Source organism: Mesorhizobium sp. M0029, from assembly GCF_040323735.1.
Classification (GTDB): domain Bacteria; phylum Pseudomonadota; class Alphaproteobacteria; order Rhizobiales; family Rhizobiaceae; genus Mesorhizobium.
In genome coordinates this window covers 1-52,947 of the sequence record NZ_JAMYVF010000018.1, presented here as the reverse complement: position 1 = coordinate 52,947, position 52,947 = coordinate 1, and the positions used below count along the sequence as shown (strand labels likewise).

General features: G+C 63.6%; 61 protein-coding genes and 1 pseudogene (1 of these 62 only partly in view). 33 read left to right on the top strand and 29 right to left on the bottom strand.

Annotated elements, in window-relative coordinates; all coding sequences use genetic code 11:
• The 8 genes from tkt to NKJ76_RS25120 form a co-directional block, all read left to right on the top strand.
• A protein-coding gene (gene tkt, locus NKJ76_RS25155; protein WP_352538610.1) for a transketolase crosses the window boundary here: on the top strand, nucleotides 1-1,930 show its 3' portion. It extends 62 nt beyond the left edge of the window; only the last 1,930 of its 1,992 coding nucleotides appear in the window; its start codon lies beyond the left edge, outside the window; its stop codon occupies nucleotides 1,928-1,930.
• Nucleotides 1,931-2,085: 155 nt separating this feature from the next.
• Nucleotides 2,086-3,096, top strand: a complete 1,011-nt coding sequence (gene gap, locus NKJ76_RS25150) for a type I glyceraldehyde-3-phosphate dehydrogenase (RefSeq protein WP_023683984.1) — start codon at nucleotides 2,086-2,088, stop codon at nucleotides 3,094-3,096.
• 206 nt (nucleotides 3,097-3,302) lie between these two features.
• Nucleotides 3,303-5,189, top strand: a complete 1,887-nt coding sequence (locus tag NKJ76_RS25145) for a potassium/proton antiporter (protein ID WP_023670131.1) — start codon at nucleotides 3,303-3,305, stop codon at nucleotides 5,187-5,189.
• A 145-nt stretch (nucleotides 5,190-5,334) separates the two neighbouring features.
• A complete protein-coding gene (locus tag NKJ76_RS25140; RefSeq protein ID WP_023670132.1) occupies nucleotides 5,335-6,537 on the top strand; it encodes a phosphoglycerate kinase in 1,203 nt (400 codons plus the stop codon).
• A gap of 121 nt (nucleotides 6,538-6,658) precedes the next feature.
• Nucleotides 6,659-7,684 (top strand): class I fructose-bisphosphate aldolase, encoded by a 1,026-nt coding sequence (locus tag NKJ76_RS25135; RefSeq protein ID WP_023816414.1) that lies wholly within the window; start codon nucleotides 6,659-6,661, stop codon nucleotides 7,682-7,684.
• Between the two features lie 172 nt (nucleotides 7,685-7,856).
• Nucleotides 7,857-8,597 (top strand): DUF899 domain-containing protein, encoded by a 741-nt coding sequence (locus NKJ76_RS25130; RefSeq protein ID WP_352538609.1) that lies wholly within the window; start codon nucleotides 7,857-7,859, stop codon nucleotides 8,595-8,597.
• 62 nt (nucleotides 8,598-8,659) lie between these two features.
• Nucleotides 8,660-9,373: an SGNH/GDSL hydrolase family protein gene (locus NKJ76_RS25125; RefSeq protein WP_023737388.1), complete on the top strand. Its 714-nt coding sequence runs from the start codon at nucleotides 8,660-8,662 to the stop codon at nucleotides 9,371-9,373.
• A gap of 25 nt (nucleotides 9,374-9,398) precedes the next feature.
• Entirely contained in the window at nucleotides 9,399-9,719 is a 321-nt protein-coding gene (locus NKJ76_RS25120) for a hypothetical protein (RefSeq protein WP_155922469.1), read from the top strand.
• 9 nt (nucleotides 9,720-9,728) lie between these two features.
• Here NKJ76_RS25120 and NKJ76_RS25115 read toward each other — a convergent pair whose 3' ends face one another.
• Nucleotides 9,729-9,890, bottom strand: a complete 162-nt coding sequence (locus tag NKJ76_RS25115) for a hypothetical protein (RefSeq protein ID WP_023683991.1) — start codon at nucleotides 9,888-9,890, stop codon at nucleotides 9,729-9,731.
• 204 nt (nucleotides 9,891-10,094) lie between these two features.
• On the opposite strand from NKJ76_RS25115, the gene NKJ76_RS25110 reads away from it, so the two are divergent.
• From NKJ76_RS25110 to NKJ76_RS25100, 3 genes are all read left to right on the top strand, one after another.
• Entirely contained in the window at nucleotides 10,095-10,265 is a 171-nt protein-coding gene (locus NKJ76_RS25110) for a hypothetical protein (RefSeq protein ID WP_023670139.1), read from the top strand.
• Between the two features lie 182 nt (nucleotides 10,266-10,447).
• A complete protein-coding gene (locus tag NKJ76_RS25105) occupies nucleotides 10,448-10,858 on the top strand; it encodes a hypothetical protein (RefSeq protein ID WP_031193200.1) in 411 nt (136 codons plus the stop codon).
• A 126-nt stretch (nucleotides 10,859-10,984) separates the two neighbouring features.
• A complete protein-coding gene (locus NKJ76_RS25100) occupies nucleotides 10,985-11,704 on the top strand; it encodes a helix-turn-helix transcriptional regulator (RefSeq protein ID WP_023683994.1) in 720 nt (239 codons plus the stop codon).
• A gap of 63 nt (nucleotides 11,705-11,767) precedes the next feature.
• On the opposite strand, the gene NKJ76_RS25095 is transcribed toward NKJ76_RS25100, so the two are convergent.
• From NKJ76_RS25095 to NKJ76_RS25085, 3 genes are all read right to left on the bottom strand, one after another.
• Nucleotides 11,768-12,460: a DUF1013 domain-containing protein gene (locus NKJ76_RS25095; RefSeq protein WP_023670142.1), complete on the bottom strand. Its 693-nt coding sequence runs from the start codon at nucleotides 12,458-12,460 to the stop codon at nucleotides 11,768-11,770.
• 326 nt (nucleotides 12,461-12,786) lie between these two features.
• Complete coding sequence (locus NKJ76_RS25090; RefSeq protein WP_023670143.1) at nucleotides 12,787-12,927, bottom strand: DUF1127 domain-containing protein; 141 nt, start codon at nucleotides 12,925-12,927, stop codon at nucleotides 12,787-12,789.
• A gap of 357 nt (nucleotides 12,928-13,284) precedes the next feature.
• A complete protein-coding gene (locus NKJ76_RS25085; protein WP_352538608.1) occupies nucleotides 13,285-14,295 on the bottom strand; it encodes an NAD(P)H-quinone oxidoreductase in 1,011 nt (336 codons plus the stop codon).
• Nucleotides 14,296-14,441: 146 nt separating this feature from the next.
• Here NKJ76_RS25085 and NKJ76_RS25080 point away from each other — a divergent pair, with 146 nt between their 5' ends.
• From NKJ76_RS25080 to NKJ76_RS25070, 3 genes are all read left to right on the top strand, one after another.
• Nucleotides 14,442-14,636, top strand: coding sequence for a DUF1192 domain-containing protein (locus NKJ76_RS25080; RefSeq protein WP_023748336.1), 195 nt, complete (start codon nucleotides 14,442-14,444; stop codon nucleotides 14,634-14,636).
• 96 nt (nucleotides 14,637-14,732) lie between these two features.
• A complete protein-coding gene (locus tag NKJ76_RS25075) occupies nucleotides 14,733-15,971 on the top strand; it encodes an MFS transporter (RefSeq protein WP_023683997.1) in 1,239 nt (412 codons plus the stop codon).
• 32 nt (nucleotides 15,972-16,003) lie between these two features.
• Nucleotides 16,004-16,267, top strand: a complete 264-nt coding sequence (locus NKJ76_RS25070) for an ArsR/SmtB family transcription factor (RefSeq protein ID WP_352538607.1) — start codon at nucleotides 16,004-16,006, stop codon at nucleotides 16,265-16,267.
• A 29-nt stretch (nucleotides 16,268-16,296) separates the two neighbouring features.
• On the opposite strand, the gene NKJ76_RS25065 is transcribed toward NKJ76_RS25070, so the two are convergent.
• From NKJ76_RS25065 to NKJ76_RS25045, 5 genes are all read right to left on the bottom strand, one after another.
• The gene (locus NKJ76_RS25065) at nucleotides 16,297-16,761 is read right to left on the bottom strand and encodes an SRPBCC family protein (RefSeq protein WP_352538606.1); all 465 of its coding nucleotides are present in this window, start codon (nucleotides 16,759-16,761) and stop codon (nucleotides 16,297-16,299) included.
• Between the two features lie 16 nt (nucleotides 16,762-16,777).
• Nucleotides 16,778-17,152 (bottom strand): nuclear transport factor 2 family protein, encoded by a 375-nt coding sequence (locus NKJ76_RS25060; protein ID WP_352538605.1) that lies wholly within the window; start codon nucleotides 17,150-17,152, stop codon nucleotides 16,778-16,780.
• Nucleotides 17,153-17,175: 23 nt separating this feature from the next.
• Complete coding sequence (locus NKJ76_RS25055; protein ID WP_023699361.1) at nucleotides 17,176-17,502, bottom strand: ArsR/SmtB family transcription factor; 327 nt, start codon at nucleotides 17,500-17,502, stop codon at nucleotides 17,176-17,178.
• Between the two features lie 5 nt (nucleotides 17,503-17,507).
• Nucleotides 17,508-18,164 carry a glutathione S-transferase family protein gene (locus NKJ76_RS25050; protein WP_023690076.1) on the bottom strand — a complete coding sequence of 219 codons (657 nt, stop codon included), beginning with the start codon at nucleotides 18,162-18,164 and terminating at the stop codon, nucleotides 17,508-17,510.
• A gap of 116 nt (nucleotides 18,165-18,280) precedes the next feature.
• A complete protein-coding gene (locus NKJ76_RS25045; protein ID WP_352538604.1) occupies nucleotides 18,281-19,114 on the bottom strand; it encodes an alpha/beta fold hydrolase in 834 nt (277 codons plus the stop codon).
• A gap of 114 nt (nucleotides 19,115-19,228) precedes the next feature.
• Here NKJ76_RS25045 and NKJ76_RS25040 point away from each other — a divergent pair, with 114 nt between their 5' ends.
• From NKJ76_RS25040 to NKJ76_RS25030, 3 genes are all read left to right on the top strand, one after another.
• Entirely contained in the window at nucleotides 19,229-19,756 is a 528-nt protein-coding gene (locus tag NKJ76_RS25040) for a winged helix-turn-helix transcriptional regulator (RefSeq protein ID WP_023818416.1), read from the top strand.
• Between the two features lie 78 nt (nucleotides 19,757-19,834).
• Nucleotides 19,835-20,068, top strand: coding sequence for a hypothetical protein (locus tag NKJ76_RS25035; protein ID WP_023684002.1), 234 nt, complete (start codon nucleotides 19,835-19,837; stop codon nucleotides 20,066-20,068).
• Between the two features lie 176 nt (nucleotides 20,069-20,244).
• Nucleotides 20,245-20,676, top strand: coding sequence for a GlcG/HbpS family heme-binding protein (locus tag NKJ76_RS25030; protein WP_023733046.1), 432 nt, complete (start codon nucleotides 20,245-20,247; stop codon nucleotides 20,674-20,676).
• 122 nt (nucleotides 20,677-20,798) lie between these two features.
• On the opposite strand, the gene NKJ76_RS25025 is transcribed toward NKJ76_RS25030, so the two are convergent.
• From NKJ76_RS25025 to NKJ76_RS25010, 4 genes are all read right to left on the bottom strand, one after another.
• Nucleotides 20,799-21,200, bottom strand: a complete 402-nt coding sequence (locus NKJ76_RS25025) for a hypothetical protein (RefSeq protein WP_023752896.1) — start codon at nucleotides 21,198-21,200, stop codon at nucleotides 20,799-20,801.
• Nucleotides 21,201-21,391: 191 nt separating this feature from the next.
• A complete protein-coding gene (locus NKJ76_RS25020) occupies nucleotides 21,392-22,339 on the bottom strand; it encodes an agmatinase (protein WP_352538603.1) in 948 nt (315 codons plus the stop codon).
• Between the two features lie 196 nt (nucleotides 22,340-22,535).
• A complete protein-coding gene (gene rpmF, locus NKJ76_RS25015; RefSeq protein WP_008834724.1) occupies nucleotides 22,536-22,718 on the bottom strand; it encodes a 50S ribosomal protein L32 in 183 nt (60 codons plus the stop codon).
• Between the two features lie 153 nt (nucleotides 22,719-22,871).
• Nucleotides 22,872-23,579 (bottom strand): biosynthetic peptidoglycan transglycosylase, encoded by a 708-nt coding sequence (locus tag NKJ76_RS25010; protein WP_352538655.1) that lies wholly within the window; start codon nucleotides 23,577-23,579, stop codon nucleotides 22,872-22,874.
• A 132-nt stretch (nucleotides 23,580-23,711) separates the two neighbouring features.
• Here NKJ76_RS25010 and NKJ76_RS25005 point away from each other — a divergent pair, with 132 nt between their 5' ends.
• Nucleotides 23,712-24,629 (top strand): polyprenyl synthetase family protein, encoded by a 918-nt coding sequence (locus NKJ76_RS25005; protein ID WP_023818415.1) that lies wholly within the window; start codon nucleotides 23,712-23,714, stop codon nucleotides 24,627-24,629.
• A gap of 97 nt (nucleotides 24,630-24,726) precedes the next feature.
• Here NKJ76_RS25005 and NKJ76_RS25000 read toward each other — a convergent pair whose 3' ends face one another.
• Complete coding sequence (locus tag NKJ76_RS25000; protein WP_023818414.1) at nucleotides 24,727-25,728, bottom strand: NADP-dependent oxidoreductase; 1,002 nt, start codon at nucleotides 25,726-25,728, stop codon at nucleotides 24,727-24,729.
• 68 nt (nucleotides 25,729-25,796) lie between these two features.
• The gene (locus NKJ76_RS24995) at nucleotides 25,797-26,612 is read right to left on the bottom strand and encodes an oxidoreductase (protein WP_352538602.1); all 816 of its coding nucleotides are present in this window, start codon (nucleotides 26,610-26,612) and stop codon (nucleotides 25,797-25,799) included.
• 105 nt (nucleotides 26,613-26,717) lie between these two features.
• Between NKJ76_RS24995 and NKJ76_RS24990 the strand changes: the two genes are divergently transcribed.
• A complete protein-coding gene (locus NKJ76_RS24990; RefSeq protein ID WP_023818413.1) occupies nucleotides 26,718-27,302 on the top strand; it encodes a TetR/AcrR family transcriptional regulator in 585 nt (194 codons plus the stop codon).
• A gap of 115 nt (nucleotides 27,303-27,417) precedes the next feature.
• Here NKJ76_RS24990 and NKJ76_RS24985 read toward each other — a convergent pair whose 3' ends face one another.
• From NKJ76_RS24985 to NKJ76_RS24960, 6 genes are all read right to left on the bottom strand, one after another.
• Nucleotides 27,418-28,275: a sigma-70 family RNA polymerase sigma factor gene (locus tag NKJ76_RS24985; RefSeq protein WP_352538601.1), complete on the bottom strand. Its 858-nt coding sequence runs from the start codon at nucleotides 28,273-28,275 to the stop codon at nucleotides 27,418-27,420.
• Nucleotides 28,275-28,748, bottom strand: coding sequence for a carboxymuconolactone decarboxylase family protein (locus NKJ76_RS24980; RefSeq protein WP_023673089.1), 474 nt, complete (start codon nucleotides 28,746-28,748; stop codon nucleotides 28,275-28,277). Before NKJ76_RS24980 ends, NKJ76_RS24985 begins: the two co-directional genes overlap by 1 nt.
• Nucleotides 28,749-28,846: 98 nt before the next feature.
• Nucleotides 28,847-29,947: an ABC transporter ATP-binding protein gene (locus NKJ76_RS24975; RefSeq protein WP_352538600.1), complete on the bottom strand. Its 1,101-nt coding sequence runs from the start codon at nucleotides 29,945-29,947 to the stop codon at nucleotides 28,847-28,849.
• A 14-nt stretch (nucleotides 29,948-29,961) separates the two neighbouring features.
• A complete protein-coding gene (locus NKJ76_RS24970; RefSeq protein ID WP_502902340.1) occupies nucleotides 29,962-32,166 on the bottom strand; it encodes an ABC transporter permease in 2,205 nt (734 codons plus the stop codon).
• Between the two features lie 89 nt (nucleotides 32,167-32,255).
• Nucleotides 32,256-33,281: an ABC transporter substrate-binding protein gene (locus tag NKJ76_RS24965; protein WP_502902343.1), complete on the bottom strand. Its 1,026-nt coding sequence runs from the start codon at nucleotides 33,279-33,281 to the stop codon at nucleotides 32,256-32,258.
• Between the two features lie 60 nt (nucleotides 33,282-33,341).
• The gene (locus NKJ76_RS24960) at nucleotides 33,342-34,175 is read right to left on the bottom strand and encodes an inositol monophosphatase family protein (RefSeq protein ID WP_352538598.1); all 834 of its coding nucleotides are present in this window, start codon (nucleotides 34,173-34,175) and stop codon (nucleotides 33,342-33,344) included.
• A gap of 218 nt (nucleotides 34,176-34,393) precedes the next feature.
• Here NKJ76_RS24960 and NKJ76_RS24955 point away from each other — a divergent pair, with 218 nt between their 5' ends.
• From NKJ76_RS24955 to NKJ76_RS24945, 3 genes are all read left to right on the top strand, one after another.
• A complete protein-coding gene (locus tag NKJ76_RS24955) occupies nucleotides 34,394-35,413 on the top strand; it encodes a LacI family DNA-binding transcriptional regulator (protein ID WP_352538597.1) in 1,020 nt (339 codons plus the stop codon).
• 37 nt (nucleotides 35,414-35,450) lie between these two features.
• Complete coding sequence (locus NKJ76_RS24950) at nucleotides 35,451-35,636, top strand: hypothetical protein (protein ID WP_023684018.1); 186 nt, start codon at nucleotides 35,451-35,453, stop codon at nucleotides 35,634-35,636.
• An 85-nt stretch (nucleotides 35,637-35,721) separates the two neighbouring features.
• On the top strand, nucleotides 35,722-38,064 hold the full coding sequence (locus NKJ76_RS24945; protein ID WP_031355711.1) for a response regulator: 2,343 nt from the start codon (nucleotides 35,722-35,724) through the stop codon (nucleotides 38,062-38,064).
• Here NKJ76_RS24945 and NKJ76_RS24940 read toward each other — a convergent pair whose 3' ends face one another.
• The 6 genes and pseudogenes from NKJ76_RS24940 to NKJ76_RS24915 all read right to left on the bottom strand — a co-directional run bounded on the left by NKJ76_RS24940 (nucleotide 38,065) and on the right by NKJ76_RS24915 (nucleotide 43,345).
• On the bottom strand, nucleotides 38,065-38,817 hold the full coding sequence (locus NKJ76_RS24940; protein WP_352538596.1) for a Stf0 family sulfotransferase: 753 nt from the start codon (nucleotides 38,815-38,817) through the stop codon (nucleotides 38,065-38,067).
• A gap of 79 nt (nucleotides 38,818-38,896) precedes the next feature.
• Nucleotides 38,897-40,036, bottom strand: a complete 1,140-nt coding sequence (locus tag NKJ76_RS24935; protein WP_502902339.1) for a sterol desaturase family protein — start codon at nucleotides 40,034-40,036, stop codon at nucleotides 38,897-38,899.
• Between the two features lie 163 nt (nucleotides 40,037-40,199).
• Nucleotides 40,200-40,750, bottom strand: a pseudogene (locus tag NKJ76_RS24930) (chloramphenicol phosphotransferase CPT family protein).
• Between the two features lie 14 nt (nucleotides 40,751-40,764).
• Nucleotides 40,765-41,622 (bottom strand): lytic transglycosylase domain-containing protein, encoded by an 858-nt coding sequence (locus tag NKJ76_RS24925; RefSeq protein ID WP_023748319.1) that lies wholly within the window; start codon nucleotides 41,620-41,622, stop codon nucleotides 40,765-40,767.
• A gap of 3 nt (nucleotides 41,623-41,625) precedes the next feature.
• Entirely contained in the window at nucleotides 41,626-42,879 is a 1,254-nt protein-coding gene (gene ispG, locus NKJ76_RS24920; protein ID WP_023834970.1) for a flavodoxin-dependent (E)-4-hydroxy-3-methylbut-2-enyl-diphosphate synthase, read from the bottom strand.
• Between the two features lie 286 nt (nucleotides 42,880-43,165).
• Nucleotides 43,166-43,345, bottom strand: coding sequence for a YdcH family protein (locus NKJ76_RS24915; RefSeq protein ID WP_023684024.1), 180 nt, complete (start codon nucleotides 43,343-43,345; stop codon nucleotides 43,166-43,168).
• Between the two features lie 239 nt (nucleotides 43,346-43,584).
• Here NKJ76_RS24915 and NKJ76_RS24910 point away from each other — a divergent pair, with 239 nt between their 5' ends.
• Nucleotides 43,585-43,788, top strand: a complete 204-nt coding sequence (locus NKJ76_RS24910; RefSeq protein ID WP_023673103.1) for a YdcH family protein — start codon at nucleotides 43,585-43,587, stop codon at nucleotides 43,786-43,788.
• A gap of 24 nt (nucleotides 43,789-43,812) precedes the next feature.
• Here the strand turns inward: NKJ76_RS24910 and NKJ76_RS24905 are convergent, their stop codons facing one another.
• Complete coding sequence (locus NKJ76_RS24905) at nucleotides 43,813-44,628, bottom strand: IclR family transcriptional regulator (protein ID WP_023673104.1); 816 nt, start codon at nucleotides 44,626-44,628, stop codon at nucleotides 43,813-43,815.
• Between the two features lie 156 nt (nucleotides 44,629-44,784).
• On the opposite strand from NKJ76_RS24905, the gene NKJ76_RS24900 reads away from it, so the two are divergent.
• From NKJ76_RS24900 to NKJ76_RS24865, 8 genes are all read left to right on the top strand, one after another.
• Nucleotides 44,785-45,615, top strand: coding sequence for a transporter substrate-binding protein (locus tag NKJ76_RS24900; RefSeq protein WP_023673105.1), 831 nt, complete (start codon nucleotides 44,785-44,787; stop codon nucleotides 45,613-45,615).
• A 69-nt stretch (nucleotides 45,616-45,684) separates the two neighbouring features.
• The gene (locus tag NKJ76_RS24895) at nucleotides 45,685-46,350 is read left to right on the top strand and encodes an amino acid ABC transporter permease (protein WP_023673106.1); all 666 of its coding nucleotides are present in this window, start codon (nucleotides 45,685-45,687) and stop codon (nucleotides 46,348-46,350) included.
• Between the two features lies 1 nt (nucleotide 46,351).
• Complete coding sequence (locus NKJ76_RS24890) at nucleotides 46,352-47,002, top strand: amino acid ABC transporter permease (RefSeq protein ID WP_023698475.1); 651 nt, start codon at nucleotides 46,352-46,354, stop codon at nucleotides 47,000-47,002.
• Between the two features lie 4 nt (nucleotides 47,003-47,006).
• Nucleotides 47,007-47,801 carry an amino acid ABC transporter ATP-binding protein gene (locus NKJ76_RS24885; RefSeq protein ID WP_023673108.1) on the top strand — a complete coding sequence of 265 codons (795 nt, stop codon included), beginning with the start codon at nucleotides 47,007-47,009 and terminating at the stop codon, nucleotides 47,799-47,801.
• A 116-nt stretch (nucleotides 47,802-47,917) separates the two neighbouring features.
• Nucleotides 47,918-48,379, top strand: a complete 462-nt coding sequence (locus tag NKJ76_RS24880; protein ID WP_023673109.1) for a RidA family protein — start codon at nucleotides 47,918-47,920, stop codon at nucleotides 48,377-48,379.
• 20 nt (nucleotides 48,380-48,399) lie between these two features.
• Nucleotides 48,400-49,605 carry an aminotransferase class V-fold PLP-dependent enzyme gene (locus NKJ76_RS24875; protein WP_031196080.1) on the top strand — a complete coding sequence of 402 codons (1,206 nt, stop codon included), beginning with the start codon at nucleotides 48,400-48,402 and terminating at the stop codon, nucleotides 49,603-49,605.
• A 74-nt stretch (nucleotides 49,606-49,679) separates the two neighbouring features.
• Entirely contained in the window at nucleotides 49,680-50,177 is a 498-nt protein-coding gene (gene purE / locus NKJ76_RS24870) for a 5-(carboxyamino)imidazole ribonucleotide mutase (protein ID WP_023708578.1), read from the top strand.
• Nucleotides 50,174-51,250, top strand: coding sequence for a 5-(carboxyamino)imidazole ribonucleotide synthase (locus tag NKJ76_RS24865; protein ID WP_023702776.1), 1,077 nt, complete (start codon nucleotides 50,174-50,176; stop codon nucleotides 51,248-51,250). The genes purE and NKJ76_RS24865 overlap by 4 nt, the downstream gene beginning before the upstream one ends.
• A gap of 38 nt (nucleotides 51,251-51,288) precedes the next feature.
• On the opposite strand, the gene NKJ76_RS24860 is transcribed toward NKJ76_RS24865, so the two are convergent.
• Nucleotides 51,289-51,717, bottom strand: coding sequence for a lysozyme inhibitor LprI family protein (locus tag NKJ76_RS24860; protein WP_352538653.1), 429 nt, complete (start codon nucleotides 51,715-51,717; stop codon nucleotides 51,289-51,291).
• A 242-nt stretch (nucleotides 51,718-51,959) separates the two neighbouring features.
• Between NKJ76_RS24860 and ykgO the strand changes: the two genes are divergently transcribed.
• Complete coding sequence (gene ykgO / locus NKJ76_RS24855) at nucleotides 51,960-52,085, top strand: type B 50S ribosomal protein L36 (protein ID WP_006327841.1); 126 nt, start codon at nucleotides 51,960-51,962, stop codon at nucleotides 52,083-52,085.
• A gap of 113 nt (nucleotides 52,086-52,198) precedes the next feature.
• On the top strand, nucleotides 52,199-52,780 hold the full coding sequence (locus NKJ76_RS24850; protein WP_023706264.1) for a tetratricopeptide repeat protein: 582 nt from the start codon (nucleotides 52,199-52,201) through the stop codon (nucleotides 52,778-52,780).
• The last annotated feature ends 167 nt before the right edge of the window (nucleotides 52,781-52,947 follow it).

Genomic DNA, 52,947 nt, shown 5'->3' with positions numbered 1-52,947 from the left:
CGTCGAGAAGTCCCAGTCCGGCCATCCCGGCCTGCCCATGGGCTGCGCCGACATCGCCACAGTGCTGTTCACCCGCTTCCTGAAATATGATCCGAAGAACCCCCATTGGCCGGACCGCGACCGCTTCATCCTGTCGGCCGGCCATGGTTCGATGCTGCTCTACTCGCTGCTGCATCTGACCGGTTACGAGGACATGACCCTCGACCAGATCAAGCATTTCCGCCAGCTGGGTTCCAAGACCGCCGGCCATCCCGAATACGGCCATGCCACCGGCATCGAGACGACGACCGGCCCGCTCGGCCAGGGTCTCGCCAATTCGGTCGGCTTCGCGCTCGGCGAGCGCATCATGAACGCCGCCTTCGGCAACGACCTCGTCGACCACTACACCTATGTGCTGGCCGGCGACGGCTGCCTGATGGAAGGTGTTTCCCAGGAAGCCATCGCGCTGGCCGGCCACCTCAAGCTCAACAAGCTGATCGTCTTCTGGGACAACAACAACATCTCGATCGACGGTCCGGTTTCGCTTGCAGACAACACCGACCAGGTCGCCCGCTTCCAGGCCTCGGGCTGGAACGCCAGCCACATTGACGGCACCGACCCCGAGGCGATCGCCTACGCCATCGAAGCCGCCCGCCATTCCGACAAGCCGACGATGATCGCCTGCAAGACGACCATCGGCTTCGGCGCCCCGACCAAGGCCGGCACCAACAAGGCGCACGGTTCGCCGCTCGGCGCCGACGAGATCGCAGGCGCGCGGAAATTCTTCAACTGGGACTCGCCGCCCTTCGAAATTCCGGCCGACATTCTCGACGCCTGGCGCACCGCCGGCAAGGCCGGCGTCAAGCCGCGCACCGACTGGGAAGGCCGCCTGGCCAAGGCCAAGCCTGAGTTGAAGGCCGAGTTCGAGCGCCGCCTCGCCGGCAAGCTGCCGTCGAATTTCGATGCCGTCATTGCCGACTACAAGAAGAAGCTGTCGGCCGACAAGCCGAAGGTCGCCACCCGCAAATCGTCGGAAATGGCGCTGGAAGTCATCAATGGCGCGGTGCCGGAAACCATCGGCGGCTCTGCCGACCTCACCGGCTCCAACAACACCAAGACCAGCCAGACCAAGAACATCACGCCGGACGATTACGGCCAGCGCTATGTCCACTACGGCATCCGCGAGCATGGCATGGCGGCCGCCCTCAACGGCCTGACGCTGCATGGCGGCCTCATCGCCTATGGTGGCACCTTCATGTGCTTCTCCGACTATGCCCGTCCGTCGATGCGGCTGGCGTCGCTGATGGGCATCCGCTCGATCTTCGTCATGACCCATGATTCGATCGGTTTGGGCGAAGACGGCCCGACCCACCAGCCGGTCGAGCACCTGGCGGCGCTCCGCGCCATCCCCAACCACAATGTCTACCGCCCAGCCGACGCGGTGGAAACCGCCGAATGCTGGCAGATCGCCATTGAATCGGAAAAGACCCCGTCCACCCTGGCGCTGACCCGTCAGAACCTGCCGACGGTGCGCACCGAGCACTCGGCCAGGAACCTCAGCAGCCAGGGCGCCTATGAACTGGCCGCGGCGAGCGGCGAAGCGGCGGTGACGATCTTCGCCACCGGCTCCGAGGTCGAGATCGCGCTCGGCGCCCGTGATTTGCTTGAAAAGCATGGGCACCCGACCCGCGTCGTCTCGGTGCCTTGCTTCGAACTGTTCGACCAGCAGAGCGACGCCTACCGCAAGGAGACGATCGGCAACGCGCCGATCAAGATGGCGATCGAGGCCGGCATCCGCCAGGGCTGGGATCACCTGATCGGCTCCGACGGCATCTTCATCGGCATGACCGGCTTCGGCGCTTCCGGCACCATCGAGCAGCTCTACCCGCATTTCGGCATCACCGCCGAAGCCGCGGCCAAGGCGGCGGAAGCCCGCCTGCACGGCAAGTAAGATCAGGGTCAGTCCCGCGCACCTCCAAGGCGGATTCGCGGGGCTGGACCAACCTAATCGATTTAAATTCGGCCTTCTGCGGCTGGATTCTTGTGCCATCCGCCGCTATGAAGCTGCGGACCCATCTGCCGCCTCCAGCTCCCAGGGAGAGTAAAATGACCGTCAGAGTTGCCATCAACGGATTTGGCCGCATCGGCCGCAACATCCTGCGCGCCATCCATGAATCCGGCCGCAAGGACATCGACGTCGTCGCCGTCAACGACCTCGGCCCGGTCGAGACCAACGCGCATCTGCTGCGCTATGACAGCGTGCACGGCCGCTTCCCGCACGAAGTGTCGGTCTCGGGCGACCAGATCACCGTCGGCAAGGAGACCTTCAAGGTCACCGCGATCAAGGACCCGGCGCAGCTGCCGTGGAAGGAGCTCGGCATCGACATCGCGCTCGAATGCACCGGCATCTTCACCGCCCGCGACAAGGCTGCCGCGCATTTGACCGCCGGCGCCAAGCGCGTCGTCGTCTCCGCGCCTGCCGAAGGTGCTGACCTCACCGTCGTCTACGGCATCAACCACGACAAGCTGACCAAGGACCACATCGTCATTTCGAATGCGTCCTGCACCACCAACTGCCTGGCGCCGCTCGCCGCAGTGCTGCACGAGACCGTCGGCATCGAAAAGGGCATGATGACGACGATCCACTCCTACACCGGCGACCAGCCGACGCTGGACACCATGCACAAGGATCTCTACCGCGGCCGCGCGGCTGCCCTGTCGCAGATCCCGACCTCGACCGGTGCGGCCAAGGCGATCGGCCTGGTGCTGCCCGACCTCAAGGGCAAGCTCGACGGCATCTCGATCCGCGTGCCGACCCCCAACGTCTCGGTTGTCGACTTCAAGTTCATCGCCAAGCGCGCCACCACCGTGCAGGAGATAAACGAAGCGGTGATCGCTGCCTCCAACGGCAAGCTGAAGGGCATTCTCGGCGTCACCCATCATCCGAATGTGTCGATCGACTTCAACCACGATCCGCGCTCGTCGATCCTGGCGCTCGACCAGACCAAGGTCATGGACGGCAACTTCGTTTCGGTGCTGTCCTGGTACGACAATGAGTGGGGCTTCTCCAACCGCATGGCCGACACCTCGGTCGCCTTCGGCAAGACCATCGCCTGACCTGAAGGCATCGTCTCGCAGCTTCGAACGCCCGGCTGTGCCCGGGCGTTTTTCGGCAGCGCGCCGGGCAAGGCGCGCCGAGCCGCCAAACGCCGGAAAATCAGCGGCATAAGGCAAAAAGCCATCCTTGCGCCTTGCACCGGCCATGCCTTCGCCCCACTCTCCCGTGAATCGGTAGAAAGAGGAATTCGAGGGGCAAATCACGGATGGAGCATGCGATCTATCTCGTCACGCTGGTCGGCACAGCGCTAGTCGTCGCCGCAGCGTTCTCGAGCCTGATCGCCTTCCGCTTCGGCGCCCCGTTGCTGCTGCTCTTCCTCTGCATCGGCCTCGCCAGCGGCGTCGATGGTCTCGGTATCGAATTCGACAATGCGCGCGTGGCATATTTTGCCGGCTCACTGGCGCTGGCGGTCATCCTGTTCGATTCCGGTTTCGGCACGCCGCTCAACGCGCTGCGCCAGGCGGCCGGACCGGCGCTGTCGCTGGCGACCTTCGGCGTAATCTTGACCACTGGCCTGTTCGGCGCCGCCGCCTATTATCTGCTCGACCTCAGCTGGCTGGAATCCTTCCTTCTGGGAGCTGCCGTCGCCTCGACCGACGCGGCTGCGGTGTTCTTCCTGCTGCGCGCCGGCGAAATCAATCTGCGCGAGCGCGTGCGCGCCACGCTCGAAGTCGAATCCGGTACCAACGATCCGATCGCCATCTTCCTGACCATTACGCTGGTCGAGATCATCGCCGCCCACGCCAATCCCGAGACCCATGTGCTGGTCACCGACCTGATCCTCGGCTTCCTGCTCAATATGGGGCTCGGCGCCGTCGTCGGCGTGCTTGGCGGGCTCGGCATCGTGCGCCTCGTCGACCGGCTCAACCTCGACCATGGCTTGCTGCCGATCTTCGTGCTGACCCTGTCCCTGATGGTGTTCGCCGCCGCCGGCGCCATTGGCGGCTCGGGCTTCCTGGCGGTCTATCTCGCCGGGCTGATTGCCGGCAACTCCGACATCCGCGCCGTCACCATCCTGAAGCGCTTCCAGGACGGCATGTCGTGGCTGGCACAGATCATCATGTTCCTGATCCTCGGCCTGTTCGCGACACCCTCGCAGTTTCCGGCGATCATGGTGCCGGCGGTGCTGCTCGGCCTGTTCCTGATGTTTGTCGCGCGCCCTGTCGCCGTCTGGCTCTGCCTGATCCCGTTCCGCCTGCCGCGTCCCGAGATCGCCTTCGTCTCCTGGGTCGGCCTGCGCGGCGCCGTGTCCATCCTGCTTGCCATCACTCCGCTGCTCGGCGGACTGGAGAACGGCCGCACCATCTTCAACGTCGCCTTCATCATCGTTCTGGTATCGCTGGTGGTGCAGGGCTGGTCGGTCGGTCCGCTGGCGCGCCGGCTCGGCCTGATCGTGCCGGCGAGACTCGGGCCGCTCGACAAGGTCGAACTCGAACTGCCGGGCTCCGCCCACCACGAACTGCTCGCCTACCGTGTTGCGCCCGGCAGCCCGGTGGCGCGCGGCGAGCGTATCCCGCGCTGGGCACGGCCCTCGTTGGTGCTGCGCGACGGCCGCTCGATGCGTTTCCAGGACATGGGCCGGCTCGCGGCCGGCGACCAGGTTTATATCTTCGTGCCCGACCGCTATCCGCGCCTGCTTGACAAGCTGTTTGCCAGCCGCGCCGTAGTCGACCCCGAGGATGCCGACTTCTTCGGCGCCTTCGCCGTCGATCCCGCCCGCTCGGCCGCAGAGCTCGAGGCCGCATACACACCGGGATTGAGCGAAGCCGAGCAGAAGCTCACCGTCGGCGCGCTGGTGACGGCAAGGCTTGGCGGCCATGCCGAATATGCCGACCGGGTGCTGATCGGCCCGATCGAATTGATCGTCCGCGACGTCGACGACAAGGGCAAGATCACCGGTCTCGGCCTCTCCTTCGAGCCGACCGCGCCGGTGGCGCGGGTTCCGGTGTTCCTGAGCGCCGGCGAGATCGGCGATCGTGTCTCCGCCTTCATCCGCAACTGGCGCAAGCCGACCGAGACGCAGACTGCAGAGGCGACAGCCAATGAGAAGGCCCTTGAGCCGACGGCGGAAAAGATAACGACAGAAGGCTGACAAGCGATCGGTTCACGCTGACGTCCCGCATCATCACGACAGCCTTCGCCTTGATCTCAAAATTTAGCTCGCACCCCGGCTCAAGCCTTGCATCGTCATCGATGCGAGGTATGGTCCCGGCGATTTTCCACGGAAAGGAACCCGCATGGCCGCCTTCAAGACACTCGACGATATCGGCAATATCAGCGGCAAGCGCGTGCTGGTGCGCGTCGACCTCAACGTGCCCGTCGCCGACGGCAAGGTCACCGACGCCACCCGCATCGAACGCATCGCGCCGACCATCGCCGAGCTGTCCGGCAAGGGCGCCAAGGTCATCCTGCTCGCGCATTTCGGCCGCCCGAAGGATGGTCCCTCGCCCGAATTCTCGCTGGAGCCGATCGCCAAGGCTGCCGCGGAGGTGCTTGGCCGCCCGGTCGGCTTTGCCGGCGACTGCGTCGGCGACACGGCGGGCAGTGCGGTCGCCGCCATGAACAAGGGCGATGTGCTGCTGCTGGAAAACACCCGCTTCCACAAGACCGAGGAGAAGAACGACCCGGCCTTTACAGAGCGGCTCGCCGCCAATGGCGATATCTTCGTCAACGACGCCTTTTCCGCCGCCCACCGGGCGCACTCCTCGACCGAAGGCCTGGCGCGGCTGTTGCCGTCCTATGCCGGCCGCACCATGCAGGCCGAGCTCGAGGCGCTGGAGAAGGGGCTCGGCAATCCGGTCCGCCCTGTCGTCGCCATTGTCGGTGGCGCCAAGGTGTCGACCAAGATCGACCTGTTGATGAACCTGGTGAAGAAGGTCGACGCGCTGGTCATCGGCGGCGGCATGGCCAACACTTTTCTCGCCGCGCGTGGCACCGCTGTCGGCAAGTCGCTGTGCGAGCATGACCTTGCCGCGACCGCCAAGCAGATCATGATCGAGGCCGCCGAGGCAGGCTGCGCCATCATCCTGCCTGTCGACGGTGTCGTCGCCAAGGAATTCAAGGCGGGTGCGGCCAGCGAGACCGTTGCCATTTCGGATGTCCCGGCTGACGGCATGATCCTCGATGTCGGCGAAAAGACCGTGAAGACGATCGGTGAATGGATCGACCGCGCCGCGACGCTGGTCTGGAACGGCCCGCTCGGCGCCTTCGAGATCGAGCCTTTCGACCACGCCACGGTGGCGGCGGCCAGGCACGCGGCGGCCCGCACCAGGGCCGGCAAGCTGGTCTCGGTCGCCGGTGGCGGCGACACGGTGGCCGCCCTCAACCATGCCGGCGTCGCCGACGACTTCACCTATGTCTCGACCGCCGGTGGCGCTTTCCTGGAATGGATGGAAGGCAAGCCGCTGCCCGGCGTCGACGTCCTGAAGAAGCAGGCCTGATCGGGACGAGGGCGTCAAACGAGGCGCTGGAAACTTTCAATCGATTCGAGCTTTCCGATGCCATTCCTTTGGCGGTAGACTTCCCTTAAGCGCGGAACAACACCGTCAAGGAGAAGCAAAAATGAGCGAACGTCTCGAAGACATTGCCGCCGCAATGGTGGCCGGCGGCAAGGGCCTGCTGGCCGCCGATGAGAGCTCCGGCACCATCAAGAAGCGCTTCGACGTCATCGGCGTCGAATCGACCGCCGACAGCCGCCGCGACTACCGCGAGATGATGTTCCGCGCCAAGGACGCGATGACGAAGTACATCTCCGGCGTCATTCTCTACGACGAGACCATCCGTCAGAAGGCTGCCGACGGCACGCCTCTGGTCGACATCATCAAGGCGGCGGGCGCCATCCCCGGCATCAAGGTCGATGCCGGCGCCAAGCCACTCGCCGGCTTTCCCGGCGATACCGTTACCGAAGGCCTCGACGGCTTGCGCGAGCGGCTCGCGGATTATTACAAGCTCGGCGCCCGCTTCGCCAAATGGCGCGCGGTGATCGACATCGACACCGGCAAGGGCGTGCCCTCGGCCAATTCGATTGCCTCCAATGCCCATGCGCTGGCCCGCTATGCCGCACTGTGCCAGGAGGCCGGCATCGTGCCGATCGTCGAACCGGAAGTGCTGATGGACGGCGCGCACGACATCGACACCTGCTACGACATCTCGAAGGCAACGCTGATCAAGCTCTATGACGAGCTGCATGCGGCGCGCGTTGTGTTGGAAGGCACCATCCTGAAGCCGAACATGGTGCTGGCCGGCAGGAAGTCGGGCAAGGTGAGCAGCCCCGAAGAGGTCGCGGAAAAGACCATAAAACTGTTCCGCGAAACCGTACCGGCAGCGGTGCCGGGCATCGCCTTCCTTTCGGGCGGGCAGTCGGACGAGGAGGCTACCGCCAACCTCAACGCCATCAACGCCATCGGCCCGCATCCGTGGAAGCTGACCTTCTCCTATGGCCGCGCCTTGCAGGCCGCCCCGCAAAAGGCCTGGAGCGGCAAGGCGTCGAACGTCGCCGCCGGCCAGGCCGCCTTCACCCATCGTGCCCACATGAACCATCTGGCGGCGCTGGGACAATGGACGGCGAGCCTCGAACAGGCCGCCTGAGCGCAGTCCTCCCGTTGTCATACAACCCGGGCCGATGCGCCCGGGTTTGTTCATGCAAAGCCCGGCTTGGACGGAGTTCGTCCATCCTTATCTCCTTTTCGGCAAAAGCTGACGGCGATGTCGGTTTCTGCCCACCCCAAACGTCCTTGGGTGAACAGACAGGGAGAACTTCATGACTCGCAGCAAGGTGGTTTCGCGTGAAGACTGGTTTGAGGCGCACAAGGCGCATCTGGCGCGCGAGAAGGAATTGACACGGTTGCGTGAGCGCATCGCCGCCGAGCGGCGTGAACTGCCCTGGATGAAAATCCGCAAGGACTATGTCTTCGAGACCGAGCAGGGTCCGAAGAACCTGGCCGGACTGTTCGGCGCCAACAGCCAACTGATCGTCTACCACTTCATGATGACGCCAGGATCGAACCACCGCTGCGAAGGCTGCTCCTTCCTTGCCGACCATATAGACGGCGCCGATCAGCATCTCAGGCACCACGACGTGTCGCTGGTGGTGGTTGCGCGCGCGCCGCTGGCGGAACTGCTGCCTTACAAGCAGCGTATGGGCTGGAAATTCGACTGGGTGTCGTCCTACGCCTCGGATTTCAACTTCGACATGCAGGTCTCCTTCACCGACAAGCAGATCGCGGCCGGCGACACCACCTACAATTTCGAGACGCGTCCGCGCACGTCAAAGGACCTTCCCGGCACCAGTGTTTTCTACAAGGAAGAGAACGGCGACATGTTCCTTACCTTTATGTCGCGCGCCCGCGGCGGCGAGGCCCAGATCGGCACTTACGATTATCTCGACATGACACCGAAGGGCCGCGGCGAAAATGGCCCTTATCATAGCCTGATGGACTGGGTGCGGCTGCATGACGAATATCAGGACAAGCAGGCGGACAAGCCGAACTGCTGCGACTAGAAGCGCGTTCACCTGCGCCCAAACATGCGCTAAGGCTGCCGTTAACCTCTAACGGTATTGCCATGCGCTTCCCGGCCCTTCTTACCTGGCTCGCCTACCCCGTCTATGTCTGGCAGGGCCTCGGCGTGCGCCGCCGCACCACCCGCATGCTGCCGGCACAAGGGCCGGTCATGCACGAAATATCGGGCAAGGCGCCGGCCATCTCGCTGCTGGTGCTGGGCGATTCCTCGGCCGCTTCCGTCGGCATCGGCAATTCCGAGAACGGGCTTGCCGCGCAGCTTGCCGTCATGATCGCGCAACGAACCGGCCTTGCCGTGCGCTGGCGCGCCGCCGGCTTCAACTCGGCAACGTCGGGCCAGATCCGCGACCATGTGCTGCCCAATCTGTCGGCCGATCCGTGGACGCATATCGTGCTCGCCATCGGCACCAACGACACCAAGAATTTCCACTCGGTACCGCGCTTCAAGAAGGAGTTCGGTGGCCTGCTCTACGCCTCGCGTGCCAAATGGCCGGAGGCCCGCGTCGTCTGGTCGCCGGTGCTGGAATTCACCCGTGCGCCGGCCATGCCGCCGCTGCTCGGCAAGATACTCGAAATCCGCGCTACCGCAATGAACCGCATGGGCGAGCGCCTCTGTTTCGAGCGCGGCGCCGTGCCGGCGCCACGGCTGCCGATCACCAACCCTGAGGCCGGCTTTGCCTCCGATGGCTTTCATGCCTCGGAAGCCGGTTACCGCGCCTGGGCCGAACATCTGGTCGGATGGGTGCTCGCCGATTGACCTGAGGGGGCACAAGCTCGGACTGGTGGGCTTCAGAGAACTGACACGAGTATTTCCAAATACTGTTGATTGCAGCCTGCTTCCAATGGATCTGAGCCAGAATATCATCCAGCAGCAATGGATGAGCTACGGCCTGGATTCCGAAACCGGCAACGACACCTGCACGCTGACCGGCAACCGCGCCGAATCGAGCAAGCATGTCATTCCGGCCGGCCCGGCCAACGCCACGCCTTTTATTGCGGCGAACCTGCCGGAATTCATGACGACGCGCGGTGGCGATTACTTCTTCGTGCCCAGCCTCAACGCCATCCGGATGATTGCCATGGGAACGGTGGACCCGACCTGACCCTCAAGGCTATGCCCAGTGCCCCAGCGCACCCGCCAGCGCGATGGCCGCCATGGCGATCAGGGCCAGCTTCCAGAAATCGCCGCGCCGCTTCAGGCCCGGCCAGCCGAGCGGCTTGATCAGCTGAATGGCCATCATGCCGATGATGACGAGCGCGAGGAGTTTCGACATGCCCGCCTTTGAGCAGCATCGCGACAGGCTGTCAAAGCGGTTCTTGCATGGTCTCGGTCGACTTGGCCATTCCTGACAAAAGGCTCGTTTCCGAACCGACCGCCAAGCACCTCGCAGCTTTCTTCAACGAGCTGACATCCTCCTGACAGACTGCTGTCAGGAGGGGTATGCGATAGTGTCTCCATCAGAGAAGAGGAGATGGTCATGAACAGCTTTGGTATTTTGAACAGCGTACAGCACTATGTCGGCAAGATCCGCACGATGCGCAATGAAGTCCGTACCCAGCGCTTCCTGAACTCCTTGCCGGCGGACATCCGCAAGGACATTGGCTGGCCGGATATGTATGAGGGTCACAGCCGCATTCGCGAGATCTGAGGCGTTTTACATGACAATGCTTGGATGCGGACCCCGCAACGCCCGGATCATTGACATGGCCCCCCGGGCGGCGACGCCTTGGGCTGGCGCAAAGACTTTTGGCGCCTGCTACGGACAATGCTGAAGGCTCCTGACAGAATGCTGTCAGGAGCACCATGCCATAAACGTGTCAGGAGACATGAATGGTGAAAAGCTGGAACGACAGGCTGAACACGCCGGGCGTCAACGGCGTGAAGCCGACGCCACGCACAATGGGCGATGTCGTCGAGGGCCAGCCGATGCTGGTGCCGACGGCCCGTCAGGTCGATGACTTCATCCGCACGATCCCCAACGGCGTCGAGATGGATGTACGCGCCTTGCGCACCGCGCTCGCCATCGAGCATGGGGCGCAAGTGACATGTCCGGTCACCATCGGCTATCATCTGCGAACCGTCGCCGAAGCCGCCAATGAGGATCTCGAACGCGGCATGACGCTGAACGATATCACGCCGTACTGGCGTGTGCTCGACGTGAACACGCCGACAACGAAGAAGTTGTCCTTCGGCGCGGAATTCGTCGCCGTGCAGCGCAAGCGCGAAGGACTTAAACCATAATGCGTGTCGCCCAAAAGTGCGCAGCGGTTTTTGGGAGAACGACAAGCATAAAACAGGACATGGATGTCACCCGGAACCGGTTTTGGGACCATGTCATTCATAGACAAGCAGCCGAGGGACCATACGATGCGACGTGCCGACAGGCTCTTTCAGATCGTGCAGCACCTGCGTGGCGGCCGGCTGGTCACCGCCCAGAAGCTCGGCACATGGCTCGAGGTTTCCGAGCGGACCATCTACCGCGATATCGCCGATTTGCAGTCGACCGGAGTGCCGATCGACGGCGAGGCCGGCGTCGGCTACATGATGAGGGAGGGTTTCGACCTTCCGCCGCTGATGTTCACGCGTGACGAAATCGTCGCGCTGGTCGCCGGCGCCCGCATGGTGCGGGCCTTTGGCGGCGCGGCCATGGCGCGTGCGGCCGACGAGGCGCTGGTCAAGATCGGCGCCGTCCTGCCCGACGCCGAGAAGGACCGCATCGCCCGCACCGAGATCCACACGCCGATGTGGGTGGTGAGCGACGCCGCGCGTGAGGCGATCGACGTGATCGAGCGCGCTGTCGAGAAGCGACAGGTGCTGACCATCGACTACCGCGACGAGGCCGGCCGCGGCACCGGGCGTGACATCCGTCCGCTCGGTCTGTGGTTCTGGGGCAAGGTATGGACGCTGGTTGCCTGGTGCGAGATGCGCGACGATTTCCGCGCCTTCCGCATCGACCGCATCGCCTCGGTGGTCATTGCCGGCCGCATCTTCAAGCCGGAGCGCGGCAAGCAGCTCGCCGATTTCTACCGCGCGGTCGAGCGCAGCGAGGATTATGGCATGACGCCGGACCGGGCGGCGCGCAGCTGAGATTTCGACTATCAGTTAAAAAGCCCGCTCGAAGCGGGCTTTTTTGTTGAACTGTCGCAAACCTCACTCGTCGTCCGCATCTTCCTTCTTGGACTTGAGCGCCGAAAGCTTGGCGAACACGGCGTTGGCGTCCAGTTCGGCATCCTCGTCCTTCGGCTTCTCCGGCGCCGGCACCAGGCGCTCGGTCACGGCAGCGGGCAGCAGCGTGTCGCCGACAGGCTGCGCCTGCTCGCGGCCGCGCGAGGCGCGGTTGACTTCCATGTCGAGGTCGATCTGCGAAGCGAGACCCAGCGTCACCGGGTCCATCGGCTGCAGATTGGCCGAATTCCAGTGCTTGCGCTCGCGGATCTGTTCGATCGTCGACTTGGTCGTGCCGACCAGGCGCGAAATCTGCGCGTCCTTCAATTCCGGATGGTTGCGGACCAGCCACAGGATGGCGTTGGGCCGATCCTGGCGCTTCGACAACGGCGTGTAGCGGGGACCCTTGCGCTTGGATTCCGGCACCCGCACCTTGGGGTCGGACAGTTTCAGGCGCTGGTTCGGATCCTTCTCGGCGCGCGCGATCTCGTCGCGGGTCAGCTGTCCGGTCATGATCGGGTCCATGCCCTTGATGCCTTGCGCCGATTCGCCGTCGGCGATCGCCTTGACCTCGAGCGGATGCAACCCGCAGAACTGCGCGATCTGCTCGAAGGACAGCGCGGTGTTGTCGACCAGCCAGACGGCGGTCGCCTTGGGCATCAGCAGCGTATTGGCCATTTCAAAAATCCTTCTCGTTCGCCCGCGTTCCCGCGCGGGCGGTGGTTTAGAGCCACCAAAATGGGAAATTCGCGGCCTATATAACCGCTCCGCTGCCGTTTCGCAATGTTTTTGGCGCAGGGCGCAGCCGTCGGACACCGGACAGCGGGGGAGGCCAGGAGGACCTCGGCTCCGGCGATCATTGATGCCGAGTTGTACAGGGGGTCCAAAACGACAAAACCCGCCGGACAGGGTCCAGCGGGCTCGGAACCGGCGACGGGATACCGTCTGCGGCGGCTCTTGCTTCTGCCGCGTGGTCAGGCCTCATCGGCCGACCAGACTTCGAATTAGATGGCCTTGCGGGCAATCCTCTCGATGTCGCCGCGGCTGATGCCGAGGTCGCTGAGCTGACGGGCGTTGAGCTTGTTCAGCTCGCGCACGGTTTCGTTGTACATACGCCAGTTACGGAAAGCGCGGATCGGGTTCATGGTTGTCCTCCAGTTGTTGGATCAAATCGTTTCGATGACGCTTAGATAGGCAGTGCTGCCCACGAATTGAACAGACGTCTTTGCATAGCCGCAATGCAAATGCTGCATTGCAGCATTAAGCTTCTGTTCATCTTGCCGACAGGCTGAGCGCGGAGCATGGCGCGAGGGTTCAGGTCAGGCCGAGCAGAGAATGGCGGCTCCCGAGAACCGGAGCGGAGCGTACTTCAGTACGAAGCACCGGCCTACGCCGGCCGTAGCCTTAACTGCCGCAACGCCTCATGAGGGCTTCGGCCGGCGAAGGCCGGAAGCGCAGGGAGCCGCCATTCGCAGGCCGGCCTCACCTGAATCTCGCCCCATCTAGCCGACGTCGAGAACGATCTTGCCTATATGCTCGCCCTCTTCCATGCGCTCATGCGCCCGCCAGGCGTCGGTCAGCGGGAAGATCATGTCCATCACCGGCGCTACCTTCCGGGTGCCGAGCAGCGGCCACACCTGTGCTTCCAGTGCGGCGGCGAGCGCCGCCTTGAACTCGACCGTGCGAGGCCGCAGCGTCGAGCCGGTGTGGGTCAGCCGCTTGACCATGATTTTCGAGAAATCGGCGCTCGCCACCGCGCCGGCCTGGACGGCGATCTGGACGATCCTGCCCTCGACCGCGGCGGCCTCGTAGTTGCGCGCGATATAGTCGCCGCCGACCATGTCGAGAATGACGTCGGCCCCCTTGCCGCCGGTCGCATCCTTGACCGCCGCGACGAAATCCTCCTCGCGGTAGTTGATCGCCCGGTCGGCGCCGAGCTTCAGGCAGGCGTCGCATTTCTCCTTCGAGCCGGCGGTGGTGACGACATACGCGCCGAAGGCCGACGCCAGCTGGATCGCCGTGGTGCCGATGCCCGATGAGCCGCCATGGACCAGCAGCGTCTCACCCTTTTTCAAGCCGCCGCGCTCGAACACATTGTGCCAGACGGTGAAATAGTTTTCCGGAACCGCGGCCGCCTCCGTGTGGGTGAAGCCGGCGGGCAGCGGCAGCACGCTGCCGGCATGAACCTTGACATATTCGGCATAACCGCCCCCCGGCGTCAGCGCGCAGACCCGGTCGCCGATGCGCCAGCGCGATATCTCGTCGCCAAGGGCGGCCACTTCGCCCGATGCTTCGAGGCCGGGCAGGTCGGAAGCGCCGGGCGGCGCCGGATAGGCGCCCTTGCGCTGCTGCACGTCGGGGCGGTTGACGCCGGCCGCACGCACCCGGATCAGGATTTCGCCGGGACCAAGCACCGGCACGTCGCGCGTTTCCGGTTTCAGCACCCGCGGCCCGCCCGGTTGCGAGATTGCGATGGCCGTCATCGTGGCTGGAATTTTATGTCCGCTCGCCATGAAATTTCCCGTCTGGGTCCGCCGGTCTGTCGCCGGCTGCCAGCTTCTTGCCGGCTGTTTGCATCTGCGCCCCTGCCCTATGTATGCTGATTGCCGGATCAGGCAAATGGCCAAATCAGCCCAATACTGAATAGGGAGGAGCGACGATGGCGATCTTCGACGACGAACCCAAAAAGAAAGCCCGCCCGCATGAGATCGGACAGGATCTGTCGCTGCTTTCGGTCGGTGACCTTACCGAACGGATCAGCATCCTGCGCGACGAGATTGCCCGGCTCGAAGCCGAGCTCCAGACCAAGGGCAGCACCAAATCGGCGGCCGAAGCCCTGTTTCGCCGCGGCTAGTTTTCGCGTTAGTTTCGGCGTTGAGCATCCGCCGCCGAAAAGCCCGAATGCGCCTGTCTTCAGACCCCGCCACCGAATCTCCAGACGGATCAAACAATGTTTGCAAGCTACAGGCCGATCCTCTCGCTGCTTCGCGGCACCGCTTTCCTGCTCGCGGCTTCGGGACTGCACGGCCTGTTGTTGCCCTTGCGAGGTCAACTCGAAGGGTTTTCGACCGCATCGCTCGGTCTGATGGGCACGGCCTGGGCCGGTGGCTTCGTCACCGGCTGCTTCTTCGCACCGCGCCTGGTGCGCCGCGCCGGCCACGTCCGGGCGTTCGGCGCCTTTGCCGCTTCGGGCGCCATCGTGGCGTTGCTTACCGGCCTGATCATCGACGAATATGTCTGGATCCTGCTGCGTGCCTTCACCGGCTTCACCATGGCCGGCGCCTTCATGGTCATCGAAAGCTGGCTGAACGAGAAGGCCACCAACGAGAACCGCGGCACCGTCTTCGGCCTCTACATGATGGTCACCTATGCCTCGATCATGGGCGGCCAGATGATCGTTGCCGGCGGCGACGTCAGATCGGCGTCGCTGTTCATGATCACCGGCATATTGTTCTGCCTATCACTGATCCCGACCGCGGTGTCGTCGGCTTCGTCTCCCAAGCCGCTGCAGGACGTCAAGCTCGACGTCAAAGGCCTCTACGCCAACTCGCCGGTGTCGGCGATCGCCTGCCTGTTGGTCGGCATCGCCAATGGCGCCTGGGGCACGCTTGGCGCCGTCTACGGCGCCCGTATCGGCATCTCCACCGCCCAGATCGCACTGATGATGAGCCTTGTCGTTATTGCCGGCGCGGCCATGCAGCTTCCGGCCGGACGCCTCTCCGACAAGACCGACCGCCGTTTCGTGCTGGCGGGCGCGGCTTTCGGCGCTGCACTGTTCGCCATCCTGATCTTCCTGTTCGAACCGCGTTCCGCCGTCCTCGTCATTGTCTTCGCCGCCGCCTACGGCGCCTTTGCCTACACGCTCTATTCGATCGCCGTGGCGCATGCCAACGACCACGCCCGATCGGAGGATTTCGTCAAGGTCTCGGGCGGCCTGCTGCTTCTGTATGGCTTCGGAACCATGATCGGGCCCTTGCTGGCTGCCGCCCTGATGGGTTGGCTCCGCCCCGAAGGCCTGTTCCTGGCCACCGCGCTGGCGCATCTCAGCCTCGCCGCCTACACGTTGCTGCGCATCAGCCGCCGCGCGCCGGTGCCGATCGAAGACCGCGACGCCTTCAAGACCCAGCCGGCCGATCGCTCGGTCACCCCTGAAGCACTGCGGCTCAGAAAAGCGGAAGCCGACGGTTGAGATTTGAAAAGCTTTGCCCCACAAGTATAGGCATGATCTTTTCTGACGCCTTCATGGCGATTGCCGACCCCAACCGGCGCTATCTTCTGGAAGAGCTCCGGCGTGGCCCGAAAACCGTCAACGAACTGGCTTCGGGCCTGCCAGTCTCCCGCCCGGCCGTGTCCCAGCATTTGAAAGTGTTGCTGGACGCCGGTCTGGTTCAGGCCAAGGCCGAGGGCACGAGGCGGGTCTATACAGTCAGCAGTGGCGGCTTCCTCAACCTCAATATTTGGCTTGATCAGTTCTGGGAAGCATAGGCCGCGATTCCAGCTCGCCTCCCTGGCTTTCAAGTGTCCGTTGCCAGCGCCTTGCCCAGCGCATCGAGCAGGAATCCGGTACCATGCTCGCGCGATGACGGTGTGTCGTGCCCATCGAGAAACGCGCCCTGCTCGGTGAGCACCAGACGCGTGCCCGTGCCTTCCGGGCGAAGCTCAATTGTCGCCAGCGAAACCGAGATTCTGACATCACCGAACAGCATGTCGTAGCTGTAGACGATGCGCTGGTTGGGCACGATGTCCTGATAGGTGGCGGTATAGGTGTGGATCGGCCCGTCCTTCGGCCCGCCGGCATTGACCTCCTGGCCGCCGACGCGAAAATCCATTTCGTGCCTGTGGGTCATCGGGTTGTCGGGGTCGGCGAACCAGCGCCGCTTGGCGGCCGGATCGCTGAGCGCGAAATAGACTTTCGCCGGTGCAACTGAATAGAGGCGCTCGAGGACGAAGGTGGAGTGGACGACGGATCGTTCGGCCATGGTCAGGTCCTCTTGGTCAGCTTGATGGTTTCTGCGCGACGAAGACGCCGTCGCGATAGGACGCGCCGAAATAGACTTCGACGGCGCGCAACCTGTCGTCATGGAACAGATGCAGTTCGGTGTTGCGGAAGGTCTTTCCGTCCGCCGTCTCGCAGCGATAGAGGACAAAGGCGGCGTCCTCGTCCTCGCATATCCGCTCGATGACGATCGAGCTGAAGGCCGGGCTGTCCGGCCAGCAGCGCTCGAAATAGGTCGCACGGTCGATGGCGTCGTCATAGGGGCTGGTGAAGGTGAAATCGTCGGCGAGCACCGCCGCGACGGCAGCCTTGTTATTCGCCTGGTAGGCGGAAAGATAGCCGCGGATCAACTCCGCTCTGCTTTTGCCGGGCATGGTCATTTCTCCTCTGCTTCAGGTCATTCGGTCCCGGCGAGAAAATCGCCGAGCCGGTCGAGCCGACGCTCCCATGTCAGCCGCCGTTCGTTGATCCAGTGTTCTGCGCTGCGCAGCGCCTGCGGCGCGATCTGGCAGGTGCGCACGCGGCCGAGCTTTTCCGAGCGCACCAGCCCGCTTGCTTCGAGCACGTTGAGATGCTGGACGACGGCCGACAGCGACATCGCCAGCGGTTCGGCCAACTGGCTGACCGAGGCCGGCCCACGCGACAGCCGTTCGACCATGCTGCGCCTGGCCGGGTCTGCGAGCGCCTGGAACATCAGGTCGAGCTGGGCGGGATCGTGCAGCATCGCGATCAGCCGTTATTGTAGGGAAAGAACTTGAAGTAGGGCTGCGCCTCCTCGACGACCCGGGCGAAGGACGGCCGCTTGAGCAGGCGGTCGTGGTAGTGTTTCACGGCCGGATAGCTGTCGCCGAATGGCTCGACCTTGTTGGCGTAGAACAGCGCCGGCGAGGCCGCGCAGTCGGCCATGGTGAAGGTAGGCCCGGCCGCCCAGAGTTTCGAGCGCATCTCCTCCTCGATGATCGCATAGGCGTTGCGCAGTTGCGCGCGCGCCTCATCGACCCCGAACGGATCGGTCTTGTCCTGCGGGCGCAACCTGTCGCCGACGATCTTCTGCATCGGCGCCTGCACGTAGAAATCGTAGAAACGGTCGGCCTGGCGGACCTGGAGAGCAAGGTCGGCCTCGGCCGGGATGAGCTCGACCGGCCCGGGATAATGCGCGGCCAGATATTCGATGACGATGGTCGATTCCAGCACCGTGCGATTGCGTGCATCGTCACGCAGCGCCGGCATCTTGCCGGTCGGCGACACCTTCAGGAATGCTGCCCGCGACTGCTCGTCGCCGAGGTCGACGATAACCGGCGTGAAGGGCGTGTCGTTCTCGTAAAACGCTATCAGCGGTTTCCAGCAGAACGATGCCAGCGGATGGAAATGGAACGTCAGGGACATTTTTTGCTCGTCTGTTTGCGGTTCGTCGGTGCTGGAGCGGTGCCAGCCAGCGCCAACACTGAAGCGCTTACTTAACTATTTCCATGAGGCGAATGTGTCAAGGTTCCAGACTGCCTTCAGGGTTTGGTATGCGCCACGATGGCGTCGATGATCGTGCCCCAGTCGTCGGGATGCAGTTCGTGGCCACCGCCTTCGACGCGGACAAGCCGCCCGCCGGCAACAGCGTCGGCAAGGGCTGCGCCATGCTCGACCGGAAAGATCGGATCCGATGTCCCGTGAATGACGAGCAGCGGAACTTTGATCTCGCGCAGGCGTCCTTTCAGATCCTCGCCGCCCTTCAGCATGAAATGGTTGGTCGCGCTCAGAAAGCCGCCGGATCGGTCGTAGTCCTGTTGGACGAACGCCCGCATCGCCTTCTCGTCAAAGGGATGCGCGGTGCTGGCGATCGCACGCGCATCCTTGACGACGAAGCCGATCACCTGGTCGCGGTCCGACCAATCGACCTTGGCGCCATCGGCCGAGTGCTCCATATAGGCCTCGGTCGTCCCCGGCAGGTGCGATGTATCGATCCCCACCGGCGAACTGCTGATCACCGTCAGTGTGATGACACGCGAGGGATGTTTCAACACCAGTCGTTGCGCGATCATGCCGCCCATCGACATCCCGACCACATGCGCCTTGCCGATGCCGCAACCGTCGAGGACGCGCACCGCATCGTCCGCCATGTCGTCGAAGGTATACGGCGGCTCGCCCGGCGCATATTTGGTCGACAGGCCGGTATCGCGATTGTCGTAGCGGATCACGAAACGGCCCTCGCTGGCGAGTTTTTTGCAGAGCGCCTCCGGCCCCCACAGCATCGAGGCCATGGCGCCCATGATCAGCAGAACGGTTGGATGGCCGGGATCCCCAAACGTCTGGGAGACGATTTCGGGTGCTGCGGCCCGTGTCATGGGACTCTCCTCGCATCGGCCAATCAAAGGCCAACCAAACTGATTGCGTTTTGCAATCGGTTGCACGATAATAAAACTGATACGATAATGCAACTGGTTTTTGAGGAGAGTCGGATGAAAACCGAACACCGCTCGGGATGCCCTATCAATCTGTCGCTGGAAGTGTTCGGCGATCGCTGGAGCCTGATCATCCTGCGCGACATGATTTTTGGCGGCAAACGCCACTTTCGCGAACTGCTCAACGGCTCGATCGAGGGCATCGCTTCCAATATCCTGGCCGACCGGCTGAAGCGGCTGATGGAACTCGGCATGCTGACCAAGGCCGACGACCCCTCGCACAAGCAGAAGGCGATCTACAGCCTGACCGAGATGGCCATCACGCTGGTGCCGATCATGGCGCATCTCGGCGCTTGGGGCCGCGTCTGGCTGCCGGTGAGCGAGGAGCTTTCGATCCGCGCCGAGCTGCTGGAGAAAGGCGGGCCGCCAATGTGGGAGCAGTTCATGGACGAGTTGCGCCACGACCATCTGGGCATGCCTGTCGCCACACCCGCGCAGCCTTCCGTCCGCGCTACATTGCAGGCCGGATATGAGGCGGTGGTCGCCCGCAAGGCGTCGAGCGGCATCCAGGCCCCGGCCGCTTGACCAACTTATTTCCCCATTATCAGGCCGGCTCTGCTATCAAGGGGCTGAAAAACATAATTTATGGGATGGATAACGCTCTTGGTCGAGAACTCTAAGGATACTGCCCGCGCCCGGGCAGATATGCGTTTCAAGAAGCAGGAAGAGGCCGCCACGGTGCGGCAAAAGGCGATGGCGGAGTATGTCGCCGAGGCCGACGCCCGCCAGGCCAAGACCAACAAGCTCCGGGCATTGCGCCTTGCCAAGGAAGCGGAAGACCTCGCCAACGCCCCTGCCGTTCCGGTCAAGAAAGCGCCCCGAGCCAAGAAAAAATAGCGCGGCCTTCTTCATCGACGCCCGATCTGGATGCCGGCGGATCGTATCCGCCATGTGCCACGATCAGCAATGCTCGCCATTTCCGCTTTCCCGCGCGAAGCAATTTCAACCGCAACCGGGATTTCGCATCCCGCATGTCAGGTCGATGATTGACGCGTTTTGATCAGGAGACAGCCATGACCGCACTGACCCTCGAAAAAGCCAAGCACATCATCGACGCCGCCTTCGCCAAGGGCGCCGAGATGAAGCTCAAACCGCTCGGCGTTTCCGTGCTGGATGCCGGCGCGCATCTCGTCGCCTTCCAGCGTCAGGACGGCGCCTCGTTCCTGCGCCCGCAAATGTCGGCCGGCAAGGCCTATGGGGCGCTGGCCATCGGCATGGGCTCGCGCCGTGTCGAGGCTTTCGCCAAGGAGCGGCCGCATCTCGTCGCCGGCATTTCCGACGTCTCGGGTGGACGCGTATTGCCGGTCGTCGGCGGCGTGCTGATCCGCGACAAGGCAGGCGCCGTCATCGGCGCCGTCGGAATTTCGGGAGATACGTCGGACAATGACGAAGCCGCCGCCATCGCCGGCATCGAAGCCGCCGGCTTCACTGCCGATCCGGGCTGAGGGGGAGCTTCGTCATCCCAGGGCGAAGCAGGAGCGAAGCTACGCGGCGCAGACCCCGGGATGACGACCAGAAAGAGCAGCCACGCCAATCGCGAACGGATGCGACCATCCAACGAAGGCGGCTAGTTCAAATTTATGTCTCTACTCGCCGACCGCATCGACACCGAAAACCCGGCCAGCACATCGAACAGGGCGATCACCATCAGCGTGAAGAAGACGGAGTGCGCCGCGCCCTTCACCAGCAGGAATTCGACCAGGAACGCCACGAAGACCAATGTCGACAACAGATGGTCCATGATCGAAGCGTTGGTGGTGCGCACCGACTTCACCATTTCCAGGAACAGGAAGATCAGCCCGACCACCACCATCAGGTCGCCGAGCGTCATCGAGAACACCCCGCCCGACATCATGCTGAACGAGAAGATCTCGGTCGCCCAAGGATCGTCGCCGCTGCCGAATATTCCGAGGAGTCCGAGATTGTAGGCCACAAAGGGCACGATCAGCAGCGGGATGGCACCGAACATCAGGCGTCTCCTCTAGCAATCCAGGAAAGCGGCTTCCTACAAGAATTGCGTAAACATGGGGGCACCTTCTGTAGAATGCCCCGCAGGCACGCCGTCAAGATTTTTCGCTAGCGCCCGCAAACACGGAAAAAGACCGCGCGAAACAACCCTGTCAGCCGCAATTGCCCGTCTGACCACCGACACGCCGGGATTCAGCGCTTGAACTGGCCTGTCCGCACGGCGGCGCCGATAGCGTTGAGGATGAAAAGGCCGGCGGTCATCGAGGTGATCTCGTTGACGTCGCGCGCCGGCGCGATCTCGACGATGTCGATGCCAACGACACGTCCCTTGGCGAACAGCCCCTTGATCAGTTCGATCGTCTGCCGGTAGCTGATGCCGCCAGGCGCCGGCCCTTCGACCGCCGGCATGACAGCGGGATCGAGACCGTCGGCATCGATGGTCAGGTAATAGCGGCCACGGTCCGGGATGCGCTTGAGCAGCGCCGCCGTACCGATATCCTGCCATTCATTGGCGGTGACGATGTTGGAGCCGTAGGCGCGGGCCGCCTCGACCTCCTCGAGCCGGGCGCTGCCCTGGCCGCGGATGCCGAGCTGGAAAATCCCGGCTATATGCGCCATCTCCGAAGCGCGGCGGATGGGGCTGGAATAGCCTTCGCTGACCCCGTTGACATTGTCGCGCCAGTCGAGATGGGCATCGATCTGAACCAGGGTGATCGGCCCTTCGCCGTCAAGCGCCCGCAGGATCGGGATCGGAATGCCGTGATCGCCGCCAATGGTGATCGGCAAGGCGCCGGCGACGCGGATCTTTCGGATCGCCGCTTCGGCCAACCTGTAGTGGCCGCCGGCGGCATCGCCGGGGACATCGCCGACATCGACCACCTTGACGTCCTGCCCGTCGAACAGGGTTCCGCCAATGTCGAAATCATAGCGGTCGAGCCCGAGGCTGATGCGCTGCGAGGCGCGCCGCACCGCCGTCGGCGCGTTGGTCTGGTCGTTGACCAACTCGTCGATCGTGTAGGGACTGCCGTAAGGCATGCCGATGATGGCGACATCCGCCTTCAGCGCATCGAGGTCCTCGACCAGCGGGAAGTTCATGAAGGTCTGGAAGATATCGCGCGGTGCTGTGGTGAGCTTGGTCATGCGGTCCCTCTGAAGCCGGCCGATCATCGCGCGGAAGCGCCGCGACAAGGCATCACTCAATACAGCACCGCCGCCGCAGCTTGTATCGCCACGGACGCCCGGTCTTTGGCATAGTTGGCGGCGCGACGCGCACCAAACGCAAAAAAACCGGCCAATGGCCGGTTCTTTTGGCATTCAAACCCTTCGAAAGCTGGTCTCAGCTTTCCTTGGGCGTCAGCACCTGGCGACCGCGATACATGCCGGTCTTCAGGTCGATATGGTGCGGGCGGCGCATTTCGCCGGAATTCTTGTCCTCGACATAGGTCGGGGCCTTGAGAGCGTCGGCCGAGCGGCGCATGCCGCGCTTGGACGGAGAGGTTTTTCGTTTCGGAACGGCCATGGATATGCTCCACTACATGGTCAAAATGCCCCGATAGCCCTCGTGAAAGGGCCGCGTCAGGGCCATAATCTGAGAAAGTCGGGTGCCTATACACGCCCTGCGCCGTTTTGGCCAGCACCGTGGCGATTTTTTTTGAGCCGGCAGCGGTTCGACCTAATCAAGACAACCGACATACGCGCCCGAACGGCCGGCGCGGCGTTCGATCAGCGACGCCAGCCGCCGCAGACCCGGACCGGGCTTGGCCGGATTGCGGGCGATCGGATTGGGCAGCGAGACGGCGAGCAATGCCGCCTGCCGCCGCGACAGCTGCTTGGCCGAAACGCCGAAATGATGCTGGGCCGCCGCCTCGATGCCGTAAACGCCCGGCCCCCATTCGGCGATGTTGAGGTAGATCTCCATGATCCGCCGTTTCGACATCACCGCGTCGAAATAGACGGCCAGCGGCAGTTCGACCACCTTGCGCACCGAGCCCAGCGGCCGCGACCACAGGAAAAGGTTCTTCACCGTCTGCATGGTGATGGTCGAGGCGCCGCGCGTCGCCTCGCCGGCCAGCGCATCGTCGACGACGCCGCGCAATTCGCCGAGATCGATGCCGCGATGGAAGCAGAACTGACCGTCCTCCGACATGATCACCGAATTGGCCAGCACCGGCGACACATCGTCGATCGACACCCAGCGCCGGTCGTAGCCGGAAAATGTCGCGAGGTCTTTGACCATCAAGGTCGATATCGGATGCACGAAGGACGGCAGATAGAGGAAGGTCAGCCCAACGGGTATCGCCGCCAGCACGGCGGCGACGACCAGGCAACGCCGGGCGAGGCGCTTCAGACCGGCGGGGTTCACGCGCCTCGGTCGCGCCATCTCAAACCCTTCGGTTTCATGATCGACGATCGGTTCCGTCAAGCCGCCCCCACCCGCGCCACTCTCCCGCCTCCGGCATAATGGCGCGAGGCTTCTTGCGCAACGTCTGAGTGTCGGCTACCGCTCCCGGCCATGACGAAAGACGAGCAATTGGCCTTTGAGGCCGCACTTCTGGGGCGGGCGGCGGCGATCGAGGCCGGGCTCAGGCTGCTGCTCGACGGCCGCACGCTTGCCGGCGAGATCGCCCGGCCGGAGCGTCTGATGGCGGCCATGCGCCATGGCGTGCTGAACGGCGGCAAGCGGCTGCGCCCCTTCCTGCTCATGGAAAGTGCCGCCCTTTTTGGCGCCGATGGCGAGGCGGCGATGCGCGTGGCGGCGGCGCTCGAATGCGTGCATTGCTATTCGCTGATCCATGACGATCTGCCTGCCATGGACGACGACGATCTGCGCCGCGGCCAGCCGACCGTGCACAAGGCCTTCGATGAAGCCACCGCCATACTTGCCGGCGATGCGCTTCTGACGCTTGCCTTCGATGTCCTCGCCGATGAGGCGACGGCGCTGCCGGCGGAGCGCAGGGCGGCGCTGGTGCTGGCGCTGGCGCGCGCCGCCGGCACGGGGGGCATGGTCGGCGGGCAGACGCTCGATCTCGAAGCCGAGCGCAACAGGCCGGACGAGGCCGGCATCGTCCGGCTGCAGGCGATGAAAACCGGCGCGCTGATCCGCTACGCCTGCGAAGCCGGCGCGATCATTGCCGGCGCTGCACCGCAGGACCGCGACCGGCTGGCCGAATTCGGCTCGGCGGTCGGGCTTGCCTTCCAGCTTGCCGACGACCTGCTCGACCTGACCGCCGATGCCAGCCAGATGGGCAAGGCGACCGGCAAGGACGCAGCCGCCGGCAAGGCGACGCTGGTCGCGCTGCATGGCGCGAACTGGGCGCGCAGCCAGCTCCATGGGCTGGTCAAGCAGGCCCATGAATTGCTTGAGCCTTACGGTGAACAGGCAGTCTTGCTGAAGGCAGCGGCAAGCTTCGTTGCAATCCGCAACAACTGAGGTTTGGGCGATCGGATGCCGAACCGTTTTCGGAATTTGTCGGCCTTGCGCTGCCTTGCTTTGGTGTCTCTCAAATGCCCCAAAGCAACTGCGCGCTCTATCTGACCTTGACGACGACCTTGCCCTTGGCGCGTCCTGTTTCGACGTAAGCCAGCGCCTCATTGGTCGCTTCAAAAGGAAAGACCCTGTCGACGACCGGGCGAATCGCCCCATCTTCGATGAGGGACGTGATTTTGCTCAGTTGCTCACCTTGCGCCGACATGAACAGGAACGAAAATCCCACCCCCCGGCGCTTGGCTTTGGTCCTGATACCACGGCTCAGCAGCCGCAGCAGCAGCCTTAGCACCACGTTCAGTCCCTGTTTCCTGGCAAATTCGGGATCCGGAGGACCGGAAATCGAGATGAGCTTCCCACCCGGTTTCAGCACAGTCAGGGATTTCTCAAGCGTCTTGGCGTCCTGGCTGTTCAGGACGACGTCGTAGCCCGACAGGATTTTCTCGAAGTCGTCCTTCCTGTAGTCGACGACGACATCGGCGCCGAGATCCCTGACCAGATCGTTGCTTGCCGCGCCCGCTGTTGTCGCAACGATCGCGCCGAGGTGCTTTGCCAACTGGATGGCGAATGTCCCCACGCCGCCGGAGCCAGCCTGGATGAAGATCTTCTGGCCTGTCTTCAGACCCGCCCTCTCGATGAGAGCCTGCCAGGCGGTCAGACCGACCAGCGGGATCGAGGCCGCCTCTTCCATGCTGAGGTTCGCCGGCTTCAGCGCCACGTCGGCTTCATCGATTGCGATGAATTCGACGAATGTCCCGATCCGGCCGTCGGGCGGCCGCGCATAGACGGCGTCGCCGGGTTTGAATTTGCGGACTTTCGAGCCCACCCTGACAACCCTCCCGGCAACGTCGTGACCGAGGATGAAGGGCCGGCGATAGGGAAGGACGAGTTTGAATTCGCCGGTCCTGATTTTGGAATCCAGCAGGTTCACCCCGGCGGCATGGACCTCGACCAGGACGTCATTGTCCAGCAGCTCCGGCTCCGGCATCTCGGCCAGCCGCAAAATGCCTTTCTTGCTATATTTATCGACAACGAATGCCTTCATGGCAGTGACTTTCTGGAAGTGTCTGTTGGCGTGCCGTTTGTGCGTGAAATTCTTCGTCCCACCGTCGTTCAGACCGGCAGGCGGAACTGCTTGCGCAAGGTCTTGTCGAACATCTCCGCGGGGGCGAAGCGGCGCAGCAGGCTGACCTGGCGCGCTGCCTTGCCGGCGGTGTAGCGCCGTCGCGGACGGGCATCGGTCGCTGCCTTGACGACCACATCCGCCACCACTTCCGGGCGATCGGCCTTGGGCATCTCATCGGCAAGCAGCGCCTTTAGACCGGCGCGCGCCTGATCGTAGTCCTTTAATAGGGAATCCGGCTCGATGCCGTTCTGGTCGAAGACGGTGCGCACGAATGCCGGCTCGATGACCGAGACGCGAATGTTGAAGGCGCGAACCTCATGATCGAGCGATTCCGAATAGCCCTCCAGCGCGTGCTTGACCGCCGAGTAGTGCGCTGAGTATGGCGCGGGCACCAATCCCAGAATCGAGCCGATGTTGACGATGCGCCCTTGGCCGCGGCGCCGCATCGACGGCAACACCGCATTGGTCATGCGCATGACGCCGAACAGATTGACGTCGAACAGAACCTGCACCTGTGCGACCGAAGATTCCTCGGCGCCGCCAAGCAGGCCGACACCGGCATTGTTGACCAAGAGGTCGATGCGGCCGGTCTGGGCCAGCACGGTTGCAACGAGGGCGCTGACGGACTCCCCGTCGGTCACGTCGCAGGTCAGCATGGACACCTTAGCCGGGCCGTTGCCGGCCTTGCTGCGGCTTGTCCCGAAGACGGTATACCCCGCCCGCGCCAAGGCCTCGGCACTGGCGCGGCCGATGCCCGAAGAGGCTCCGGTCACGACTGCGGTCTTTCCAGAGTTCGCATTCATTTTTTATGCTCCAAAGCCACTGGGGCTAGCTTTCGTTCGCTGGTTGAATTATGATCATAATATCAAATTACGACCGTAATGCAATAGCAGAAAGGAATAACAGCCATGCGCTACGAAAAGGGCCGAAAGGACGCCTCCCGCGATCGCATCGTGGAGGTCGCAGCCCAGCGTTTTCGCGGTGACGGCATCGCCGCGTCCGGACTGGCAGCCATTATGGGCGACGCCGGACTGACGAACGGAGCCTTCTATCCGCATTTCCAGTCCAAGGCGGAGCTCGTGCGTGAAAGCCTTGTAGCGGCACTGGAGAGCCAGGTGCAGCAACTGCAGGAGGTATTGGCCGCCGGTGGTCCGGAGATGGGCATAGCGGCGTATCTGTCAGCTGCGCACCGGGACAACCCGGGAACGGGCTGCGCCAACGCCGCGCTGCTCCCGGAACTCGCGCGTCAGCCGCTCGAAACGCGACAAGTCTATACCGAACGCTTGCTGGTTCTGGTGCGCCAGTTGTCTGCAGCGCTTCCGCAGGCCAGGGATCCGGAAGGCGTTGCCATGGGCGTCTTTGCGACCCTCATCGGCGCGCTTCAACTGGCCCGCGCGGTGGCAGGGACCGAATTGTCGGATCGCTTCCTTGCGGCAGGAGCAGATGCCGCGCGCAGGCTGATCCAGCCACGTGACGGCGAGAAGGCATCCTAGAGGTCGGTGGCGGCAGCGGCAAAGGGCAGCCCTGACATCGTCCTCGGGTCGCACACAGGAAGGGCCGGCTTTTGGAGGCGGGCCGAACCGGTATTTCGCTCCGATTCAATCGGGTCTAACGCAGATGCCTGAGCTTGTCGGGATTGCGCATGACATAGACGGCCGCGATCTTCCCGTCCTCGATGTCAAGCGCGGTCGTCTGCAGTTCGCCATCGGCCTCCCGCGTGACGAACCCCGGCAGTCCATTGACGAAGCCGATGCGCACCAGCGTCGAGCGATTGTCGCGCAGCCAGGCCGCGACTTGCGCGTATTGTTTCATGACGGCGTCGAAGCCCAGCACCGGCGCCAAAGCCGCCGAACGCTTGCCGCCGCCATCGGCATGAGCGCTGACATCTTCCGTCAGCAGCGCGCCGAGCGCCTGCATGTCGCCGCTACGCGATGCCGCGAAAAAAGCTTCGGCGATCTCCAGGCCACGCTGCTTCTCCACCTTGAAGCGGGGCCGCGCCTGGCGGACATGGCCCCGTGCGCGAGCGGCAAGCTGGCGGCAGGCGGCTGAATCGCGCTCGATGGCGGTCGCGACCTCCTCGAATTCCAGCCCGAACACATCGTGCAGGAGAAAGGCCGCCCGCTCGAGCGGCGAAAGCCGCTCCAGCGCCAACATCAGCGGCAAGGTGACATCTTCAAGATCGTCCTCTTCGACGATCGGCTCGGGCAGCCAAGGGCCGATATAGGTCTCGCGCTGGCGCCGCGTGGATTTGAGCTGGTCAAGGCAAAGCCGCGTCACCGTGCGGCGCAGGAACGCTTCTGGCTCGCGAACCTGCGAGCGGTCGGTCCCCATCCAGCGGATGAAGGCATCCTGCACGACATCCTCGGCGTCGCTCACCGAGCCCAGCATGCGATAGGCGACCCGCATCAGCTTCGGACGCAGCGGGCCGAAGCCCGCTGCCGCGTCGTCGGGTGCCGTCGCCGTCATCAGGCCGCCTTGGCGCTGGCGCGTATCGTTGCTGCGTCGGTGTAGAGCCCGAAGCCAACGGCGATGCGGTTCCAGCCATTGATGATGTTTATCAAAACGGTGAGCTTCACCTGCTCCTCCTCGGTGAAATGCGCCTTAAGATCATCATAGGCGCTTTCGCGGTCCTGTCCTTCCGAGAGGCGCGTCAGCGCATCGGTCCAGCCGAGCGCGGCACGCTCGCGGTCGCTGTAGCAGGGCGCCTCGCGCCAGGCCGGCAGCAGATAGATGCGCTGCTCGGTCTCGCCATTCTCGCGGGCTTCGGTGGCATGCAGGTTGATGCAGTTGGCGCAGCCATTGATCTGCGACGCCCGAAGCTTCACCAGCTCGTTGAGGCTGTGCTCGAGCCCGGCGGCGACGGAGAGTTCGGTCGATGCACGCTGCCACTGCTTGATCAGCGCAGGGGCGGCGGCGAAGAGGTCGATCTTGGCGGTCATGATTGCAGTCCTTGTGTTGGATACGACATCATGACGAGGCAGGTCCGGCCGGTGTGACATTCAGGCTGGATTTTTTCGAAGGTGCTTTCCCGGCGCGTTCAATCGTCTTTGATCAGCACGATCTTCGCCGGATCGAAATCGATCCCGACCATCGTCCCTTCCGCCACGGCGGGTGTGACATCAGGCGATGTCGCGAACAGTTCGACCGCCGGATCGCTGATCGCGATCCGGTATTCCATGTGGTCGCCGAGATACGAGCTCTTGACCACCTGGCCCTTCATGGTGCCCGCTGGCTGGCCGGGCAAGATGCGCACGGCATTCGGGCGCACAGCGAGCATCGCCGGCCCCGGAGCGTTACCGCGAGCCGGCATGTCGAGCAGCAAGGGTCCGACCTTGACCCTGGCACTGGTCGCACTGCTGGAAAGCACCTCGACGTCGAGCAGATTGGCGTCGCCCATGAAGTCGGCGATGAAACGGTTGGTCGGCTCGTTGTAGAGGTCGCGCGGCGTGCCGTCCTGGGCGACGCGAGCGGCGTTCATGACGATGATGCGGTCGGAGACGGCGAGCGCCTCTTCCTGGTCATGCGTGACATAGACCATGGTCAGCGCCAGATCTTGCTGCAGGCCGCGGATTTCGTCGCGCACCCGCCGGCGCAGCTTGGCGTCGAGATTGGACAGCGGCTCGTCGAACAGCAGCACCTTCGGCTCCAGTACGATGGCGCGCGCCACCGCGACGCGCTGCTGCTGGCCGCCGGACAATTCGCTCGGCTGGCGCTTCTCGTAGCCGGACAGGCCGACAAGCGACAGCTTTTCGGCGGCGCGCTCGGCTGCCTGCGCCTTGCCAAGCCCCATCGCCCGCAGGCCGTAGCTAACATTCTCCATCACGTTCATATGCGGAAACAGCGCATAGGACTGGAACACCATGGAGACATCGCGCTCGGCGGCGGACAGCAAGGTGACGTCCTTGTCGTCGATCAGGATGCGCCCGGTGCTGGTCTGTTCCAGCCCGGCGATCAGCCTGAGCGTCGTGGTCTTGCCGCAACCCGAGGGCCCGAGCAGCGTCACCAGGCTGGCCGCCGCGATGTCGAAGCTGACATTGTCGACGGCGGTCACCGCGCCATATTTCTTGGTGACGCCCTCGAACCGCACCGCTGGCCTGTCCGTCGCAACCGGGGCAGCAGTCTTCGCCGTCTGATCCACGCCGCTTCTCCCCATCAGATTGCTGCCACAACGGCTTCCGGACCAGGCCGGCGCCGGCCGAGCCGGCGTTCGCCGACCAGCAGCTGGATGCCGATGAGGATGACCATCATGACGACGATCATCACCGCCGAATAGACAATCGCGATGCCGTATTCGCCGACATCTGCGCGCCCGACAATGTAGACCGTGGCGAGGTTGAACCGGCCGCTCGCCAGGAAGATGACGGCGCTGACCGCCGTCACCGCGCGCACGAAACTGTAGATCATCGCGGTCACGATCGCCGGCTTCAGGATCGGCAGGATCACCCGCCGCAAGGTAGCAAAAGACCGCGCCCCAAGCGTCAGCGATGCCTCGTCCAGGCTCTTGTCGATCTGGCCGAGATTGGCGAGCCCGGCGCGGATCGCCACCGGCATGTTGCGGAAGATGAAGGAGATGACGATGATCAGCCCGGTGCCCGTCAACTGCACAGGCGGCACGTTGAAGGCAAGGATATAGCTGACGCCGATCACCGTGCCGGGAATGGCAAAGCTCATCATCGCCAGGAATTCGAACATGGTGCGCCCGGCGAAACGCTGCCGGTCGAGCAGATAGGCCGTCAGGATGCCGAGCGCCGCGGTGAACGGCATCGCCACCAGCGCCAGGCCGATGGTCATCAGCAGCGACGGCCAGGCCGAGCCGCTGAAAAACCAGCCATTGACGCCTTTCTCGATCGAAAAGGCGGTGAGGAAATATTCGAGCGTCGGCGTGTTGTCGCGCCCGATCGATTGCACGAAACCGCCGCACAGGATGATGCCGTAGACCACGATGGTCAGAACCAGCCACGGAACGACGGCGGCGTAGCAGCCGATCCGCAAGGCCTTGGGCAGCGTCGCCGGTACGCCGCCATCGCCCTTGCCTGCGACGGTGACGTAGCTGCGGCTGCCGATCCAGCGGCGCTGGATGACGAAGGCTGCCAGCGTGAACATCAACAGGACGATCGCCAGCACCGCCGCGCGGCCCTGGTCGTGCGCCGCACCGACCACAGCAAAGAAGATGTCGGTTGACAGCACGTTGAAGTTTCCGCCCAGCACCAGCGGATTGGCGAAATCGGCCATGCTCTCGATAAACGAAATCAGGAAGGCGCTGGCCAGCCCTGGCCGGATCAACGGCCAGGTGACGGTGCGAAATGTGCGCCAGCGGCTGGCGCGCAGGGTTTGTGATGCTTCCTCCATGCTTGGGCTGACCCCTTGCAGCACGCCGACCAGAACCAGGAAGGCGATCGGCGTGAAGGCCAGCACCTGCGCGATGGTGATGCCGGCCATGCCATAGATCCAGCGGCTGCGCGGAATGCCGAGATGCACCGACATGAGGTTGGTGACGATGCCGGCGCGGCCGAAAAGCAGGATCAGCGCCAGGCCGATGACGAAGGGCGGCGTGATGATCGGCAGGATGGACAGGCCGCGCAGCAGCCATTTGGCCGGCAGCTTGGTGCGAAGCGCAATCAGCGCCAGAGCCAGCCCAAGCGCCGTGCAGAAAAAGCCGACGAGGACTGCGATCGCCACCGTGTTCCACGCGACGCCGCAGGAGCCCTCGCCATAGAGGCAGCGCAGGCTCCATATATTGGCGCTGAAGATCTTTTCGAAGAACAGCGCCGGCACGACATTGCCGTCATTATCCTTGATGGCCGAGGTGAGGATCGACAGCAGCGGATAGGCGACGAACAGGATCAGCGAAGCAATCACGATTGAGAGCGAGCCGACGACGAAACGGTCGCCCTTGCACCAGCCGCGCGCGGCGAGCGCCTCGGCGATGAACATCTGCATCGACACGGCATAGAGCGCCGCACCCCAGCCGAGCCCCGGCTGTATCGGTCCCGGCGTGCCGGCGATCTGGGTAAGCAAGCCAAATCCCCAGCCCGAATGGATGATGGAAAAGCCTTCGATGGCCAGCCACAGCAGGCCCGCCGCGCCTGCAACCGCCAGGCTCTTGGGGTTGTTGCGCGCCACCAGCCAGCTCGCCAGCAGAAGCGGCAGGACAAGCGGCAACAGCCAGGGCCGGCCACCGAGCGCCAGCATGATGGCCGGCGTCGCATCCGCCGGCTGTGCCAGCCAGTCGAACGACAGGAAGCCGCCTTCGACCTTGTACCAAGGCAAGAGCACGAAGCTCGCCCACGCGGCCATCACCCAGGCGAGCGCGCTGCGTCCAGGAGCGGAACTGACCATGGAACCGGCCGCGGCCATTCAATGTCTTTCTGTGCCAAGGATGGTGCGCCGGCTGCCGCGAGGGGCAGCCGGCGATCAGATGCTAGAGTGAGCTCGAAAGAACGCGCTCAGCCGCCATTGCGGACCTCATCCGTGAACTTCTTCAACAGCCGCTTGCGTTCGGCCGACGAGCCGTATTTGGCGAAGTCGTAGTCGATCAGCTTGATCTTCGAGAGGTCCGGCGCCTCGGGCGGCACCGGCGTGGCGGTGTTCGACGGGATCTGGAAGCTGCCGTTCGGCGCCGCGAGCTTCTGCGCGTCCGGGCTCAGCGCCCAGTCGTAGAATTTCTGCGCCTTTTCGACATGCTTGGCGCCCGTCACGATGCTCATCGAGCCGATCTCGAAGCCGGTGCCCTCGCAAGGCGAAACCACCTTCACCGCCGGGTTCTGCTTGGCCGCGTTGATGACGTCGTGCTGGAAGGAGATGCCGATCAGCGTCTCGCCCTTGCCGACGGCGAGCGCCGGCGCGGCCCCTGCCTTGGTGTATTCGGCGATGTTCTTGTTGAGCTGCTTGAGATAGACGAATGCCTTGTCCTCGCCCATCAGCTGGACGATGGTGGCAAGCATGGTCCAGGCCGTGCCCGATGAATTCGGGTCGGCCATCTCGATCTCGCCCTGGAATTCCGGCTTGACCAGATCGGCCCAGCACGCCGGCGCGGTCAGCCCGTGCTGCTTCAGATCTTCCTCATTGTAGCCATAGCCGAGTGCACCGAGATAAATGCCGACCGTGCGGTTCTTCGACCTGTCGGCCTGCTTCAGCGCCCAGTCGCGCAAGTTTGCCAGTTGCGGCGACTTGTATTCCTGGGTGAGGCCCTCTTCCGCCGCCTGCAGATGCGGGTCGCCGGTGCCGCCCCACCAGATATCGGCTTGCGGATTGTCCTTCTCGGCCCGGAGGCGGGCGTAGATTTCGCCGGCGCTCATGCGGGTCATGTCGACGCTGACGCCCGTCTCCTTCTGGTAGGTGGTCGCCATCGCCCGGCACCAGGCCTCGTCGACGGCGCAATACATTGTTAGGCTGCCGTCGGCCGCCTGGGCGGCACCCGCCAATCCGAACATGGCCAGCGCCGCGCCAAGGCCAAGCCAGGCGGCGCACAAGCCTTGCTTACTGTCAAATGTCTTCATCGATATTCCTCCCTATCTTCACACTGAAACGATCTACCCGTCGTCGAGCGGCACTCCGATCACCTGGGACAATGTCGCCGCAACACCGGGTGCTGCCGCAAGCACGGGATTGCCCTTCGCCATGCCGTCGCCGTCGAGGAACCGGTTCACCCGGCCGCCGGCCTCCTCCACCAGCAGCAATCCGGCCAGGCAGTCCCACGAATTGATGTGCAGCTCGGCATAGGCATCCGAGCGGCCGTCGGCCACATAGGCCAGCCCAAGCGCTCCGGAGCCGGAGCGCCGCACATTGGCGCCGAGTGCCCAGACAAGGCTCACCTTGTCCAGATAGTCGCGATTGGGAATCCTGGGCGACCAGCCGAATTCGACAAAGGCGCGGTCGAACGCTTTCGTCGGCGACACATGGATCGGCGCGCCATTGCGAGTAGCGCCTTGCCCGCGACGGGCAAAATACGTTTCGCCGATGGCCGGATTGGCAATGCCGCCGATCTCGCTGCGGCCGTCCTCTACGAAAGCTATCGAAATGCAGAAATGCGGAATACCGCGCATGAAATTGGCGGTGCCGTCGATCGGGTCGACGACCCACATGCGGGCAGAGCCGATGCCGCCGCCTTCCTCGCCCAAAAACCCGTCCTGCGGAAAAGCCTCTGCCAGCGTCGCGCGGATGTGCTCCTCGACCTTGCCGTCGGTTTCAGTGAGAAAATCCTGCGGGCCTTTCATCGCCACCGGCTGGACGGCGCCCTGCCGGGCATAGCCTTCCATCGCCAGTTGCCCGGCCGTGACAAGCAGTTTCCGGCAGACCTCGGCACGCCTGTCCATCTCGGCCTTGGACAGCCGGTCCGCCTTCGGATGCGCCGCCGCCCTGCTCATGCAGCCGGTCCGGACAATCGCGCCCTCAATGCCGTCTTCGGCGAAATGGACAGGGTATTCCTCCGATGCCACTCTTGAGCCGGCTTGTATTGCACGGCTGTGCAAAGCTGTTGCATTCCGCCATGCCTGTCAAGTGCGGTGGGTGGCAATGGCAGAAGAGTTGCATTACATTGCACGGGCGTGCAAAGAATCACGAAAACAGCAGCGAGAGCGTTCGCTTGACGGTTCCGAGAATCCGCACCGGTTTTTCCAGCGCCCAGCAGGTTGCCGACCTCGCCGGGGTTTCGCGCTCGGCCGTGTCACGTACCTTCACGCCCGGCGCTTCCGTTTCCGGGGAAACCCGCGAGCGGGTGATGCTGGCGGCCGAGCAACTCGGCTATCACGTCAACCATCTGGCTCGCGGCCTGATGCGGGCCTCGACCGGCATTGTCTGCCTCATCGTTGCCGATGGCGACACGCCCTATCATGCCCGCCTGCAGAAGGCGCTGACCCAACATCTGCGGGACGCCGGCAAAATGGCCATGGTGTTCAACACCTCCGGCCCCAGCCACCATGTCGACCAGGCGCTGCGCAACACGCTGAACTATCGCGCCGATGCGAGCATCGTTCTGTCCGGCTCGCCGCCGCAGTTGCTGATCCGCACCTGTCTTGAGAGCGGCCAGCGGCTGGTGCTGATCAATCGCGATGACCGCTTCGACGGCCCGCACAATATCGGTGTCGACAATGCTGCAGCCGCAGAGGCAGCGCTGCATGCCTTCATCCGGGCCGGCTGTACCCGCCCCGCCCTGGTGACCTCGGCTGCCGGCACGCCCAGCCTGCTCTCCCGCGAAACCGCCTTCCTTACCGCCGCGCAGAAGGAAGGGCTGGAGGTGACCGTGTGGCGCGAGGGCCGCACCGGCTATGCCACCGGAGCCGATGGCGCCAGGCGGCTCTTTTCCGGCCGGCAGCGACCGGATGCGGCGTTCTGCGTGACCGACCTGATTGCGTGCGGCTTTCTCGATGCGGCCCGCCACGAGTTCGGCATCAGCGTACCCCGCGATCTCTGCGTCATCGGCTTTGACGACATTGAACAGGCCGACTGGGCCTCTTACCGGCTGACGACGTTCTCGCCGCCGATCGAGGAGATCGCCAGGCGCGCCGTGCGGCTCGCGACCGGCGCGCGGGAGGAGGCTGGCAGCCGTCTGATCTGCCATGCGCCCATGGTCTGGCGCAGCACGGTGAGGCCGGGCCAGGGCTGATGCGAAACATGTGTCGGTCAAGACGGGAAACGTACTGATGTCCAAGAAAAAGGCCAGGAAGACCCGCCAGGCGGCAAGACCGGTGGAGATAGCTGTAGGCCCCGAAATCCGGAGCATGATGCGCAAGTTTGGCCTGACCGAGGAAGAAGCACTGCGCATGATGCGCGAATGCGATGCCACCCTCTATGGCGCCAACTCCGGGCACGTGCAGCCAGGATCTTGACGGCCCGCCAGGCGCGAACGGAATTTTAATGTAAATCAAGCGTAATCCCGACCGTTAAAATGATGCGTATGTGTTGGGGTTGCGCATGCCGGAATATTCTTTCTTCATCCGCTCGATCCGGATCCGCTACATCTCGGGATTGCTCATCTTTGCGCTGGCTTCCACCGCGGTGATGTTTGCGCTCAATCGCGTCAATTCCTTCCGCCACGACATCGACGCGCTGAGCAGCAATCTCGTCGTCTTCACCCGCGACCTGCGCAACGCCTCCAGCTTTGCCGAAACCGCCAGCACGACCTGGCGCACCGAAACCCGTGACGGCCTTGCCGCCGCCGCGCGCGGCCATTCGCAACGCCTGACCAGCGAGATCGAAACACTGTCCGCGGAGTTGGCCGCGATCAAGCCGAGCCTGTCGGCCAAAACGCTGGACGAACTCTCGTCGGCCGCCGTCAACGGCGACCTGTTCTGGTCGTCGCGCGACATCGTGCGCAACTTCAACCTGATGTCAGCGGCGCAACAGACCGACGAATGGAGTTCGCGCGAAATCCTCAACCAGAACGACCTGTTCGTCCAGCCGATGCTGGTGCGTGTGCGTACCGCCATGGATGGCGAACGCCATCTGGCCGACGCCTCCAGCGACAGGCTGCTGTTGTGGGCAAGCGGCCTTCTGTTCGCGGTTCTTGCCATCGTTGCCCTCTGGATCTTCCGGCCGATGGAAAAGGCGATCCGCCGCGCCTTCACCGAATCCGCCGCATCCTTGTTCAAGGCCGAAGCGGCCGACCGCGCCAAATCGGAATTCCTGGCCAATATGAGCCATGAGATCCGCACGCCGATGAATGGCGTGCTGGGCATGGCCGAACTGCTCGCCAAGACCGAGCTTAACGCGCGCCAGAAGACCTTCACCGAAGTCATCGTCAAGTCCGGCAATGCGCTGCTCACCATCATCAACGACATCCTCGATTTCTCCAAGATCAATGCCGGTCAGCTGACGCTCGATCCTGCACCCTTCCGGCTTGCCGAAGCGGTCGAGGACGTGGCCACACTGGTGTCGGCGCGCGTCGCCGAAAAGAACCTCGAGCTGATCGTGCGCGTCGACCCGCGCCTGCCTGCCCATGTCGTCGGCGATGCCGGACGGTTCCGTCAGATCGTCACCAATCTGCTCGGCAATGCGGTGAAGTTCACCGAGAAGGGCCATGTGCTGATCGATGTCGGCGGCGAGGTGGTCGACGGCATGGTCCAGCTCAAGGTCCGCGTCGAGGACACAGGCATCGGCATTCCTGCCGAGAAGCTCGAGAACGTGTTCGAGAAATTCGCGCAGGTCGACGGCTCGTCGACGCGCCGCCATGAAGGCACCGGCCTCGGCCTTGCCATCGCCGCCCGCCTCATCGACCTGATGGGCGGCAAGATCGGCGTCGAAAGCGAGATCGGCCGCGGCTCGGTGTTCTGGTTCGCCGTGCCGCTGCCGGCGCATCAGCAGGACACGCGCAACGAGATCGTGCCGGTCGATGTCACCGGCGCCCGCGTGCTGGTCATCGACGACAACCCGGTCAACCGCGAGATCTTGCTGGAGCAGCTCAGAAGCTGGAGCTTCGACTGCGCGGCCGCCGAAAGCGGCGCCGTCGGCCTCGCCTTTCTAGACCGGGCCAGCCAACTCGGTGCTGCGGTCGACTGCATCATCCTCGACTACCAGATGCCCGGCATGAACGGCGCCGATGTCGCCAAGGCGATTTCCGCCGACAGCCGTCTCTCCGCCATCCCGGTGGTGCTGCTGACCTCCGTCGACCAGGTCGATTTCGGCAAGATGGTCATCGATTTCGGCATCGCCGCGCATCTCACCAAGCCGGCGCGCTCGGCCATCCTGCTCGGCACCGTCATCTCGGCCATCCAGAAAGCGCGGGCCCAGATCGGCAAGGCCCAGTTCGTTCGCGAGCCTGTTGTTCCGCAGGCGGCACCCGTGACGCCACCCGCCTTCACCGTCATTCGCGGCCCGGCAATTCCGGCGGCCACAGTGCCTGAATCGATCGCCACGCCAAACGGCCCGATCGATATTCTGATCGCCGAGGACAATGACGTGAACCAGCTGGTGTTCGGCCAGATCCTCAATGGGCTTGGCCTCAGCTACCGCATCGCCAGCAATGGCCGCACGGCCGTCGAGATGTACCGGGCGCTGCGGCCGAAGCTGATTCTCATGGACGTCTCCATGCCGGAGATGAACGGCTACGAGGCGACCCGCGCCATCCGGGCGGCGGAGGCAGCGAGTGGCAATCACACACCAATCATCGGCGTCACCGCGCACGCACTGAAGGGCGACCGCGACAAATGTATCGAGTCCGGAATGGACGACTATCTGCCCAAGCCGGTGTCGCCCGACCGCCTCGGCAGCAAGATCGGCACATGGCTCAGCGAAACGGTCGCGGTAAAGAGGGCTTGATCAAATCGCCGCGTCCAGACGATAGCGGCGCATCCAGTCCAGACTAATCTCGTCCGAGAGCTTGGCGACGCCCGGCTTTACGTCGGCGGCATTCGGCGCCGGAACGCCCAGGGCCTTGCAGATGGATGCCAATGCCGCTGCCGGATCGCCTGACAGGCGCTCATAGCCGATGCGCAGCGGGACGATCCCCTGCTCCGCGAACCAGACGTTCCAGCCCGCGTCATAGGCTTCGAGTTCGGCAAGCTCGCGCTGGATCCGCTTGAAATCGTAGCGGGGTTCCTGCGGCGGTGCGACTCGTTCGATCTCGGTTCCGTCGGGCGCGATGTGCCAAAGCCCGGTCTGCTCGGCCTTGATCAGCGACACCGCCTGCGCCAGCTTGTTTTCGCGCGAAAGATGGATGTAGAGGACCCGCCCGAAGGCCTTTTCAAAGCGTGCTTTGTCCGATGGCAGGTCTGGGTAGATCCGGTCGAGGATTGCCGAGAGTTCATCCAGGTTTTCCCGCATCAGGCGCAAGCCGAAGACGCCCGTTCCGCCCCTTCCCGCGCTGATTGCCGCACCGAGATAGGCGAGGTCGAAATCATGCGCGCTCATCGTCTCGGGATGCGGCAATTTCCACTCTTCGGCCCATTCCGCCTTGTCCTCCCGCCTATAGAAGGAGTGCGGATCGCCGGCTGTTTTCATCGATGCCAGCAGACCGCACAGCAATGTGCTTCCGGTTCTCGGCGTGCCGCAGATTATGTAGCCGTCACGCATCTGGGGGCTCTGTCGCTTGTCATGGATTGGGCTACCTCGCCAGGCGCGGTGACACGCGCGCTTCGCTAATGGATCCAGTCTAGCCGCGCCGGAAGGGATAGAGGAATTGCTGCCAGTATCCGTTCGGAACGGGATGTCCGTGAATGCCGTAGCCGTTCGGCCAGCGTCCTTCAGGCATATGGTGGGTACCGAACAGCCGGTCGAGCAGCGGGAAATGGATGGCGAAGTTTACGTCGATCGCTTCTTTCTCGAGGCCGTGATGCCAGTGGTGGTAACGCGGCGACACCAGCACCTTTTCGACTGGACCGAAACTGGTTCCGATGTTGGAATGGATGAAAGACGAATAGACGTAGACGATCAATATATACGTCTGGATAGCCGATTCATCGAACCCCAGCACGAACATCGGGGTGGCCGTCAGGCTGCGCAGCACGATGATTTCCAGGAAATGCATGCGCGCACCGGCAATCCAGTCCATCGACTTGGCGGAATGGTGCACGGCATGGAACTTCCACAGCCAGGGAATGCGATGGAAGGCCTGATGCACCCAATACTGGGCAAAGTCGGTCAGGAACATTACCGCCAGCAGTTGCACCAGCCACGGCAAGTCGTGGACCCAGGCGCGCACCGAACCAAGGGCGCCCTGCGCATTGACGAAGTTGGACGGCGCCAAGGTCAGGTAGGTCAAAATCTGCACCAGCAGCGATGAGACCAGATAGTAGAACAGGTCCTCGCGCCATTCGTCGCGGAACACGGTCTGATCCTTGTTGCGCGCGAAAAGACGTTCGAGCGGAACGAACAGCACACCCATGAACAGGGCGTTCAGGATGAAGAAATCAAGCCCGAAGAACACCCCTTCGATGTGCAGTTGATGGCGCACCGGAAGCATGCCGACCAGCGACGCCAGCAGCACAGTGAACATCGCTGCCGCGCCGAGCGTCTTTTGCCTGCGCAGCGTCATGCTGAGGATCGCCAGGATATAGCCGGAGATGAGGACGAAATAGAGCACCGGCTTGAAGAACAGCATCTGGTGGATGGGGGCCAGATCCGGCATCGATGTAAGCGACGGGTAGCGCAGCACGATGACCATCAGCAGGGCGGTGACCCCGGCAAGCAAGCCAATCGAGCCGGACAGCCAGCCAGAACCGAACGGCCGTTTGGCGCGCGGCGTTTCAAGTTCACTTACAACGCGTCTAAGGAAATTTGCCACCGCCCCCATGCCCCGCCTTTTTGACGATCGCAAAAGCTCTCGTCGAGATATCGACCTCTTTTGCTACAGCAGGGCTCATTAATATTTAATCGCCACGACCCTGCACATGACGGGTGACTATCGCTTTCGGGCGATTGGAAGAGCTATGATTGCAACAAAAGAACACCGGCCACTATAGTCGGAATCTTTCCTGGATGCGACGGGCGCATTCAAGCGGCGTCAGCCGGCTGGTGTCGACTTCGAGGTCGTAGTCTATGCCGTTGTGGACGCGTCCATATTGCCAGCGCGCCAGGCCAGGCAGCCTGTCGGCGCGCGCGGCCTCGCGCCTCCCAGCACCTCCAGCGGCGCCATGACGCCGACCAGATGCAGGTCGAAACCCGACAGCAGCATGCGGTGCTCCGCTATCTCGTCATTGAAGATCACGTCGTCGACAATGAGATTGTTGCCTTGCCCGGCCATGGCGGCGATGGCATGGCGCATGCCGCGCATGGCTCGCGCGCCGACCGGCCCGCTCCTGATCACCACCGACGGCTTGCCGTCTTCCAGCACGGTCTCAAAGGAAAACCCGTCGGCATGATCCTGCAGCGCCGGCGGCAGCATGTCGATGAAAGCATCCATCTGGACATGCAGGAAGGGCTCGGTGGCGATTGTTTGCAGCGCCCTGGCGATCGAGCTTTTGCCGGCGCTGCCGACGCCATTAAGCAGGACGATTTTGGCCGTCATGTCGCCCCCTCGGTCTATCGGTTGCGCACGACGATACAGGCGCCCCCGACGCTTTGCAGTTTCTGGCAGATGACGTTGGCGGCGGCACGGTCGTCGACGCCGATCCTGACGGCGTAGATGCCGCGTCGGCCGATCGGCGTGCGCACCCGGCTGACCACCGGGTCACGACCGGAAAGCAGCGCCGGAAACCGGCTCCTGACCCGCAGCCACTGATTGATCGCAGCTCCCCTGCGGAAATTGCCGGCCACCTGGACGCCCCATGGCTTCACAGTGATCGAGGCCATCGCCACGGTTCTGGACATGATCACCGGCAGCTTGCGGCAGGCGACGGGAAAGCTGGTTTTCGCGTCGAGCGGCTCGACCGTCCCGGCGTAAGCGCTGTCGGAAAACTTGTCGGCCGGTTCGCCCATGATGTCGAAGACGTAGCTCTCGGTCTCCATCGGCAGGAAACCGCCGGAATCCAGCCAGCGCGAAACGCGGCTCTCGCCGGCATTGTAGGCAGCCGCCGCCAGGCCGAGATTGCCGAAGCCGGTCTTCATTTCGGCGAGATATTTCGCCGAAGCCGGGATCGCCTGGTCGATGTCGAAAGGATCGGCCAGCCCGCGCATCTTGGCGGTGCCCGGCATGAACTGGGCGATGCCTTCGGCACCGACCGGGCTCACCGCATTGGGGTCGAAGCGGCTTTCCTTCCAGATCAGCCGGGCGAAGTAATCCTTCGGCAGGCCGTTCCGCTCGGCATGCGTCTCGATCAGGTCACAGACACGGCCGATCAATCGTTTCGCCGCCGAGCGCGATTGCGGTGGATCGGCGAGCGCCTGTCCGGCACCCAGCCCGCAGAGCAGGATCACACCGGCTTTGAGCAGCCCCCGCATGGCTTATTCGGCCGCAGCCTTGCCGTGCTGGCCAAACCGCTGCTCGATATAGTCGGCAACCATTTTTTCGAAATCGGCGGCGATCGACGGACCGCGCAGCGTCGCCGACTTCTTGCCATCGACGAAGACGGGCGCGGTCGGCGTCTCGCCGGTGCCGGGCAGCGAGATGCCGATATCGGCGTGCTTGGATTCGCCGGGGCCGTTGACGATGCAGCCCATCACCGCGACCTTGAGGTTCTCGACGCCGGGATATTTCTCCCGCCAGACCGGCATGTTCTTGCGCAAATCGGCCTGGATGTTCTGGGCGAGTTCCTGGAACACGGTGGATGTCGTGCGGCCGCAGCCGGGGCAAGCGGCGACGATCGGCACGAACTGACGGAAGCCCATGGTCTGCAGCAGTTCCTGCGAGACCTGCACCTCGCGAGTGCGATCGCCATTCGGCTCCGGCGTCAGCGAGATGCGGATGGTGTCGCCAATGCCTTGCTGCAAGAGGATGCCCATGGCCGCCGACGAGGCGACGATGCCCTTGGAGCCCATGCCGGCTTCGGTGAGGCCGAGATGCAGCGCATGGTTGGAACGCGTGGCAAGCTCGGTGTAGACGGCGATCAAATCCTGCACGCCGCTGACCTTGGCCGACAGGATGATCTTTTCGCGGGCGAGGCCTATCTCTTCAGCCATTTCGGCCGACAGGATCGCCGACTGCACGATCGCCTCGCGGGTTACTTCCTGCGCCGTCAGCGGGAAGCCTTGACGCTGGTTCTCGTCCATCAGCCGGGTGAGCAACTCCTGATCGAGCGACCCCCAATTGACGCCGATGCGCACCGGCTTGTCATGCCTGATCGCCATTTCGACGATCGCCGCGAACTGGCGGTCCCTCTTGTCCTTGAAGCCGACATTGCCGGGATTGATGCGGTATTTGGCCAGCGCCTCGGCGCAGTCCGGATGGTCGGCCAGCAGCTTGTGGCCGATATAGTGGAAGTCGCCGACCAGCGGCACATTGATGCCGAGCCGCTCGAGCCGTTCGCGGATGCGCGGCACGGCGGCGGCGCTCTCGTCACGATCGACGGTGATGCGCACGATCTCGGAGCCAGCGCGATGCAAAGCCGCAACCTGCGCGACGGTCTGGTCGATATCGGCCGTGTCGGTGTTAGTCATCGACTGCACGACGACCGGCGCGCCGCCGCCGACGACCACGCCGCCGACATCGACGCCGACCGATGTCCGGCGCCCAAAGGGGGAGGAAAAATACCCGGTCATGCCGGCAGCCTCTTGATCACCCGAGCGACACACGTCCACGTCGACGCACGCTCAATCAGCTATCAGCGCATAGCGCTGAGGTTCGGGCATGAGGTGGAGGAGCAAAGATGGCTTGTCAATGGCGACAGACAAGCAGAGCCGCCAAATCGCAGCAGCGCGGCGACCCCACAGACGGGTTTCGCCGGCAACAGTATCGGAATCAGTAGCAAACACAGGCCTCCGGCGGCATGTCGCCACCGGAGCGATAGTCACGCGCCAAGGCGGCGCGTCTAATCCTGGAAGGGCGTCAGTGTCTCGTCGGTTTCGCCTTCAGTTTTTCAATCTCGTCCTTGAGTGCCAGCTTGCGTCGCTTCAGATTCACGATTTCGAGGTCGTCGACCGATGGATGGTTCATCGCATCGTCGATCTCGCGTTCGATATCACCGTGTTTCCGCTGCAACTCATCAAGATGGGATGCAAGAGACATGATTGGTTCTCCCTTTCATGGTTTCCTCGATTGCAGCCGTCAAAGGCACGTCCACCGCAGGTCGCATCTGTGACGGCACCATGACAGTCTGCCACCATCCGGCTGCGATGTCGAATGCTGCGTGGTAGCATTCCACGACAATGTGATATGTGATATTGGCTGCGCGCCGGCGGCAATTGATGCCGCCCCCGCCCAATCATGCCCATTGCCGGGCGCCGCAGACATGCAGACGGTAGAGAATGTCCGACCAGGAAAAGGCCGATGTCCGCCTCGAATTTTCCCGCCTGAAGCAGGAGCATGCCGATTTCGACGCGGCCATCAATGCGATGATCGCCATGGGCTGCGACCCCTTGCAGATCCAGCGCATGAAGAAGAAGAAGCTTTTCCTCAAGGACCGGCTGATGGCGCTGGAAGACAAGATCATTCCGGACATCATCGCTTAGCCGACGGCCTCGGGGCCTAACTGCTCACCCCGCTATCGACAGCCGCGCCGCGCGATGGCGCAGCAACGTCAGCAATTCGTCGGTCTTCTCCGCTGAAGTGTCGATCGGCACCACCAGGCACATCGTCGCCTCGACCTTGCCGGCGGCCGCGAAGACAGGGGCGGCCAGGCATTTGGTGTAGGCGTCGACCAGCCCCGAAGTGATGCAATAGCCGGTCGTTCTGGCCGTCGCGATATCGGCAATGAAGTCGTCGAACTGCAGCCTGCGGCCGTCGGGCAGCAAAAGGTCGTCTTCCGAGACCATGTCCTGGATGGCGGCCCTTTCCAATCCGGCCAGAAGCAGCCGCCCCGATGCCGTCCATGGCAGCGGGATCTGCAAGCCAGTGGCCGAGCTGATGCGGAACGGCCTGGTGCCGGGGCTGGAATGGACGATGGTATAGCGCCCGCTTTGCAGCATGCACAATTCGGAGGTCTCGCCGGTCTCGCGCGACAGATTGTCGACCTCCTGCCGGCCCCGCCTAAGCAGGTCGTTGCCCCTGACATAGTCCATCCCATAGAGGTAGAGCTTCTTGCCGAAATAGACCCGGTTGCCGTCGCCCTCCATCTCCAGGAGACCCGCATCGACCAGCGAACGCACCAGCGTATAGGTGGTGGAGCGCGGCGCATTCACCCCCTTGGCGAGATCGCCAATGCCGATGGCGCGTTGCGTGACATGCAGGAATTCCAGGATCTCCAGCACCCGGTTGAGGCCCTTCTCGCGCGAGCCGGAGGTCTTGTCGGGCGTCGGGCTCTCGGCTGGACCAAGCTCCGCCCGATCCGTGAGTCCATTGCTGTCTTGCATAACTGATTCCTGATGTTAGTATCTGTCTTGTATAGGATACATGTGTCTATTGTAAGAGACAATTCAGGTCGGCGACACGTGCGTCTGTAAGGGGAACTCAAACAACAGGAGGTCGCAGTGAACGACGCATCCAAGCGAGATTTTCTGAAACTGGGCATGGCCGGGCTTGCAACGGCGGGCGTGATGACCGCTGTCAGCGCCGAAAAGGCGGCGGCACAAGCCGCATCCGACAGCGTTCTGCGCACCGCGCTTGACCGCGGCAAGCTGATCGTCGGCACCGGCAGCACCAACGCGCCATGGCATTTCGAAAACGATGCCGGCGAGCTAGTCGGCATGGACATCACCATGGGCCGCATTCTGGCCAAGGGTCTGTTCGACGATCCGAGCAAGGTCGAGTTCGTCATGCAGGATCCGGCGCAGCGCATCCCCAATGTCACCACCAACAAGGTCGACATTACCATCCAGTTCATGACCATGACCGCGCAGCGCTCGCAGCTCATCCACTTCTCCAGGCCATACTATGTCGAGGGCGTCGCCCTGCTGACGCTGCCGACGGCGGAAAACAAGACCTTCGACAAGCTGCTCGCCGGTGGTTCGGCGACGCGCATCTCGATCCTGCAGAATGTCGATGCCGAAAGCTCGGTCCATTACGCCCTGCCGGAGGCGCAGGTGCTGCAGATCGACACTCAGGCCAATGTGCTGCAGGCACTGGAATCGAAACGCGCCGATGCCGCCGCTGTCGATCTTTCAACCGTGCGCTGGCTGGCCTCGCGCAACCCCGACAAATATTTCGATGCCGGCAAGAGCTGGTACTCGATGCTCTACGGCGCGGCGGTCAGGCAGGGCGACCTGGACTGGCTGACCTTCGTCAACCAGACCTTCACCATCGCCATGTTCGGCCATGAGACCGCACTCTACGACGCCGCCTTCAAGGACTATTTCGGCCAGGAGCCGCCGGCCCGCCATCCCGGTTTCCCGGTTGTCTGACAAGTGCTGGCGGAAGGGTTAGCCCTTCCGCCTTCTAGTTCGCATCCCCTTGGTTATTGCGGGAGACGCATGGGCTATACGCTCAACTTCAACCTGATCTGGCGGCATTTCGACAAGCTGTGGGGCGGCCTTCTGCTCAGCCTCGAGCTTGCCGTGATTTCGATTGCCATCGGCGTCGTCATCGGCCTGATGCTGGCGGTCTGGTATGTCTCGGCCGGACGCGTGGTGCGCGCCATCATTGCGGCCTACGTCGAATTCATCCGCAACGTGCCGCTGATCCTGCTCGTCTATCTTGTCTTCTACGGCCTGCCGACGGTGATCGACGTCGCCTACGACGCGCCGACCTCGTTCGTGCTGACGCTGTCGGTCTATAGCGGCGCCTATCTGGTCGAGGTGTTCCGCTCCGGCCTGGAAGCCGTGCCGCGCGGCCAGCTCGATGCCGGCAAGGCCATCGGCCTGACGCCCTGGCAGCGGCTGGTTCATGTGCGCCTGCCGACCATGCTGCGCATCACGCTGCCGGCGCTGTCCAACACCTTCATCTCGCTGTTCAAGGACACGTCGATCGCCTCGGTGATCTCGGTGCCCGAGCTCACCTTCGGCGCCCAGTGGATCAACTTCAACACCTTCCGCATCGTCGAGGTCTATCTGGTGACGACGGCGATGTATCTGGTGACCGGCTACACCCTGCTCTTCGGGCTGCGGCTGGTCGAACGCCGGTTCAGGGCTGCGCGCTGACATGCTGAGCCAGATCCTCTACGCCGTACCGTTCCTCGCCCAGGGCTTCGCCATCACCTTGTGGGTGTCGCTGCTGGTCGTGGTGCTGTCGCTGATTGCCGGCGTCGCGCTCGGCGTCGGCCTGGTCTACGGCCCGGTGCCGCTGCGCTGGGCCGTGCGCATCTTCTCCGACACCATCCGCGGCATCCCGATCCTGGTGCTGATGTTCTTCGTCTATTACGGCCTGCCGGCCATCGGCCTGCATCTGCAATCCTTCTCGGCGGCGGTGCTGGCGCTGACCTTGTTCAAGACGGCGCAGGTCATTGAGTATCTCCGCGGCGCCGTCGGCTCCATTCCCAAGGGCCAGTCAGAAGCGGCGATGGCCATTGGGCTGACTTTTCGCCAGCGGCTCACCTACGTCATCTTTCCGCAGGCCTTCCGGCGCTTCCTGCCGCCCTGGATCAACGGCGTCACCGATGCGGTCAAGGGCAGCGCCCTGGTCTCGCTGCTCGGCATCACCGACCTGATGCAGGCGATCAATCAGGTCATCGGCCGCACCTATGAGGCGATGCCGCTCTACATCCTCGGCGCCTTGATCTATTTCGCCGTCAACTATGCGCTTTCCTACGCCAGCCGGCGGCTGGAACGGCGCTTTGCCTTCATCCGGGACTAGCACGATGGCCACAAGCTCGAACGACAATGCCGCCCTTCTCGACATTGCCGGGGTCTCGAAAGCCTTTGGTTCGGTCGAGGTGCTTCGCTCGGTCAGCCTCAAGGTGGACAGGGGCGAGGTGGTCACCGTCATCGGCCCTTCCGGCAGCGGCAAAACCACCCTGCTGCGCTGCGTCAACTTTCTCGAAAGCTACGACTCAGGCTCGATCCGCATCGACGGCAAGGAGGTCGGTTTTCGTGAGGCCGGCGCGCGCCAGCGGCGCAGCGAGCGCGACCTTGCCAATATGCGCGCCGAAACCGGCATGGTGTTCCAGAGCTTCAACCTGTTTCCGCACCTCACCGCCGCCGGCAACATCATGCTCGGCCTCACCAAGGTGCGCGGCAAGAGCAAGGCCGAGGCGCGCCAGATCGCCGAGCATTGGCTGAGCCGCGTCGGCCTCGCCCACAAGGCCGACAGCCTGCCGGCGGAACTCTCCGGGGGCCAGCAGCAGCGCGTCGGCATAGCGCGGGCAGTCGCCATGGAGCCAAAGATCCTGCTGCTCGACGAGATCACCTCCGCGCTCGATCCCGAATTGGTCGGCGAGGTGCTGGCCGTTGTGCGCAGCCTGGCCGAAGACGGCATGACAATGGTGATGGTCACGCACGAGATGGCCTTTGCCCGCGACGCTTCGAGCCGCATTGTCTTCATGGCCGATGGCGGTGTCAGCGCTGTTGGCCCGCCGAAGGAGATCCTTGCCGAAGAGACCACCAATGAGCGCCTGCGCTCTTTCCTGGCGCGGTTCCGCGCCTCGCATTTCTGACATGGGCGGCCCAAAGCAATCCAGGAAAAGTGTAAGCGGTTTTCCCGGGAAAAGCGCGAAGCGCTTTCCCTTGGGAATTGCGTAAAACAACAGGCCGGCCCAAGGAGAATTCTTCCATGACGCCTTACATCCGGCTCGCCGAGCTCGGCCTGACGCTGCCCGAGCCGCCGACGCCGATCGCCAATTTCGTCACCCATGCGGAAAGCGGCCGGCTGATCTTTCTTTCGGGTCAAGGGCCGCTGCGCGCCGACGGCACGCTGTGCACCGGCAAGGTCGGCGAGGACGTCACCGTCGAGCAGGCCTATGAGCATGCCCGCCTCACCGGCCTCAACCTGCTCGCCGTCATGCACGCCGCCGCCGGCGATCTCGGCCGCATCGTGCGCGTCGTCAAATTGCTCGGCTTCGTCAATGCGACGCCGACCTTCAGCGACCACCCGAAAGTGGTCAATGGCTGCTCGGACCTGTTCGCCAGCGTCTTCGACAAGATCGGCGGCCATGCCCGCTCGGCGATCGGGGTCGGCTCGCTGCCTGGAAACATCACCGTCGAAATCGAAGCGGTCGTCGAGATCGCCGCCTGACCGTCAAGGGATTGCTGAACATGAAAACCTATTCCGACACCGGCTCCAACACCACGATCCGTGAACGGCTGGGACTGCGGCCGATCATCAACGTCTCCGGCACGATGACGACGCTCGGCGCCTCGATCATCGTTCCCGAGGCGATCAGCGCCATGGCCGAGATCGCCTCGCAATGGGTGGAGATGGACGATCTGCAGCGCGCCGCAAGCGTGATCACCGCCCGCCTCACCGGCGGCGAGGCCGGCTTCATCACCGCCTGCTGCGCCTCAGGCATCACAATGGCGATCGCCGGGGCGATGACCGGCACCAATTTGCTGGCGATCGAACGGCTGCCCGACGATACCGAAGGGCTGAAGTCCGAAGTCGTCATCCAGCTCGGCCATATCGTCAATTACGGCGCACCGATCGACCAGTCGATCCGCGTCGCCGGCGCCAAGGTCATTCCGGCCGGCACGGTCAGCGTCACGCAGGATTATCATGTGCGCGAGGCTATCAACGAGCGCACGGCGGCGGCGCTCTACGTCGTGGCGCACCACACCGTGCAATACGGCATGCTTTCCCTTGAGGAATTCTGCGATATCTGCCACGCCAGGGGCGTGCCGGTGATCGTCGATGCGGCTTCCGAATATGACCTGCGCAGCTTCCTGGCGCGCGGCGCCGACATCGTCGTCTACAGCGGCCACAAATTCCTTTCGGGGCCGACCAGCGGCATCGTCGCCGGCCGCAAGGATCTCGTCCGCGCCGCCTATCTGCAAAACCGCGGCGTCGCCCGCGCCATGAAGGTCGGCAAGGAAAGCATCGCCGGCACGATGGCGGCGCTCGAAGCCTGGGAAAAGCGCGACCATGCCGGCATCCGCCAGCGCGAGGAAGCGGCGCTCAATCTATGGAGGGATTCGCTGCAGGGAATACCCGGCATCGTCGCAAACATCATTCCCGACCCGACCGCCAATCCACTCGACCGGCTGCAGATCTTCGTCTCCCCCGAAAGCCGCTTCAGTGCCGCCGGCCTCGCCTCGGCATTGGCGGCCGGATCGCCGCCCATCATCGTGCGCAACCACGAGGTCGAGCGTGGCCATTTCTTTCTCGACCCCTGCAACCTGCACCCAGGCGAGGCCGAGATCGTCGCCGAACGCCTCCGCGCCGTGCTCACCGCGGCCGACAGGCCGGCGGATGCGATGAGACAGCCGCGAAAGGATTCATCCGGCGCCCTGCGCTGGCCGGACTAGGCTGCGGCGGCCGCCATCCTTGCGGGCCAGCCCGAATTCCGCTAAGGCGCGCCTTTACCGCCGGGAGCATGCGCTTGACCGACCACCGCGCCGACGTCGCCATCATCATGGGCAGCCAGTCCGACTGGGCGACGATGCGCCACGCCGCCGAAACGCTGGAGGCGCTGGGCATTCCGCACAAGCGGCTGATCGTCTCCGCCCACCGCACCCCGGACCGCCTCTATGATTTCGCCAAAGGCGCCAAGGCGGCCGGCTACAAGGTGATCATCGCCGGCGCCGGCGGCGCCGCCCACCTGCCCGGCATGACGGCGGCGATGACGCCGCTGCCGGTGTTCGGCGTGCCGGTCGAATCGAAGGCGCTGTCAGGCCAGGATTCGCTGCTCTCCATCGTCCAGATGCCGGCCGGCATTCCGGTCGGCACGCTTGCCATCGGCAAGGCGGGTGCGGCCAACGCCGCCCTTCTGGCGGCCGCCGTGCTGGCGCTGCACGACGAAAAACTTGCCGCCCGCCTGGATGCCTGGCGCACCGCCCAAACCGCCAGGGTCGCCACCGAACCGACGGACGCGCCGTGAGCCTGCCCGCGGGATCGAGCATCGGCATCATCGGCGGCGGCCAGCTCGGCCGCATGCTGGCTGTTGCCGCAGCGCGCCTCGGCTACCGCACAATTATCCTCGAACCGCAGGCCGATTGCCCGGCGGCTCAGGTCGCCAACCGCCAGATCACCGCCGCCTATGACGATGCGGACGCCCTTGCCGAACTGGCGGCAGTCAGCGCCGTCGTCACCTACGAATTCGAGAATGTGCCGGTGGCGGCCGCCGGCGCACTTGCTGCCAAGGTCCCGGTTTATCCGCCGCCGCGAGCGCTGGAAGTTGCCCAGGATAGGGTGGCGGAGAAGCTATTCCTGAACGGCATCGGCATCAGGACAGCGGATTTCCGCTCCGTCGACAATGACGACGAGCTGACGGCGGCGCTGAGAGAGTTCGGTGGCAGCGGCATCTTGAAAACCCGCCGCATGGGCTATGACGGCAAGGGCCAGCGCGTCTTCCGCAACATGGAGACGGGCGGCTTTGCCGGCACATGCGAGACCATGGGCAATGTGCCGCTGATCCTCGAATCCTTCGTCGCTTTCGAGCGCGAAATCTCGGTCATCGCCGCGCGCGGGTTGGACGGCGCGGTCGCCGCCTATGATCCGGCTGAGAACGTCCACCGCGACGGCATCCTGCATACCTCGACCCTGCCGGCCCAGATCAGGCTGGAGACGGCGGCGACGGCACAGGGGTCGGCAGCGAAAATCCTGGCGGCCCTCGACTATGTCGGCGTCATCGGCGTCGAGTTCTTCGTTCTTGCCGATGGCACGCTGCTGGCCAACGAAATGGCGCCGCGCGTGCACAATTCCGGCCACTGGACGGAAGCCGCCTGCATCGTTTCGCAATTCGAGCAGCATATCCGCGCGATTGCCGGCCTGCCGCTGGGCAACCCTGGCCGGCATTCAAACTGCATCATGGAAAACCTGATCGGCGACGATGTGCTGCGGGTGCCCGCTTTGCTCGCCGAGCCCGATCTGATGCTGCATCTCTACGGCAAGGCGGAAGCGCGCCCAGGCCGCAAGATGGGCCATTTCACGCGCATCAGCCGCCGTAGCTAAGCCATTCCGGCACTTTGCGCGAGGGCGTGGCTCGAGCCCTATTGCAGCTCGTCGTTCAGATCCCCGTCCTCGTCGGGGCTGGCGCAACTCGCATCGCCTTCCCTACAATTGGCGCCCGCGGTGAGCTGTTTGATGCGCTGGTCCGTCAGTTCGGTCAGGCATTGTGAAACCTCCATCGGATGGATGGAGCCGCCCTCGCTGTCTGTCGTCGTATAGGCGCATTCGGCGTCGCGGAAGGCGATCCAGGCGCGTTGCACGACCTGCAGCAGCTTCCTGCCCTTGTCGTCGTTGCGACCGACGAGATCCTTGTAGGCCTGGTTGAGCTTGGCATCGGCGGCCCGATAGTCCTCGCCGGCGCAGATGTTCATCATCTGCTGGCTGTCGTCGTTGCGGTCGCATTCCTGCGCCTGCGCGGTGGATGCCGCTGCCACAACGGCAAGGCAGGCGGACACAAACAACAGGCGCATGGAGGTCTCCAAATCGGCTTGCGGGTGCCGCACCATTCCAGCCCGCCTTCGGCCGCGCAATGGCGTGGAGCCGAGATGGCGGATATTTGATGGCCAAAGCCATTCTCGGCCTCTATCCAGCACGCTTGCGGTTGACACGGGCAAGGCTCCTCGTTTATGAGCCACCGCAAGTTCAAAGGCGCGCTTTTCAGGCGCGCCTTAATAATTCGGCCCGGACAGGGCCCAGACCGACGGGCAAGACCATGAAGATCAAGAATTCGCTCAAGGCGCTGAAGGCGCGTCACCGCGACAACCAGCTGGTTCGCCGCAAGGGCCGCGTCTACATCATCAACAAGACCGCTCCACGCTACAAGGCGCGCCAGGGCTGAGTGTTCGGCCGGAGGCTCGTTGCCTCCGTCCATACGATGGTAATTGCCTGGTTCCAGGCACTTTCACGCTAATTTCAGTTTGACGATCCGCCGTCCGGGGTTAGATTCCGGCGATGCGGATTCTTTTTGCATTTTTGGCCACCCTCTTTCTTTTCGGCGTCACTCCGGCGTCGGCGGACGATCCGCCGGCAAAGCCGCCGGTTGCCCTGACCAGGGAAGCCAGGCTCGACCAACTGTTTGCCGAGCTGAAGCGCGAGCGCAACGAAAAGGCGGCCGAGCGCATCGCCGGGCGCATCTGGGGCGAATGGTTCCAGTCCGGCAGCGCCTCGATCGACCTGATGATGCAATGGTCGCAAAAGGCGATTGACGACCAGAAGTTCGACGTCGCCCTCGACTTCCTCGACCAGGTCGTCATCCTGCAGCCAAAATATGCCGAAGGCTGGAACCGGCGCGCCACCGTGCATTACATGATGAAGAATTTCGGGAAATCGATGTCCGACATCGACCAGACGCTGCAGCTGGAACCACGCCATTTCGGCGCGCTTTCGGGCCTGGCCCAGATCATGGCCGCCACCGGCCACAAGCAATCGGCGCTCGAAGCCTGGCAGAAGGTGCTTACCATCTATCCGATGATGCGCAGCGCCCAGGACCAGGTCGCGGCAATTTCGGAAGAGCTTGCCGGCGAAGGAATTTGATTAGGCAGTAGGAATTAGGGATTGGTGAGTAGTCAGTAGAGAAGATTGGTCGAGACGCCACCTCCCTACTCCCTACTCCCTACTCCCTACTCCCTACTCCCTACTCCCTACTCCCTACTCCCTACTCCCTACTCCCTACTCCCTACTCCCTACTCCCTACTCCCTAC

Excerpts from the sequence above, each read along its gene's own strand:
- gap (WP_023683984.1), top strand. The coding sequence starts at position 2,086 with ATGACCGTCAGAGTTGCCATCAACGGATTTGGCCGCATCGGCCGCAAC.
- NKJ76_RS25145 (WP_023670131.1), top strand. The coding sequence starts at position 3,303 with ATGGAGCATGCGATCTATCTCGTCACGCTGGTCGGCACAGCGCTAGTC.
- NKJ76_RS25140 (WP_023670132.1), top strand. The coding sequence starts at position 5,335 with ATGGCCGCCTTCAAGACACTCGACGATATCGGCAATATCAGCGGCAAG.
- NKJ76_RS25135 (WP_023816414.1), top strand. The coding sequence starts at position 6,659 with ATGAGCGAACGTCTCGAAGACATTGCCGCCGCAATGGTGGCCGGCGGC.
- NKJ76_RS25130 (WP_352538609.1), top strand. The coding sequence starts at position 7,857 with ATGACTCGCAGCAAGGTGGTTTCGCGTGAAGACTGGTTTGAGGCGCAC.
- NKJ76_RS25125 (WP_023737388.1), top strand. The coding sequence starts at position 8,660 with ATGCGCTTCCCGGCCCTTCTTACCTGGCTCGCCTACCCCGTCTATGTC.
- NKJ76_RS25115 (WP_023683991.1), bottom strand. The coding sequence starts at position 9,890 with ATGTCGAAACTCCTCGCGCTCGTCATCATCGGCATGATGGCCATTCAG.
- NKJ76_RS25110 (WP_023670139.1), top strand. The coding sequence starts at position 10,095 with ATGAACAGCTTTGGTATTTTGAACAGCGTACAGCACTATGTCGGCAAG.
- NKJ76_RS25105 (WP_031193200.1), top strand. The coding sequence starts at position 10,448 with ATGGTGAAAAGCTGGAACGACAGGCTGAACACGCCGGGCGTCAACGGC.
- NKJ76_RS25100 (WP_023683994.1), top strand. The coding sequence starts at position 10,985 with ATGCGACGTGCCGACAGGCTCTTTCAGATCGTGCAGCACCTGCGTGGC.
- NKJ76_RS25095 (WP_023670142.1), bottom strand. The coding sequence starts at position 12,460 with ATGGCCAATACGCTGCTGATGCCCAAGGCGACCGCCGTCTGGCTGGTC.
- NKJ76_RS25090 (WP_023670143.1), bottom strand. The coding sequence starts at position 12,927 with ATGAACCCGATCCGCGCTTTCCGTAACTGGCGTATGTACAACGAAACC.
- NKJ76_RS25085 (WP_352538608.1), bottom strand. The coding sequence starts at position 14,295 with ATGGCGAGCGGACATAAAATTCCAGCCACGATGACGGCCATCGCAATC.
- NKJ76_RS25080 (WP_023748336.1), top strand. The coding sequence starts at position 14,442 with ATGGCGATCTTCGACGACGAACCCAAAAAGAAAGCCCGCCCGCATGAG.
- NKJ76_RS25075 (WP_023683997.1), top strand. The coding sequence starts at position 14,733 with ATGTTTGCAAGCTACAGGCCGATCCTCTCGCTGCTTCGCGGCACCGCT.
- NKJ76_RS25070 (WP_352538607.1), top strand. The coding sequence starts at position 16,004 with ATGATCTTTTCTGACGCCTTCATGGCGATTGCCGACCCCAACCGGCGC.
- NKJ76_RS25065 (WP_352538606.1), bottom strand. The coding sequence starts at position 16,761 with ATGGCCGAACGATCCGTCGTCCACTCCACCTTCGTCCTCGAGCGCCTC.
- NKJ76_RS25060 (WP_352538605.1), bottom strand. The coding sequence starts at position 17,152 with ATGCCCGGCAAAAGCAGAGCGGAGTTGATCCGCGGCTATCTTTCCGCC.
- NKJ76_RS25055 (WP_023699361.1), bottom strand. The coding sequence starts at position 17,502 with ATGCTGCACGATCCCGCCCAGCTCGACCTGATGTTCCAGGCGCTCGCA.
- NKJ76_RS25050 (WP_023690076.1), bottom strand. The coding sequence starts at position 18,164 with ATGTCCCTGACGTTCCATTTCCATCCGCTGGCATCGTTCTGCTGGAAA.
- NKJ76_RS25045 (WP_352538604.1), bottom strand. The coding sequence starts at position 19,114 with ATGACACGGGCCGCAGCACCCGAAATCGTCTCCCAGACGTTTGGGGAT.
- NKJ76_RS25040 (WP_023818416.1), top strand. The coding sequence starts at position 19,229 with ATGAAAACCGAACACCGCTCGGGATGCCCTATCAATCTGTCGCTGGAA.
- NKJ76_RS25030 (WP_023733046.1), top strand. The coding sequence starts at position 20,245 with ATGACCGCACTGACCCTCGAAAAAGCCAAGCACATCATCGACGCCGCC.
- NKJ76_RS25025 (WP_023752896.1), bottom strand. The coding sequence starts at position 21,200 with ATGTTCGGTGCCATCCCGCTGCTGATCGTGCCCTTTGTGGCCTACAAT.
- NKJ76_RS25020 (WP_352538603.1), bottom strand. The coding sequence starts at position 22,339 with ATGACCAAGCTCACCACAGCACCGCGCGATATCTTCCAGACCTTCATG.
- rpmF (WP_008834724.1), bottom strand. The coding sequence starts at position 22,718 with ATGGCCGTTCCGAAACGAAAAACCTCTCCGTCCAAGCGCGGCATGCGC.
- NKJ76_RS25010 (WP_352538655.1), bottom strand. The coding sequence starts at position 23,579 with ATGGCGCGACCGAGGCGCGTGAACCCCGCCGGTCTGAAGCGCCTCGCC.
- NKJ76_RS25005 (WP_023818415.1), top strand. The coding sequence starts at position 23,712 with ATGACGAAAGACGAGCAATTGGCCTTTGAGGCCGCACTTCTGGGGCGG.
- NKJ76_RS25000 (WP_023818414.1), bottom strand. The coding sequence starts at position 25,728 with ATGAAGGCATTCGTTGTCGATAAATATAGCAAGAAAGGCATTTTGCGG.
- NKJ76_RS24995 (WP_352538602.1), bottom strand. The coding sequence starts at position 26,612 with ATGAATGCGAACTCTGGAAAGACCGCAGTCGTGACCGGAGCCTCTTCG.
- NKJ76_RS24990 (WP_023818413.1), top strand. The coding sequence starts at position 26,718 with ATGCGCTACGAAAAGGGCCGAAAGGACGCCTCCCGCGATCGCATCGTG.
- NKJ76_RS24985 (WP_352538601.1), bottom strand. The coding sequence starts at position 28,275 with ATGACGGCGACGGCACCCGACGACGCGGCAGCGGGCTTCGGCCCGCTG.
- NKJ76_RS24980 (WP_023673089.1), bottom strand. The coding sequence starts at position 28,748 with ATGACCGCCAAGATCGACCTCTTCGCCGCCGCCCCTGCGCTGATCAAG.
- NKJ76_RS24970 (WP_502902340.1), bottom strand. The coding sequence starts at position 32,166 with ATGGCCGCGGCCGGTTCCATGGTCAGTTCCGCTCCTGGACGCAGCGCG.
- NKJ76_RS24960 (WP_352538598.1), bottom strand. The coding sequence starts at position 34,175 with ATGAGCAGGGCGGCGGCGCATCCGAAGGCGGACCGGCTGTCCAAGGCC.
- NKJ76_RS24950 (WP_023684018.1), top strand. The coding sequence starts at position 35,451 with ATGTCCAAGAAAAAGGCCAGGAAGACCCGCCAGGCGGCAAGACCGGTG.
- NKJ76_RS24945 (WP_031355711.1), top strand. The coding sequence starts at position 35,722 with ATGCCGGAATATTCTTTCTTCATCCGCTCGATCCGGATCCGCTACATC.
- NKJ76_RS24940 (WP_352538596.1), bottom strand. The coding sequence starts at position 38,817 with ATGCGTGACGGCTACATAATCTGCGGCACGCCGAGAACCGGAAGCACA.
- NKJ76_RS24935 (WP_502902339.1), bottom strand. The coding sequence starts at position 40,036 with ATGGGGGCGGTGGCAAATTTCCTTAGACGCGTTGTAAGTGAACTTGAA.
- NKJ76_RS24925 (WP_023748319.1), bottom strand. The coding sequence starts at position 41,622 with ATGCGGGGGCTGCTCAAAGCCGGTGTGATCCTGCTCTGCGGGCTGGGT.
- ispG (WP_023834970.1), bottom strand. The coding sequence starts at position 42,879 with ATGACCGGGTATTTTTCCTCCCCCTTTGGGCGCCGGACATCGGTCGGC.
- NKJ76_RS24915 (WP_023684024.1), bottom strand. The coding sequence starts at position 43,345 with ATGTCTCTTGCATCCCATCTTGATGAGTTGCAGCGGAAACACGGTGAT.
- NKJ76_RS24910 (WP_023673103.1), top strand. The coding sequence starts at position 43,585 with ATGTCCGACCAGGAAAAGGCCGATGTCCGCCTCGAATTTTCCCGCCTG.
- NKJ76_RS24905 (WP_023673104.1), bottom strand. The coding sequence starts at position 44,628 with ATGCAAGACAGCAATGGACTCACGGATCGGGCGGAGCTTGGTCCAGCC.
- NKJ76_RS24900 (WP_023673105.1), top strand. The coding sequence starts at position 44,785 with ATGGCCGGGCTTGCAACGGCGGGCGTGATGACCGCTGTCAGCGCCGAA.
- NKJ76_RS24895 (WP_023673106.1), top strand. The coding sequence starts at position 45,685 with ATGGGCTATACGCTCAACTTCAACCTGATCTGGCGGCATTTCGACAAG.
- NKJ76_RS24890 (WP_023698475.1), top strand. The coding sequence starts at position 46,352 with ATGCTGAGCCAGATCCTCTACGCCGTACCGTTCCTCGCCCAGGGCTTC.
- NKJ76_RS24885 (WP_023673108.1), top strand. The coding sequence starts at position 47,007 with ATGGCCACAAGCTCGAACGACAATGCCGCCCTTCTCGACATTGCCGGG.
- NKJ76_RS24880 (WP_023673109.1), top strand. The coding sequence starts at position 47,918 with ATGACGCCTTACATCCGGCTCGCCGAGCTCGGCCTGACGCTGCCCGAG.
- NKJ76_RS24875 (WP_031196080.1), top strand. The coding sequence starts at position 48,400 with ATGAAAACCTATTCCGACACCGGCTCCAACACCACGATCCGTGAACGG.
- NKJ76_RS24860 (WP_352538653.1), bottom strand. The coding sequence starts at position 51,717 with ATGCGCCTGTTGTTTGTGTCCGCCTGCCTTGCCGTTGTGGCAGCGGCA.
- ykgO (WP_006327841.1), top strand. The coding sequence starts at position 51,960 with ATGAAGATCAAGAATTCGCTCAAGGCGCTGAAGGCGCGTCACCGCGAC.
- NKJ76_RS24850 (WP_023706264.1), top strand. The coding sequence starts at position 52,199 with ATGCGGATTCTTTTTGCATTTTTGGCCACCCTCTTTCTTTTCGGCGTC.